The organism is Halopiger aswanensis (assembly GCF_003610195.1).
Classification (GTDB): domain Archaea; phylum Halobacteriota; class Halobacteria; order Halobacteriales; family Natrialbaceae; genus Halopiger; species Halopiger aswanensis.
In genome coordinates, this window is record NZ_RAPO01000002.1 from 719161 (window position 1) to 774911 (window position 55751).

Genomic DNA, 55751 nt, shown 5'->3' on the forward strand with positions numbered 1-55751 from the left:
CGAAACCGTCGTCTCGTCGCCGTCGGTCTCGCGCTCGACGAGGCCGACGTCCGCGAGCTTCGGGACGTGGGCGTGCACTAACGAGACGTGGACGTGCGAACAGTGGTCGTTGGAGACGATCGGCTGGCCGGCCTCGAGGGCGGCGACTTCGGTGGCGAGCGTCGCGAGCGACAGGGGATCGGTCGCCGATTCAGCGTCGGCCCCCGTTTCGGTCGGGGCCGACGATTCGGATGCAACCGATCGGTCGCGCCGTTCGAGGAGCACGGCGAGCAAACAGCGTCGGCGAACGGTAGCGAGAGCGTCGAACGCGACGGCGGGAGTCGGTTCGTCGACGGGGGGAGAACTCATTGCCCGAGAGAGGCCGCGACGACGGGTAAGGAGTGTACCAGCGTTGTCTGGTACTACCCGGTGTTCCGACGGGGTAATAGGCTCGTGCCGGCGACGCGTTACAGCGCCGTTTCGAAGTAGTGCTCGAGTAGTTTCGCCTGCGCGACCCGGAGGTGCTGGTGGAACGTCTGGCGGGCGATTCCGAGCCGGTCGGCGATCGCCGTGGCGTCGCTGTTTCGCGTCGGCCACTCGAAGTAGCCGCCGTAGTAGGCCGCCTCGAGCGCGGTGCGTTGCTTGTCGGTCAGCGCCGATTCGACCCGATTTCGGAAGTCACCCGGCGTCTCGACCGAGTCCTCGACGGTGCGCTTCGAGACCAGCGTCGTGTCGGGATACGTCGCCTGGATCGTATCGACGAGTTCGCGGACCGCCGTGTCCGGGCTGGCTTCGACGGTAACGGTCGCGCGGCCGCGATCGACGACGTTCGACCGGAGCCGGGCGCCGTAGCCCGCGAGCAGTTCCACGAACGTCGCGTTGCGGATCGTTAGCTCCCAGCGGCTCTCGTCGCCCTGCACGTCGATACGCCGCAGCCCCTCGATATCCGCTCGCTCGGCGGCGAGGTCGCGAAATCGGTCGGGCCCGATCCCGGCAACTGTGACGTAGTGGACGTACGCGTCGTCCGTGAGCGGCAGCACGTGATCAACAGAGAGCAGACAGTCGGCCCGCGCGCTGAGGTCGATGCAGGCGTCGCCTCGATCGGTCGACTCGAACTCGAGTTCGACTGCGGTGTCCCGGTAGAGGAGTCGACGGACCGTCATCGCGTTGACCGCGTGGCCGATCGTGCCGCCGAACTCCTGGAGCACCTCGCGCTCGCGGGGGGCGAACGCGGTCGCTTCGGCGGCCGCGACGACGAGCACGCCGAACGAGCGTCCGCCAGCGACGATCGGGACGACCGCGACCGCTCCGTAGTCGTGGTCGACGGCGTCGCGACGCCACGGCTCGAACTCGCTCTCGCGGAGGGATCGGTACCGCCGGACGGCGTCGGCCTCGAGGGAGGCGTCCGACCGGCCGGCTGCTGCGGCCGGCGGATCGACGTACGAGCCGATCACGCCGTCGATCTCGTCCGCGTCGCGCCCCGCCCACGTTCGCGGCTCCCACTGGCGCCGCCCGGATGCCGCGCCCGCGTCGAACCGTCCGATGACGGCGAACCGGTACATTTCCGAGTCCGCGAACGCCTCGACGATCGCGCGCTCGATCTCCTCGCGCGTCTCGGCCGCGACCATCGTCTCGTCGACCGTTCGAACGACCGCGTTGAGTCGCTCGAGCCGCTCGAGTTCGCGTTCGCGCTCCTTGCGGTCGCTGACGTCGCGGCCGATGCCGGTGAATCCGAGGACGTTGCCCTCGTCGTCGGTGATCCGGGCGCTGTTGAACTCGTACGGAATGCGCTCGCCGTCGCTCGTCAGGAACCGCCCTTCGGCGGTGATGCGCGCACCCTCGGCGAGGATTCGCCGGATGGCGTTCCCGATCGCCTCGCGGTCTTCCGGTGCGATGAACTCGAGGGGGCCCATATCGACGATTTCCTCGGGGTCGTAGCCGGATATCTGCCGAAACTCGTCGTTCCACTGAATGAGGGTTCGCTCCTCGTCGAACGCGTAGAGAGCGTCAGGTTGGGCTTCGAAGATGCTCTCCGTGAGCGCTTTCTCCTCGCGGAGTTCCCGCTCGCGGGCCTTCCGGTCGCTGATATCGCGACCGACGCCGGTGAACCCCACGACCTCGCCCTCGTCGTCGGTGATCCGTGCGCTGTTGAACTCGTAGGGGATTCGCTCGCCCGATTTGGTGAGCAGATCGGCTTCGACGGTGACGTACTCGTCCTCCTCGAGGATACGCCGGATCGCGTCGGCGACCCGATCGCGGTGTTCCGGCGGGACGAACTCGAGGGGGTCCATCTCGGTCAGTTCCGACTCGTCGTATCCCGTCACTTCCGGCACGCGGTCGTTCCAGTCGATGTAGCCGCCGCTGTCGTCGAACGCGTAGAGGACGTCGGGCTGGGCCTCGAAAATGCTCTCGAGGAACGCCGCCTCTTCGCGGCGCTCGCGTTCGCGGTCGTGCGCTTCGGTTCGATCGTGGAGGAACCAGCCGTATCCGCAGAGGGCGGCCCCGTCGCGCGGGGTTCCGAGTCGCGCGTCGTCACCGTCGTCCGGGCCTCGGGTTCCGCCTTCGTCTCCGTCTTCGTCTTCGTTCCCGCCGTCGCTCCAGATCGGCGCGATCACCTCGCGAACCCAGATCCGCTCTTCGTCGGCCCGGACGCGCCACCCCTCGTTCTCGGCCCGTCCCTCGGTGCGCGCCCGCTCGAGGAGCGCGTCGGGACGGTTAGCGGCTCGAGCCTCGTCGGGAAAGAACGCGCGGTAGTGTGTCCCCAGAGCTGCCGTCTCATCGTATCCCAGGACGGCGTTTGCGTCGTCGTTCCACGCGGCGACGCGTCCGGCGGCGTCGAGCATCGCGACGGCGAGATCGTTCACGAGCGGGGTCAGCTCCCGAACGTCGAGCGTGACGTCGGTCGGCGATGCGGTCTCGTGCCCGTCGTTCGACGGGTCGTTTTGGCAAGACGGTGGTTCGGACATCGTGCGTATTGGTAACTCTTCGTACGACCGCACCCAGCCGGGAAAATCCTACGGTGGCGTTCGCAACGCCCCTCTCTCCGGGCGCGGGTCGAGGGCCCTCGAGTCGACCGGAACGACGACACGGCCGCTGGCGAAAACGGGCGACTTAACGCCGTCCGGAACCGGAGCAGGGATATGAGCGACCTCGCGATCGTCGAGAGCCGCGCCGACCGCGCGTCGGTCCACATCTGCGACCACCTCCGCGACCTCGCCGACTGGACCGAACGCGAGGACGACAGCCGTCCGGCCGAGGCGGGCGGCGGCACCTACTACCGAACCGACGGCGCCGAACTCCGCACCTTCGAGGACCTCCACATCGAACTCGAGCGCCCCGCCGACGCCTTCGACTGCGACCCCGACCTGCTCGTCTTCGCCTCGCGACACTCCGGAGAGACCGGCCCGCTGCTGACGGGCCACTTCACCGGGAACTTCGGGCCGGCCGAATACGGCGGCGATGATGACGCCGTCGCCGAGGCTGCCCCGAACGCGCTGGTCCGACTGCTCGAGGCCTTCGACGAGTACGCGCCCGAGGGGTACGACGTGGGGATGGAGTGTACTCACCACGGCCCGACCGACGTCGGCTGCCCGTCGCTGTTCGCGGAACTGGGCAGCGGCGACGAGCAGTGGGACGACCCCGCGGGCGCCGAAGCCGTCGCCCGCGGCATCCTCGACCTTCGGGGCGTCGAACCGCACCGCAGTAGACAGGTCGTCGGCTTCGGCGGCAACCACTACGCGCCTCGGTTCGAGCGCGTCGTCCGCGAGACCCCGTGGGCGGTCGGCCACATCGCCTCGGACTGGGCCCTCGAGGCGCTGGGTCACCCGACTGCCCACCGAGACGTTCTCGAGGCCGCTTTCGAGGAAAGCGACGCGGAAATCGCCCTACTGGACGGCGAGTGGCCGGTCCTCGAGGAGACGCTCGAAGATCTGGGCTACCGAATCGTCGGCGAAACCTGGCTGCGCGAGGTCGGCGACCTGTCGCTGGATCTCGTCGACGCGATCGAGTCCGAACTGGGTCGCGTCGAGGCGGGAATCCGGTTCGGCGACCGGAGCGACGCTGATGCGGTCGACGAGCAGGGCTTTACCGTCGTCGACCTCCCCGCCGACCTCGTCGACGCTGCGGAGGGAATCGACCCCGACCGCGTCCGCGAACTCGTCGACTCGCGGACCGTCGCCTACACGACCGACAACGGCGGGACTCGAGTCGGATCGCAGGTCGCGGTTCCCGAATCGAACGCGGAACCGGCCGCCGACGCGCGGCGAGCGCTCGTCGAGGCCCTGGCCGACGTGCTCGAGGAAAAGTACGAAACGGTTCGGCTCGAGGACGACGCGATCGTCGCCGAAGAGGAAGGGTTCGACCCGGAACTGGCCCGCGAGGCGGGGGTTCCGGAGGGACCGAAGTTCGGCGCGCTCGCGAACGGCGAGGCGGTGACCGTCGACGGAGAAACCATCAACCCGGAGAGGGTTCGGACCGAGCGGACGCGTCGTTTCGAGATTTGACCTATTAGTTTCGTGATGCTAATATCACTATACTCGCTGACTGCTATCGAAACCCCTCTCGTAAGACGGAAAACAGATAATGCGCTCGTAACGTGTCAGACAGGCGGCTGACGTGTAGGGGAAAGGTAATTATGCTCCATTGTTTAGAAGGGGCCAAGAATGGACTCACTCATCGACGACGCCATCGACGAGGCCGAAGACGGGGACCCGGCCGAGTCCCCCGCGGACGAGGCGCCGCAGGGCGGCCAGGGCCAGTCCCCCGAGGACGCCGGCCGACAGTCCGGCACAATGACCGACGAAGAACTCGAAGACGTTCTCCAGGACCTCCAGACCGATATCACGGTCGTCGGCTGCGGGGGCGCCGGCGGTAACACGATCAACCGGATGCACGAGGAAGGCATCCACGGCGCGAAACTCGTCGCCGCCAACACCGACGTCCAGCACCTGGTGGAGATCGAAGCCGACACCAAGATCCTCATGGGCGAGGAGAAGACCGGCGGCCGCGGCGCCGGCTCCCTGCCCCAGGTCGGCGAGGAAGCCGCCCTCGAGAGCCAGCAGGACATCTACGACGCGATCGACGGCTCGGACATGGTCTTCGTCACGGCCGGGCTCGGCGGGGGGACCGGTACCGGCTCCGCTCCGGTCGTCGCCAAGGCCGCCCGCGAGGCCGGCGCGCTGACGATCGCGATCGTCACGACGCCCTTCACGGCTGAGGGCGAGGTCCGCCGAACCAACGCGGAGGCCGGCCTCGAGCGCCTGCGCGACGTCTCGGACACCGTCATCGTCGTCCCCAACGACCGCCTGCTCGACTCGGTCGGCAAACTCCCCGTCCGCCAGGCGTTCAAGGTCAGCGACGAGGTGCTGATGCGCTCGGTCAAGGGCATCACCGAACTCATCACCAAGCCCGGCCTCGTCAACCTCGACTTCGCCGACGTCCGGACCGTCATGGAACGGGGCGGCGTCGCGATGATCGGCCTCGGCGAGGCCGACTCCGAGGCCAAGGCCGAAGACTCCGTCAAGACCGCCCTGCGCTCGCCGCTGCTCGACGTCGACATCTCCGGCGCCAACTCCGCGCTGGTCAACGTCACCGGCGGCAACGACATGGCCATCGAGGAGGCCGAGGGCGTCGTCGAGGAGATCTACGACCGCATCGACCCCGACGCCCGCATCATCTGGGGGACCTCGATCGACGAGAGCCTCGAGGGCAGCATGCGGACGATGATCGTCGTCACCGGCGTCGAATCGCCCCAGATCTACGGCCGCCCGGACGGCGAGTCCGTCCAGCCAGACATGAGCGGCCAGCAGGCACCCGGTCAGGACGACATCGACTTCGTCGACTGATTCAGTCCGCTCTCGCTCGAGGACGATCTCCTCGAGTCGAACGTTGTCGATTCTCTCTTTCGTTCCTGTCGATGCAGCCGGTTCATCGATGCTCGCCGGCACCGGTCCCGCAAGCTAGCAGATCGGCTTCGGATCGAGCCCGAGATCCTCGAGTGAGTCCGCGTAGGCGTCGTACGCGGCGTCGATGACGTCCGCGGCGGCTTCGGCGGCGCGATCCCGGTCTTCGCTTCCGTCACACGTTGTCTCGAGGAGGTCGGCGGCACGCTCGCCCTGGGTTGCCGTCTCGCTGCGCAGTTCTCGGAACCGCTCGGCCCGGCGCTCGTCGCCCTCGTTGACGAAGAAGCTCACGACCTGCAGGTGCGTTCGCTCGGTGACCAGCGCGCGACCGACGAGGCCGCCCAGCCGCGGGACGGTTTCCTCGAGCGACCGGAGGCGGTCGTGCATCGGGCCGCCGGTCGTATCGGGGTCGTATTCCCCGCCGTCCTCACCCTCGAGCAGGTCGAGGACCCGCTCGCAGTGCTCTCGTTCCTGGTCGCGAAACTCGGAAAAGAGTGCCTGCGCGTCGCCGTGTGACTCGTCGTCGGCCCACGCCCCGAACGTCTCCGCGGCGGCGCATTCGCTGTCCGCGGCGATCCGGAGCACTCGCTCCGCCGTCAGGTCCGCATCGGTGAGCGCGACGAGCAGCTTCGACGACGCGAGGCGCTCGAGTTCGGTGTCCTTCGATGCCTCGAGGTCGCGCTGGAAATCGGCAGCGTCCATACCCCCACGACCACGGCGTGCGTGTTGAACCTTGTCTCGGTCGCGGTTCGTACTCAGGCGGCCGAGGCCGCACTGCGACGATGACGGTGCATCCGTGGGGGCGCGCTTAACCGCCACGAGAGCGTATGCAGCGACATGTCCGAAACCGAGGCGGCCGTCGACGATCCGACGACGATCGCACCCGAGACGCTCGCCGACCGGCTGCGAGCCAGCGACGAACTGACCGTCCTCGACGTTCGCGACCGCGACGAGTTCGACCGCTGGCACATCGAGGGCGAGGGCGTCGAGGCCGTCCAGATCCCCCACATGAAGTTCATCCAAGCCCAGGCGACCGGCGACGTCGACGACCTCGCGGCCGACCTCGAGGAACCGATCGTCGCGGTCTGCGGCCGCGGCGAGGCCAGCGACCACGCGGTCGACCTCCTCCGGGACGCCGGCATCGACGCGCAGAATCTGGCCGGCGGAATGGACGCCTGGGCCGACCTGTACGTTGCCCGCGAACTCGAGGTCGACGTCGATCTCGGCCTCGATCGCAGGGGCGATTCGTCCGCGACGGTCGTCCAGTACGACCGCCCCTCGAGCGGTTGTCTGGCCTACGCGATCTACAGCGGCGGCGAGGCGGCGGTGATCGATCCGCTTCGAGCGTTCGCCGACCGCTACGTGGAGGATGCCGCCGATCGGGGCGCAGAACTGAAGTACGCCATCGACACGCACGTCCACGCCGACCACGTCAGCGGCGTCCGCGCCCTCGAGTCCCGAACTGACGCGACGGCCGTCCTTCCCGAGGGTGCCCGCGATCGCGGGCTCGCATTCGACGCGATGACCCTCACAGACGGTGACGAACTTCACGTCGGCGACGCGACGCTAACCGCCGTCGCGACCCCGGGACACACCACCGAATCGCTCTCCTACCGGCTCGGCGACCTCCTGTTCACCGGCGACACGCTGTTCCTCGAGGGGGTCGGCCGGCCGGACCTGGAACGCGGCGACGAGGGCGCGCCCGCCGCGGCTCGCCAACTCTACGAGACCCTCGAGGACACGCTCTCGGAGCTGCCGGCCGAGACGACGATCGCGCCGGGTCACTACAGCGACACCGCCGACCCGCGGGACGGCGACGGGGCGTACGCGGCCACGCTCGGCGACCGGCGCGATCGACTCGAGGCGTTTTCGATGGCCGAAGACGAGTTCGTCGAACACGTCACGGGCGACCGGCCGCCGCGGCCGGCCAACCACGAGCGTATCGTGGCCGCGAACCTCGGGCGGGAGGACGTCGATTCGGAGACGGCGTTCGAACTGGAACTCGGGCTGAACAACTGCGCGGTCACCGGCTGACGAGAAGAACGACGGGAGCAGAAACGGGACGCGGATCCAGACCGTAGAAACCGCAACGCGGCGGCAGTTAGTCGTCCGCGACTGCCGGGTCGTCGCCGCCGCCCTCGGCGTCGATCTCGTCCTCGATGCTCGGCGGGTACTTCCCGCGGTCGAGTTTCAGGTCCGACTGCGGACGCGCCATGCAGGTCAGCGCGTACGTTTCGGCTTCCTCCTCGGTGAGCGCGCGGGCCGCGGGCTGGGTAACCTCCCCTTCGACGATTTCCGCTGAACAGGCCAGACACATCCCGACGCGGCAGGAGTACTCCTGCGCGATCCCTTCCTCGAGACACCGGCTGAGGATCGTCTCGGTGTCCGAACAGGTGATCGTCTCACCCGTGCCGACGAACTCGACAGTGTACTCGGTCATACCCTCCGCTACGGAAGACCCGACTAAAACTCTTTATTACGGGATCCGTCCTTCAGGAGGCGACGAATCTCTCCGCACCGATCACGTTCGGCTCACGCCGGTCCGCAGTCGCTCGGTACGGCGCATTGCATCGTTCCGAAGGCGGCGGAAATCCCCGGTTGCGCGATTGTGGCCCGTAACTCGGTCGAATCGACCATAAAACGTTTTCTTACCCCAGTGTCCACACTGTTGGTATGAGTACGCAGGACCAGTCGGGGGACGCTCCGACGACCGGGAGCGGAACCGGAACCCGCGAGGCGGACGTCGTCGTCGTCGGTGCCGGGACTGCAGGGTGTTACGCCGCCGCGACTATCGCGCGCGAAGGGTACGAGGTCGTCGTCCTCGAGCGCAAGTCCGAGGACGAGGCGGGCCACATCGCCTGCGGGGACGCGCTGAAGGGTGCCAGCGCCTTCCCGGACTCGATCCCGAAGTCACAGATCGAACCCGCGTTCACGAACACCGACGTCGACCACGGCCGCTTCGAGATCCCCCAGGAGGACACCGTCCTCGAGATTCCCGTGCCGGGGGAACTGGCGGTCATCGACCGCTGGGAGTACGGCAAACGCATCATCGAGGGTGCCGACGAGGCCGGCGCGGAGATCCACTACGACACCGTCGTGAAGAACGTCGTCCAGGCCGACGACGAGAAGGGGACCGTCACGGGCGTCGAAGCGATCCGTAAGGGCGATCCCAAAACGTACGAAGCGGACGTCGTCATCGACGCCGCCGGCTCGCTGTCCGTCCTGCAGGACTACGTCGACTTCTCGAACTCCACCTTCGACACGAACGTCGACTACTCCCATTTCTGTTCGGCCTACCGCGAGATCGTCACCGTCGACGAGCCCGTGCCGTGGGACGACGCGCTGGTGTTCAAGCCGACCGAGCGCGCCGCCGGCTACCTCTGGTACTTCCCGCGCACCGACACCGAGATCAACGTCGGGCTGGGCTTCCAGATGACCGAGGAACCGATGAAGCTCGTCGACGACCTCAAACGGGACCTCGAGAACCGCCGGGAGTTCCGCAACGCCGAGGTCGACGACAAGCTCGGGGCCGCGCTGCCGACGCGCCGCCCCTACGACTCCGCTGTCCATCCGGGCTACATGGCCGTCGGCGACGCCGCGGGCCACGTCAACCCCACCACCGGCGGCGGCATCGCCGGCGCCGCCTACGCGGGTAAGTACGCCGCCGAGGCCGCCATCGAGGGCCTCGAGACCGGCGACGTCAGCGAGACGACCTTCTGGGAGTACAACGAGCGCGTGATGGACCACTTCGGCGCCCGCTACGCCGCCTTAGACGTCTACAACATCCTCTCGACGGCCGTCGACGTCGACGACCTGATGGGGCTGCTCGCCGCCATGCCCGGCGAGAAGATGGCCGAAGCGCTCTACTCGGGTAGTACCAGCATCGGTCCGAAGCTCGCCGCAGAGAGCCTCTACAAGAGCTACGGCCACTGGGGCACCATTCTGAACCTCTTCAAGACCAAGCGACGGGCCGACGACCTGCTCGAGCTCTACGAGCACTATCCGAATCATCCGGCCGCCCTCGAGCACTGGCAACAGCGCCGCGACGACCTGATGGAGCAAGTGTACGAGACGACCGGGGCGGACCCGAAGTACTAGCAACGAACTTTTTCTCTGCGTGGGTCGCTTCGCGACCCCACTCGGAAAAATCTCGAGAGAGCGAAGCTCTCTCGGACCTCGCGGAATCGAAGATTCCGCTCAGCTACGATGAAAAGCACTCCTCCCTCCGTTCCGGACGCGTAGCGTCCTCCACATCGGTCGTCGGCCCGCTCACGGCTTCGCCGTTCGCGGTGAAAACGGACAGTCACCTGCCTTCCCCCGAGTCGCGAACTTCTCCCGGTGCTCGAAGTTCGCTCCCGGCCAGTGGGGTCTGTGGAACGGCGAAATTACGCTCGAGCGCGGAGTCGCTCGATTCGCTTCTCGGTCGACGGATGGGTACCGAAGAGCGTCCGGCTGACGAATCGGCGTGTCCGGTCGAAGAAGCGGTGTTCCTCCCACGGCGGCGGGACGATCGAGAACGCCGCCGTCGAGCGGTGTTCGCGGAGGTCGTTCGAGGGACGGCGCTCGAGTTCGGCGTCGAGCGTCTCGAGGGCGCCGGCCAGCGCCGCGAGGTCGCCGGTGATCGCGACGGCGCTGCGGTCGGCGACGTACTCGCGGTAGCGGGTGACGACGGCGACCGACCAGCGGACGATGACGATAACGAGACCGCACGGGAGAGCGATGTACGGATTGCCGTTGTAGCGCTCGATGAGCGCAGCCGCGGATGCCGCGGGCACCGACAGCGCGGTCAATACCGCCGCGTCTCTGTTCTTGACGTGGGCGAGTTCGTGTGCGAGGACGGCGTCGAGTTCGCGATCGTCCACGGCCTCGAGTAGCCCCTCGGAGACGACGATCGTGGAGCTTTCGGGCCGGTAGCCGACGGTGGCAGCGGTCGGCGTCGGCGAAACGCCGAGACGGACCGTCGGCGCGGGGAGGTCGGCCTGTCTGGCGAGTCGCTCGACGCGGCGCCGAACGGCTGCGCGGCGCTCCTCGAGGTCTCCGTCGGGTCGCTCGAGGACGCGGGCGGCGTCTTCGACGTCGCGGAGCGGGGCGGTATCTCTGACCCGTTCGGAGTACGCGATCCAGACGACGTGTGCGATGACGACGAGGACGCCGACCGCGGCAGCGGCGGACAGCGGATCGACGATCGACCGCCACGCGACAGCCTCCGTGAACGCGAATCCGACGAACGTCCCGAGGGCCACACCGACGAACAGAGCGAGGATTTTCGGCCAGTTCGCGATCGCCACGGCGGACAGCAGCGTCTCGCCGACGGATTCGACCGCATCGGCGACCCCGTCGTGGGCGAGCCGGTCCGAGAGCGTCCGCTCAGGATAGCACCGTCGGATCACCGTCGCGAGGACGAGCCAGCAGACGAACGCGACGGCGAGCACCAGCGAGCAAACGAACAACAGCGCGAAAAAGTCCTCGAGCGCCACGAGGACGAACAGCGCGACGAACCCGCCGACGACGAACTCGAGCGCGAGGACCGCGAACTGTGCGCTCCCGACGAGGAGGACGGCGACCGCCATCCGCAGCCACAGTCCGACCTGGAGCCGCGTCGGACGGATCACGGAACGACCACCTCGAGCGCGGCCGCGCGTGCTCCCGATCGAGAGCCGTCGGCGGGGTTAGTAGAACGCACCGTCAACTGTGCGTACCGGTAGGATTCCCAAGAAGATTCCGAGTCGGTTCGCGTTCCGTTACCGGTCGCGACCGAGCCGCTCGATCGCGCCCGCGAGCGTGTCGACGCCGTATCGAATACTGTCCTCGTCCACGTCGAACGTCGCGGTGTGGTGACCGCCGGGGTGGTCGGTTCCGACGCCGACGTAGCAGGCCTTCCCGCCGTTGTCCTGCACCGCCTGCATCAGATAGGTCGCATCCTCGCTGCCGCCGAGTTCGTCGCGCTCGAGGACGCTGTCGACGCCCTCTACGGTCCCGGCGACGTCTTCGACGATCGAGACCAGTTCCTGGTCGCTGGTCGCGCTCGGCGCCTCGGCGCCGATCTCGATCTCGACTTCGCAGTCGTGCATCTCGGCGGCGGACCGGAGGACGCGCCGGCTCTTCTGGGTCATGTACTCCATCAGGTCGGTCGTCTCGCCCCGTACCTCGACGACCGTCCGGGCCGACTCGGGGATGACGTTCGAGGCGCTGCCGCCCTCGACGACGCCGGCGTTGACCCGCGTCGCCCCGTCGTTGTGCCGCGGAATGGCGTAGAGGTTCTGCACGGCCGTCGCCAGCGCCTGGACGGCGTTGCGCCCCTGCTCGGGGTGGCCGCCCGCGTGGGCCGGCTCGCCGGAGAACTCGGCCTCGAGGTGCCGAACCGCGAGGAAGCCGTCGATACCGGCGACGATCTCGCCGGTGGGGTGATCGAGGCCGATGTGGAGGGCGAGCAGGGAGTCGACGTCCTCGACGTGCTCGCTTTCGGCCATCGACTTCGCGCCGCCGATGACCTCCTCGGCGGGCTGGAAGAACACCTTCAGCGTGCCCGAAAAGTCGTCGCTGTTCGCGATCCGCTCGAGTACCCCCACGCCGATCGTCGCGTGGGCGTCGTGGCCGCAGGCGTGCATCGCCCCCTCGTGCTCCGAGCGGAAGCCCTCCGCGGCCGGGACGTGCTCGGGGTCGTCGGACTCCGCCCGCGGGAGCCCGTCGATGTCGACCCGCAAGCCGACGGTCGGCCCCTCGCCGCGCTCTAAGACGGCGACGGCGCCGGTGTAGCCGCCCTCGAGTCGCTCGAGAGTTGCCTCGTCGACGTCGGTCTCGAGGGCCCGCTGGTAGGCGTGGGTGAGTTCGGCGTCGTCCGGGACGGCCAGTCGCTGGTCGGTCGCGATGGCGTCGGGCCCGACGTGGAGTTCGGTGAGGTCGTCGCCCAGGCGGGTCTGGAGTTCCTCGACGATCCGTGCGGTGGTGTAGAACTCGCGCCAGGCCGGTTCCGGTCTGCGGTGCAGGTCGCGACGCAGCGAGACGAGATCGTCCGCGGTCATACCTCGACCTCGTCGGGAAGCGTAAAAAGTACTCCACCTTCCGACGGCGTCCGCAGCCGTCCGTTCGGCCAGTGCGGTCGATTCTCGTTCGATCGGGCGACCGGCTAGCCGCCTCGAGCGACGGCCAGGGCGAGCCCCTCGAGTGCGTCGGCGATGGTCGCGATCCGATTGCGCAGTTCCTCGCCCTCGAGTCCGTGGCGGCGCGCGAGGTACTGCGGATCGTTGTAGGTCACGTAGACGTCGCCGTCGGCTTCCCAGACGAGCAGTTTCTGCGGGAGGTCGATCGCGATCGAACGCTGCGCCTGCATCAACGGCGTCCCGACGGCGGGGTTGCCAAACAGGAAGAGCGTCGTCGGCGGTAGCGATTCGTCGACCGACGCGGCGTTCGCCGCGTGATCGACGGTCGTTACGAGCGTCAGGTCGCGCTCTTCGAGTGCCGGTTCGACCCGGGCGACGGTCGTCTCGAAATCGTCATTACTCTCGCGTGTTACCAGTCCGGCCTCGTCGCGGTCGGTTGGACAGTCCGAATCGCCCTTCCTCGTTCCTGTCGCTGACTCGTCGCCCGCGACGGCCGCCGTCGAACCGACGGTGCCGAGTGCCGTTCCCGCGCCGAGCAACTGGACGAACCGTCGCCGCGCAGCGGTCGCAGGTCGATCGTTCGTCATGGGTGACGACCGGCGAGACGCCGACCCCGACCGTAGTTATGCGGCTGATTTGACACGCTAACGGACCGTTGGCCGCTGAAACGATGAACAGAGCAATTAGCGCGGCAGAATCGGGATCGAGACCGAACGACGCCGAGAGACTGTGGTTAGTTCGTTCGTCCCGTCCCGCGGAGCTGTTCGACCTCGGCCTCGACGTGGATCGAGTCAGGGAACTCCCGCGCGGCGACCTCGCGGGCGAACTGGTCGTGGCCGTGGATTTCGAGTTCGCGGGTGAAGACGGTGTAGTCCCACGACGAGAATCGGCGGTCGTCGTCCGCGTGGAGTCGGCACCGCTGGGGGACCGAAATCTTCTCCGGCGGATTGGAGTGGGGCCCCTTTAGTGCGGCGCCCTTCCGTTCGGCGGTGGACTTGATGTCGTCGACGATGCCCTCGAGCGCGGCGCGATCGCCGCTCTGGAGCGTGAGCCGGGTGACGAAGGTCATGGATACGACATCGTCAACGGCCGGGGCGTAAAAGCCTGCTGAGATCGGGTGGAACGGTCGGTGCGTGCCGATTCGACGGTTCGCTGACGAAACCCCGCGTCCGACAAAACCGCGAACCCGGACAGTGTCCGTTGGACGAACAGTCCGATATTCTCTTAACGTCGTACGTATTAGTCCAGTTAATGGCAGTCGAAGCTACGAGCGCAGGCGCGATCCTCTTCCGCGACACGCGGGGCCGGCGCGAGTATCTTCTACTCAAGAGCCGCCCGGGCGACTGGGAGTTTCCGAAGGGCGGTGTCGAAGGAGATGAAGAGCTACAACAGACGGCGATCCGCGAAGTAAAGGAAGAGGCAGGTATCGAAGAGTTCCGGCTCCTCGACGGTTTCCGCGAGGACTACGACTACGTGTTCGAGGCGAACGGCAAGACGATCCACAAGACCGTTCACCTCTTTATCGCGAAGTCGTTCGAGGCCAGCGCGGAACTCTCAAACGAACATCGCGACCTCCAGTGGCGCGATTACGAACAGGCTGTAAACACCGTTACCCAGGACGGTCCGCGCGAGATTCTCGAGCAGGCCCACGAGTTCCTCGACGAACGCGAGGAAGAGGTGTAGCCGGGCGGCGACGATCGCCGCTTCGCGCCGACGGGACGTCGCTTGCTGAACCCGCTATCGTTGTTCGACGACGATGGTGTCCGCAACGAAGTCACCGACGCGTTGGTTCTCGTCGGTGAGCAGAATCATCGCTATCGCGACCAGGTTGAACGTCGGTAGCGAGTCGATGACCCACAGTATATTCCGGATTCCGGAGGATCGACGCGCCGATCGTACAGTTCGATCCGTCCGATTTGACCACGACCAGGCCCAGCAGATACTTTCCGGGGGTGTAGCCGTACAGCCCCTCGAGCAGGAAGGCGTAGACGATCGTCACCGCGAACCCGACGAGTAGTGCCAGCGCGCCGATGACATCGCCAAGGAGCGTTCCGAAGCCGACGAATACGCCCCAGATGAGTCCGACGAGTAGGCTATCGACGAGGAACGCGAGTATGCGCTGGCCGATCACATCGCCGTTCGTTCCCAACCGTGGTGCGGGATATTTCTCCATGCTCAACGCACTTTTATCGCGCTGAATATATGTTGATATTCCGACCGACCTGTGGTATTACTTACCGGTCCCGTCGCGATGATCCGCTAACCACCACGAGAGTCGACCGAGTAGCCTTTCGTCCCCCGGTTCCAAGGACGGAAAGACGTGGCCGACGACACAGTCGATTCCGAGTTTGCCTTCGAACTCCGAACCTGTCGGTGGGCCGAGCGGGCGTGGCCCCCCGGTGGCAACGCCGGCGATAGCGACGGGCCCGCGACGATCGTCGCCCGGCAACTCGGCACCAAGCGCCGCCGCTGGGATACCATCGTTTTCGAGTGCGATCCCGGGGCCCTCCGACAGCGGGCGAAGTTCGGCGCGAAACGACTCGACGGCGACCTCCTCCATATCGTCCGGAACGCGCCCGCCGAGTGGACCTACTACCGCGACGCCCTCCCGCATCCCGGCTACCCGTGGCGCTACGTCCGCGAGGCGATCCACCGGGCAGACGACCGCGGGATCCTCGAGACCCGAAAGAACGGCAACCGGATCGAGATCCGGCGCAAGTGGCCCTACCCCGAGTGGGTCGAGCGCATCGTCGCGATCGAGAACAAGCCCGACCTGGACGCCAGCGCTGCGCGGACGCTGGGCCCGCAACTCGAGTACGACGTCGCAATGAGTCTCGCTGACGAGGTCTGGGTCGCGACCCAGCAGACGGGCGAACGCGTCGAACCGGTACTCCTCGAGGGCCTCCCCGTCGAAGCGGGCGTGTTGGCACTCGAGCCCGAGGCCCTCGAGGCGGAAGTCGCGTGGTACCCGCGCAGTCTCGCGGTCGAGGAGCCGGGAACGCGCATCCTCGAGCGACCGGACGACGGCGACCGCGGGGGATCGGCGGCGCGGTTCGAGTACGTCGATCCCGAAGAAAAAGCGACGACGCGACGACTCATCGCCGAGCGGGCCTACGAGCGGGGGTGGCGTTCGTTCGCCGACACGATGCGGCCGGACTGTCGGCACTTCGAACTGCGCGCTGCGGGGCCGCAGGACGGCTCACAGCTGGTTCCCTACTGTACCGGAAAAGGGGACTGTCAGACCGCCGCCGAGTGCGCCGGTTCGTGTCCCGACTTTCAGCCGGAGCCACCCGTCTGGCGAACCAAGGGGTGGCCGATCGAGGGCGGGCCCGGAAAACGGCTCAAGCGGTTGCTCGCGGACCGGCGCCGCCGCCGGCGACCGGGACTGGACGGCGGCGCGACGGAGTAGCCGGCGAGCCGAGCGACGGTGCCCTCGAGCGCGCTGCACGGCGCCGACTACTAACTGCTGGCGGTGGAAGGGACCGTATGAGCACGGACACGGATACGGAGTACATCAGGGAGGCGATCGAGCTGGCGCGCGAGGCCGTCGCCGACGGGAACACCCCGTACGGATCGCTGCTCGTCGTCGACGATACCGTCGTCAAGCGCTCGAGGAACACCACGGTAACTGAGAACGACGTCACTGCCCACCCCGAGCTCAAGCTCGCGCGGTGGGCGGCTCGCGAACTCGACGCCGCCGACCGCGAGGACTGCACGATGTACACCAGCACCGAACCGTGCGAGATGTGCGCGACTGCGATCTACTACGCCGGGCTGGATCGGGTCGTCTACAGCGTCTCCGGGGAGTCGGTGGCGAACGTGCGGGGAAAGGCGAAAAGCGGCATCTCCTTCGAGGAGGTGATCGACCGCAAGGGCGGCTCGACGGACGTCGACGGACCGATCCTCGAGACCGAGGGGAAACGTGTCCACGAGGAGTTCTACTGAGCGAGGCGCCGCCCGATGAACCGCCGGCGTTCGCGCTGGCGCGGCCGCTAGCGTGCTCCCGTCAGGCGGACCGGAACGACACCACGCGCTCGCCCGTCGTCTCCGAGACCGTCACCGCGATCTCGACCTCGAGACCGCGCTCGACCGCCTCGGGATCGACCCCGGTGACCTGGCCGGTGAGCCGAACGGGGCCGAAGTCGGCGATAGCCGTGGCGTACGGCGCGTCGTCCTCGAAGGATGGCGTCGCCACGTGCGTGACGGTGTATGTCTCGATCTCGCCGGTATCGGGGAGCGGCCGCTCATCGAGTTCCGTCGAGCCGCACTCCGGACAGATCCGCCGCGGCGGCAAGGAGCCGTGACCGTCGGCACACTCGAGGTAGTAGGCCTCGCCGTCCGCGGCGGCGTCGAGCCACTCGTCGAAGCCGGCGTCACGGACGCCCGAGGTCTCGAGTTCCGAGTCGTCGCTCATGCAACCACCTCCATCACGTGCACGGTCGCACTGGCGACCGTGCCACCCGCGTTGTGCGCGACGCCGGTCGTCGCGTCCTCGACGTACTTGCTGTTCGGATGCGTCCCCTCGAGCAGCGTCGCGATTTCGGCGACCTGCGATGCACCGGTCGCGCCGACCGGGTGGCCCTTCGCCTTCAGGCCGCCCGAGAGGTTGACCGGCGTCTCGCCGTCGGCGGTCGTCCGGCCGTCGCGGGCCGCGGAGATTCCCTTGCCGACGTTCGCGAGATCGAGCGCCTCGAGCGCGAGGACCTCGGCGATCGTGAAGCAGTCGTGGACCTCAGCGAAGTCGACGTCGCTCGCGTCGACGCCGGCGTCGGCGTAGGCTTCCGCGCCGGCCGCGCGAGCCGCGGGCGAACGCGCAAGGTACTCGCGGTCGTGCAGCGCCATCCGATCGCCGCCCTGGCCGGTGCCGGTGATCGCGACCGGCGCCTCGATCCCGTGCTCGTCGGCGTACTCCTCGCTGGTGAGCACGAGCGCGGCCGCGCCGTCGGAGATCGGACACGAGTCGTAGAGGCCGAGCGGCGTCGACACCGGCGGCGCCTCGAGGACGTCCGCGACGTCGATGGGCTTCTGGTACTGGGCCTTCTCGTTGTTCAGGGCGTTCTCGTGGTTCTTGACCGCGATGTGGGCGAGATCTTCGTGCTCGCCGCCGTACCGGTCGAAGTACGCCTGGGCCATCAGCGCGTAGGCGCCGGGGAAGGTCATCCCCGCGCGGACCTCCCAGAGATCGTCGGCGGCGATGGCCAGCGCCTCGGTTGCGCCCGCGGTGCCGAGGTTGGTCATCCGCTCGGCACCGCCGACGAGGAGGACGTCGTGCTCGCCGTTTCGGAGCCGCATCACCGCGTCACGGATCGCGGCGCCGCTCGAGGCGCAGGCGGACTCGTAGCGGGTTGCGGGCGCCTGGACCCCCGCAGCCTCGGCCATCAGCGGCCCCTGGTGGCCCTGGTGTTCGGCCAGTTCGCCCATGAAGTTGCCGTAGAGGACGGCCTCGACGTCCGTCGGCGGAACGTCGCTGTCCGCGAAGGCTGCGGCGCTCGCTTCGGCGAAGAGGTCCCGACTCGTCCGCTCGGGGGCGTTGCCGAACGGCGTAATGCCGGTCCCTGCAACACGTACGGTAGACATACCCTTTCATAGCGTGCCGACGGGTTAATACTCCGCGGTCGGCGCACCGCCGTCGACTCGAGCGCTCGTTGAACTGCAGGGGAGGACCGCTTTCCGCGACTTTATTTTCTCCCTGACGAACGATCCACTATGGAATCCGTTCCCTTCGATGTCGACCTCCTGACCGAACTGACCGAGACGAGCGGCGTCCCCGGCTACGAGGACCGCGTTCGCGAGCTCGTGATTGACGAACTCGAGGACACCGTCGACCGCGTCCGTACCGACGCGATGGGCAACGTCGTCGGGACGCTCGAGGGCGGTGCGGACTCGGACTCGGACTACTCCGTGGCCGTCGCGGCGCACATGGACGAAATCGGCTTCATGGTCCGCCACGTCCGCGGCAGCGAGGACGGCCCCGGGTTCGTCGAACTCGAGGCGCTCGGCGGCTGGGACGCGCGAGTGCTCAAGGCCCAGCGCGTGACGATCCACACCGAGGACGGCGACCTGCCGGGCGTCATCGGCTCGCCGCCGCCCCACACGCTGGACGACGAGGAGCGCGAGAAGACGCCCAAGGTCGAGGACGCCTTCGTCGACGTCGGCCTCCCCTACGAGGAACTCGAGGAACGGGTCTCGCCGGGCGACCTCGTGACGATGGACCAGACGACCGAACTGATGGGCGAGACGATCACCGGCAAGGCCTTAGACGACCGGGTCTGCCTGTTCGCGATGCTCGAGGCGGCCCGCCGGCTGGCCGACGGCGACGGCCCCGAGGCGACGATCCACTTCTGCGCGACGGTCCAAGAGGAGGTCGGCCTCCGCGGTGCGAAGGCACTAGGCGTCGACGTCGATCCGGACCTCGCGATCGCGCTCGATGTCACCGTCGCCAACGACGTGCCCGGCTTCAGCGACGGCGAACACGTCACCGACCTGGGCGACGGCGCGGCGATCAAACTCAAGGACGGCAGCGTCATCACGAGCCCGAAGGTCCACCGGCGGCTGAAGGCCGTCGCCGAAGACGAGGAAATCGACTACCAACTCGAGATCCTGCCGGCCGGCGGCACCGACACGGCCGGCTTCCAGAACGTCGCGGGCGCGAAGCCGGTCGGCGCGATCTCGATTCCGACGCGGTACCTCCACACCGTCACCGAGACGGCCCACGTCGACGACGTGGCGGCGACGATCGATCTGCTCTATGCGTTCCTCGAGAGCGAGGACGGGAGCCAGGAGTACACGCTGTAATCTGCGTCGAGAACTCCCGAAACCGCTACAGCGCCGACGCGACCTCGTCCAGCACGTCGGTATCGACGAACACGACCACGTGATCGCCCCGCTCGAGGACGGTGTCCCCGCGGGGCGTGATCAACCGCCCGTCGCGGGTGATCGCACCGACGACGACGCCCTCGGGCAACTCCCGCATGACGTCGCTGATCCGGTTCTCGAGCAGCAGGCTGTCGTCGTCGATCTCGATCTCCAGGACCTCCGCGCGGTCCGACTCGAGCATCGCGACGTTTTCCGTTCGGAACTCGCGGGTAAATCGCGTGATTTCCTCCGCGGTGACCGCACGCGGATTGATCGCGACGTCGATGCCGACGGTCTCGAAGAGGTCGACGTACTCGGCCTCCTCGACGACGGCGATCGTTCGTTCGGCGCCGACGCGCCTCGCGAGCAAGGAGACGAGTAGGTTCTTCTCGTCGTTCTCGAGCGCGGCGACGACGATATCGGCCTCGCCGACGTGTTCGCGGACGAGGAAGTCGGCGTCGGTCGCGTCGCTCTCCAAGACGACCGTACCGGGCAACCGCTCGGCCAGTTCGCGGGCCCGCTGGTGGTCGCGCTCGACCAATCGGGGCTCGAACCCCTTCTCCTCGAAGAGCCGCGCCGCCTGGTAGCCGATCTCGCTGCCGCCGATGACGACGATCTCGTTCGCGTCCTCGAGCGTCGGTGCGGGTGTCACCACGCCGGCGAACTGGCGGACGCTCTCGGACGAGCCGATGACGACGACGCCGTCCTCGGGGCGGATAACCGTCTCTCCCTGCGGAATAATGACGTCGTCGCCGCGGATGATCGCCGCGAAGGTCAGCGATTCGAAGCGGTCGGCCTCGGAGACGGTCTCCCCCGCAACGGGGCTGTCGGCGTCGACCTCGAACTCGGCCATCTGAACGAGGCCGTCGGCGAAGGTGTCGACGTCGGCCGCACCCGGCAATCCCGCGATGTTGACGATCTCCTCCGCGGTGTGGAGGTCGGTCGAAACCATGAAATCGACGCCGAACGCACTCTGGGAGCGTTCCCACGTCCGGAGCAGGTTCGTCCGCTTGACCCGGGCGATGGTAAACGACTCCGTGATGGCCTTCGCCGCGCCGCAGATGACGATGTTCGTCTCGTCGCCGTCGGTGCTCGCGATCACCAGCTCCGCCTCCTCGATGCCGGCGTCCTCGAGTACGTCGATCGAGGTGCCGTCGCCCTCGATCGCCAGCACGTCGTGGGCGTAGGTCACCGACTCGACGCGGTCCTCGTCCCGATCGATCACGACGACCTCGTGTTCGGCCGCGAGGCTCTCGGCGATGCTCGAGCCGACCTCGCCCGCGCCGACGACGATCACGCGCACGGCCACTCACCCCAAACGGCAGCCATGATCTTCGGTTCACGGGCGACGTGTAAGTGGGTTGTCCCGGCAGCCTTCCCGGCCCCGTAGTTAGCGGCTCGGAAAACACGCTCGAGGGTATTTACCCGACCTGTGCGTCGATCGACACATGAACACGAATCGACGGACGCTGATACTCGGCGGCGTGGCCGTCGCAAGCGCCCTCGCCGGCTGTCTGAACGATACCCGCGGGGACGAAACCCAAGCCGACGCTACCGCGGACAACGGAACGGCGACCTCGAGCGAGAGTGGCGACGACGGCACCGACACGACTGATTCGGATACCAGCGACGGAGCCCCTGAAGCGGCACGAACGGCGGGCAGGGCGACACTCGAGGCGATCACGGACGGCGAATTCGACGAAGCGGCCGCGGACGCGCCTACTGCGTTCCTCGAGGACCGCAGCCGGGACGAACGGAGGAACGCCTACGAACGGCTCTGGCAACCGGACCGGATCCGCTCGATCGAGTTCTCGGCGAGCGATACGGACGAGTCTCTCGCAACGGCGTTCGACGAACTGGCGGCGACTGACGGGACGCAGACCTATCAACTCGAGTACGACGTCGCGTTCGAAACGCAGGGCGAGCGGTACGAACGGCCGGTCACCGTCGCCGCCGCCCAAATCGACGGGGATTGGTACACCTGGGTCGACGGCGACGGCTGGCTCACCCTCCGCCCGCAGGCCGCAGTCGACGTGTCCAGGGAGGATCCGGGGACCGTCACGATCACACTCATGGACCGGAGCGAGCTGACGACCGTGTTCGTCCGCGGCGACGGCATCGACGAGCCGGCCGACTACCGGCTCGAGTCGGTCGGCGACAGGCTCACGATAACGGTCGCCGACGTGGGTTCCGGCCCGTTCGACGTCGTCGCGTCGATCGAGGGCCCCGACAGCGAGACCGCGACGACCCTCGAGACGGTCTCGCTGACCGATCCGAGCGCGTGGGCGGACGTCGAGGAGATTACGCTCGAGGGACGGACCGTCAGCTGGGAGGGCGTCGAACCCGCACACATCGAGGGGATCGAAAATCCGACCCTCGTGCTTCAGAAGGGACGCGCGTATACGATCACCGTAACGAACGGGGACGGTGCCATCCACAAGTTCGAACTCCGGGACGAGGACGACGCGGTCGTCGACGACTACGAGACCGACCTTCTCGAGGGCGAAGGCGCCGAGCAGGAGTTGACAGTAACTGCGAGCGACGAACTAGCCAGTTACGCCTGTGCACCGCACGAATCGCTGATGGACGGCGATATCACCGTGGTGGACTCGTTCGACGGGAGCGATTCCTGAGCAAAGCCGCCCTCGGAAACGCCCTTCGGCGGCGCGGTCAGCGGTTAGGGATCAGGGAACCTCGTGCACCGTCAGTTCCACGTCTCGAGGGGTCGACCGCTGTTCGATGTCCGCGACCAATCGTTCGACGACCTCCTCTGCCTCGCTGAGCAGTCGCGGCTCGACCTTCTCGATCACCCAGTCCAGCGAGACGAACCGGGGGAGCGAGAGCGCGTTCTCGTTCGCGGAGTGGGGGTCGTAGACGGCCTCGAAGTAGATCCGGCTCGCGGTCTCCGCGTCCGTATCCGTATCGGCGGGGAGCGCCTCTGGTTCCGCCTCGACGCGCCACTCGCCTCGCGCGTCGATGTCGTTGATCAGTCGCCACTCGAGCGATTCCGGCGCGGAGATGTCGGTCACCTTCGAGCGGGCGGTGTAGCTGAGCTTCCACCAGGCGAGTCGCAGGTCGTAGACGGAGTCGACGCCGCCGTCGCCGTGTACCGTCACCTCCTTTAAGTGCTCCGTATACCGGGGATAGTCGGTAAACGAGCGCACGTACGGAAAAACCTCCTCGGGCGGACGGTAGGCGACGGTACTGAGGAGAATTCGGTCCACGACAGGCCCTATGAGCGGTTCGAAAGTAAGGATTGCTATCGTCTTCAGGCCGCAAAGCGAGGTCCCGATCGCCGGTCGCCGAAGCGACCGGCTCAGTCGCCGGTCGTCGAGCGCGAGTCCGAGTTCGAGCCCGGGTCCGAGTCGAGTTCACCGTCGGCGTCGAGATCGGAATCCGTGCGACCCTCGCCGTCGACGTTCCGAACAGAGTCGATCCGGTCCGCGATCGGCGGGTGATGGGTCGCGAGCGCGTAGAGTAACCCGGACTCCCGTCTCATGTCGTTAGCCGACGCGAGCACCTCGAGCGCGTCGGCGGTCGCCTCGACGCCAGCCCGGCGGGCGGCGTAGGCGTCCGCGCGAAACTCCTGCCAGTACGCGAGGCCACCGAGCAGGACCACGTGATACAGCGCGTACAGTCCCATAAACGGCAGGAAAAAGCCGAGGAAGCCGAACTGCTCCTCGAGCGCACCGATTCCGATGACGTCGGCGCCGGCGATCCAGAGGCCGAAGACGGCCACCGTCAAGAGGCCGCGCTGCCAGAGGTGGCGGCCGGCAATGTGGCCGAACTCGTGGGCGAGGATCGCCTGCAGTTCGTCGTCGTCGCACTCCGAGAGGAGGTAGTCCGTGAGGAAGACGTACCGGAAGCCGGGGATCGTCCCGGCCACGAGGGCGTTTGCGGTCTTGGTCGACTCGCCCTCGAGCAGGTAGAGTTCGTGGGGCCGATAATCCAACTCCGAACAGAGCCGGTCGACGCGCTCGCGCTCCGCCCCCTCGATCGGAACCCGGTCCTGAAAGAGTGCGATCAGGTACGGCGAGAGCCCGTAGCTGGCGGCGACGATCGCCCCGAACGCGGCGAGGAGGACGGGGAGCGACGATCCGAAAGACGAGATGACTGCGAGGATGCCGACGATCGAGATGGTGATCGAGACGCCGACGATCGCCAGCGCGGCGAGTACCCCCTTCACAACTCGCCACGACGACGCCTCGGTATCCCGGAGCGAGCGGACCGTGGGGTAGGTTCCAAGCGCCATCGAAACGAGCGGGACGGCGACGAGTCCGAACGTACCGAGCATGATCGCCGCGAAATGGATGAGACCGAGTCCGAACGGGTCCGGTCCGGGCGGGAGAACGGCGGTTGTTCGATCGATCACCTCGAGCAGGTGGAGACCGATCATGGCGACGATCGGAAGGACAAACCCGGCGACCTGCTGAACACGCTGGAGTCGGTGGAGCCGATCTTCGACCGGAGCGTCGGTTGCCGCCACCCGACGGGCGTACGCGCGGAAGGCGGCGAACGGGCCGACGGCGAGCGCGAGAACGAACGCGACGATCGCGAACATCGGTCGAACTATCACCGTTACGCCTCAAATTCCTGTCGTTACACTCACAGGATTGAACACGAACGGCCGCGGATGGTTGTGAACGGCCGCGAGCGGAACCGACTCGGACGGCAAATACCGGCTCAGACGGCAACCTTCTATAGCCGCGGTGGGCAACGACGCCCCATGCGAGACGTCTGTATCGTCGGCGGCGGCGTCGCCGGCACGGCCGCATCGATCTTTACCGCCCGCGCGGGACTGGACACCCTCGTCGTCGACGGGGGCGAATCCATCCTCGCGCGCAACGCCAGCCTCGAGAACTACCCCGGCTTCCCGAACGGCGTCGACGCCCGCCGGTACCTCGAGCTGACTCGCGAACAGGCGCGCAACGCCGGCGCCGAGTTCGAACTCGGGCACGTCACCAGCGCGGAGCCGGTCGACGAGGCTGACCTCGAGCAGGGGTTCGTCCTCGAAACCGAGGGCGGCGACCCGCTCGAGGCCCGGCGCGTGATCGCGGCCTCGTGGTCCGACAGCGAGTACCTCGTCCCCCTCGACGTGGGCCGGATGCAACGGGGTAGCAAACACTTCGTCTCGGTCGACGAGGCCGGACGGACGGCGGTCGACGGCGTCTACGCGGCGGGCCGACTCGCCGACGAGCCCCACCAGGCCATCGTCGCGGCCGGCCACGGCGCGAAGGTCGGTCTCGCCGTCATCCACGATTCGGACGCCAACTTCTACCACGACTGGGTCGTCCCGGAGGGGTACTTCACCGGCCGCGGTCGCGACGTGCCGCCGGGCTGCGAGGAAATCGACGACGAGGAACGGCGAGAACGCGACGAGCAGGCGCGGCAACGACTGCTCGAGGCGTTCGAGGAACCGCTCGACGAGGAGCCGACGATGCATCCGAGCGTCGCCCAGGACTGAGGACGCAGCGCTCGCGACCGTGATTCGGCCGGTTCTCAGGGATTAGCAGTCAATTCAGGCACCGGCCTCGCGTCGACGCCGTCCGGTTGCGGTCCCACGCGCTGACGGACACCCCCACGAGTTAACACGGCGCACGTTGGAGGGGACCGACAGTTCCCATGTCCGGGACGTCTCGCGGGAGTCGCGACGCCGACTCCCTCCGGACGGCCGCGGAGCGGGCCGCCCTCGGCGCGGCGACCCGCTACGCTCGCGTCTGCGACCTCTCGAGTCCGGCCGAAGCCGCGTACCTCGAGGCGCTCCCCGCGGCGCGCCGCGAGATCCTCCACCGCTTCGTCCGGGGCGTGATTCGCGGCGAGCCGGCCGGCCTGTCCGCCGCGGTCGTCTCGCCCGAGCCGTCCGCCGTCCCGGACGAGCCGACGCCGCTGGACGCTCTCGAGCGGGCGCACCTGCAGTCGGTCGCCGAGTCGCCGTCGGAGTCGGCGCGTCGGCGCCTCGCGCTCGTCGCGTTTCCGGGATCCGAGAGCGCGCTGATCGTCCCGGTCGCGGCGAGACACGGGTACGATCGGCTCCGCTTCGCCGGTCCGGTTCGGCGGTGGTCGAGGAGTGACGACCGCGGCGGGACCGCGGGATCGAGCGACGGCGACTCCGCCCTCGAGCGCCTCTCGCACCCGGTCGATCTCGTCCCGCTACTCGAGTGCGAGGGCGCGTTCAGGGACGCCGAACAGGCCGAACGGATCCGGGCCGAGGTGGCCGAGAGCGTTGCGAACCTCGCGCTCGCGCGACTCGCGGCGGCCGTCCACGAGCGCCGTGCGGCGGGTCGATCGGACGCTTCCGGGCCCCTCGAGGCGATTCCGAGCGCGATTCCGGCCGCCACCGACGCCGCCGCGTTCGAGCGGCTCGTCACCGACGGCCACCCGTTCCACCCGAGCGGGAAGATCCGACGCGGGATGACCGCCGGAGAGGGGCTCGCGTACGCGCCCGAGTTCAGCGACCGGATCGACCTCCGGTTCGTCGCCGTCGCCCGGAAGTACGCCCTCGAGACGCGTGCGAGCGAATCGGACGACCGGCTGACCGAGCGGCTGTTCGGGACCTTCGACGGCCTCAGGGGCGCGCTCGAGCGCGCCGTCCCCGCGGAGCGGTCCCCCGACGCGTACGCCGTCGTTCCCGTTCACCCGCTGCAGTACCACCGGACGATCCCGGACCGCTACGCCGATCGGCGGGCCGACGGTCGAGTCGTGCCGATCGGCGACTACGCCCGGCCGGTAACGCCGCAACTCAACCTTCGGACGGTGGTGCCCCACGAAAACGGGAGCGAGCGATCCGCGGGCGACGACGGCGCCCGTCCGCACCTCAAACTCGCGATCCCCGTCCAGACGACGAACGTCGTCCGAACGCTGTCGCCCCACGCCGTCTCGAACGGGCCGCAGGTGACCGCCGTCGCGCGAACGATCGCCCGGCGGGAATCGCTCGAGACCCTCGGACTGCTCGCCGAACCCGCGGCGGCGTGCTACTACCCGCCGAACGGCCCTCACCCGAGCGGCGAGGGGTACGACGACGCCCGCCACCTCTCCGGGCTGCTCCGGTCGCCGCCCGCCGGCCATCCGCTCGTTCCGGCCGACGGCACGCCGGTCGTCGCCTCGAGCCTCGTCGCCGACGCGCCGACGACGGGACGGCCGCTCGTCCGCGACCTGATCGAGCAGTACGGATCGGCGACCGGGGTCGCGTCGACCGAAGACGCGGCGCTCTCGTTCCTCGAGCGGTACGTCGCAGTCGTCGTCCCCGAACAGCTTCGCCTGCTGTGCGCGTACGGCGTCGCCCTCGAGAGCCACCTCCAGAACAGTCTCGTCGTCTTCGACGGGGACGCACGGCCGACGGCGACGCTGGTGCGGGACCTCGGCGGGATTCGGGTGCATCGGGGTCGGCTCGCCGAGCGGGGCCTCTCGATCGATCCGTACCCGGACTCGGATCTGGACGCCGACGGCGAGGCGGCGCTCCACCGGAAGCTGTACTACGCGCTCTTCCAGAACCACCTCGCGGAGCTCGTCGCGACGATCGCTCACGCCCTCCCGGTCGACGAACGGGACTGCTGGGCCCTGATTCGCGAGGAGTGCGAGCGCGCGTTCGCGCGGCTCCGTGACGATCCGGCCGTTCCGAACGCGCGGGTTCGACGCGACGAGCGCGCGCTCGTCGCCGATCCCGCGACGCACAAGGCCCTGACCGCGATGCGACTGCGGGGGAAGCGCCACGAGTACGTCACCAGCGAGGTCTCGAACCCGCTGGCTCGAGACGGCTGACGCCGGATCGGTTTCCGAGCGGTGGCGCCCGTCGAGTCGTCCGGTCGTCGGATCGTTCCGCTCGCGACCGGAATATACACGGCGAGCCCGCCCGTTTCCGCCAGTATGACGAAGACCGTCGGCGACCTGCGCAACGAGATTCGACGGGCCGTCGGAAGGTTCGAGCGTCCCGAATCGACCGCGTTCACGAAGGAGTCGCTCGCCGCTATCTGCGACGCCGTCGGGTACGATATCGATACGAGCGATCTCCCGTCGAAATCGCGGATGCGCGCCGGAGTTCTGTGGACCGTCGGCGTCCTCGAGGACGACGATCCCGGCGAAGCCGAGCGGCCCTTCCGGAAGTCCGAACTCGAGGCGATCGCGGCCGAACTCGGCGACGACGCCTAGCGTACCCGGGCACGAAGACGCGGTCTCGCGACGCCGATAGTACCGACGGTGGCTCGCTACCCTTAACACACCGCCGTGAGAACATCGTGCACATGCTCGAGGGAGTCAACGTCGCGCTCGGGGTGACGGGGTCGATCGCGGCCGTCAAGACGGTCGAACTGGCCCACGAGTTGCGACGGCAGGGTGCCGACGTGCGGGGCGTGATGACCGACAGCGCACGGGGGATCGTCCACCCCTGGTCCGTCGAGTTCGCGACCGACAACGACGTCGTCACGGAGATCACGGGTCGCGTCGAGCACGTCGACCTCTGCGGTTCGAACGGCTGGGCCGACGTCTTTCTGATCGCGCCCGCGACCGCCAACACCGTCGGCAAGATCGCCGGCGCCGTCGACGATACGCCGGTCACGACCTGCGCGACGACCGCGCTCGGCGCGGGGACACCGGTCGTCATCGCGCCCGCGATGCACGAGCCGATGTACGACCACCCCGGCGTCCTCGAGGCCATCGATACCGTCGCCGAGTGGGGCGTCGACTTCGTGGACCCGCGCGTCGAGGAAGGGAAAGCCAAGATCGCCACCGAGGAGGCGATCGTCTGTGATGTTGCGCGCGCGGCCGGGAGTCGTCCGCTCGAGGGCGAGCACGTCGTCGTCACCGCGGGGGCAACCAGCGAGTCGATCGATCCCGTCCGCGTAATCACGAATCGGTCGTCGGGGAAGATGGGCCGCGCCGTCGCGAAGGCCTGCTACGCCCGAGGCGCCGACGTCACGCTCGTGCAGGACGGGGACGACGTCCCATACGCCGACGTCCGGGTAGTCGAGAGCGCCGCCGAGATGCTCGCGGCGACGCGGGAAGCCTGCGCGGACGCCGACGCGCTGGTTTCGGCGGCCGCGATCGGCGACTACACCGTCGACACCAGCGACGAGAAGATCCGTTCCGGACAGGACGACCTGACGCTCGAACTCGAGCCGACGCCGAAACTCATCGACGAGATCCGCGCGGCCCATCCGGACCTGCCGATCGTCGGCTTCAAGACCGAAACGTCGGGCGACGAGACGGCGATGGTCGAGCAGGCGCGCGAGACCTTAGAGCGGGCCGACCTCGCGTTCGTCGTCGCGAACGACGCGAGCGTCATGGGCTCGGACCGGACCCGGGCGCTGCTGGTTCACGAGGGCGATGTCGCCCGCTACGAGGGGACGAAAGCCGGGCTCGGCGGCGAGATCGGCGCCTCGATCGCGGCGGTGCTGGGACGCGATCCGGGCGGCGGGTGAACCGGTACCGACGCCCCGCTGTCGAGCGCCGAACGACCCCGGGGCAGGAGAATTATATAGGTGGCGTTCCACCTGCGAATTAATGGGGTGGACGACGGTGCTGTGGGGTCGGGAACCATCGGTAGAGGTGATTTGTGGTGGGACAGAACCAACGGACCGACGCACTCGAGATCGAGACTGAAGCCGACACAGAGCCGGAAACTGAGACTGAGACCGAGTCCCCGACGCTGTCGAAGGGCGAAATCTTCGAGCTCCTCCGGAACCAGCGGCGGCGCTACGTCCTCCACTTCCTGAAACAGGACGGCCGCCCCGTCGAACTCGGCGACCTCGCCCAGCAGGTCGCCGCCTGGGAGTACGAGACGACGCCCGATCGGGTCACGCCGGAGCAACGAAAGCGCGTGTATACGACGCTCCAGCAGACCCATCTCCCGAAGATGGACAAAGCCGATATCCTCACGTTCGATTCGGATCGGGGCGTCATCGAATCGACCGACCGGACCCGGGACATCAGCGTCTACCTCGAGATCGTCCCCGGCCACGAGTTCGCGTGGCGGGAACTGTACCTCTCGTTGGGCGCGATCAGTTGCGCGCTGGTCGCCGCACTCTGGCTCGAGATCTACCCGCTGACGGTGCTGTCGGGACTGACGTGGGCCGGCGTGATCGCCGTGACAGTAACGGTAACCGCGATCGCACAGATCTACTACGAGCGAAACATGCGACTCGGCGCGAGCGAGCAGCCGCCGGAACTCAGTTACCGAGCTGACGACTGACTGTGCCGTTGGCCCGATAGGCGGCCACACTCGTCGTCAGCAGGTCGGATCCGAACCGAAACCGCGACGGAACCCGGCTTCGCGTCGCGTGTCGAGCGTTCGCATTCGACGCGTTCCGACGGATCGTCAACTTTTACTCCGCTACCGACCGACCGACGACATGGATCAACTCAAACAGTCGCTCCTCGAGGCGCCGATCATCGAGAAGAACGGCTATCACTACTTCGTTCACCCGATCAGCGACGGCGTCCCGAAGCTCGATCCGACGCTCCTGCGGGAGATCGTCATCCGAATCATCCGAAAGGCCGAACTCGAGAACGTCGACCGGATCGTCACGCCCGCGGCGATGGGGATTCACATCTCGACGGCCGTCTCCCTGATGACCGACATCCCGCTGACCGTGATCCGGAAGCGACAGTACGGCCTCGCGGACGAGGTCGCGATCTCCCAGCAGACCGGTTACTCGGAGAACGAGATGTACATCAACGACGTGCGCGAGGGCGAGCGCGTGCTCGTGCTCGACGACGTGCTCTCGACCGGCGGCACGCTCGCGGCGGTGCTGGACGCGCTCGACGAGATCGGCGCCGAGGTCATCGACACGGTCGCAGTCATCAAGAAGGTCGGCGGCGAGAACAAGGTCGACGACGCCGGCTACGACGTGAAGACGCTGATCAACGTCGACGTCGTCGACGGCGAGGTCGTGATCGTCGACGAATCGGGCGACGACTGATCGGACCCGGTCGATTCAATCGCGGCGAGCGACGGCATCGGACCGGCTACAGTGGTCGACTCCGACGACGGAACCCGGCCAGATTGTGAGCAATAGGGATCGGGGTAGTCAGCCCGTCGTATGCGGGGCGCCGGGCCATCCACGCCGAGAAGACGTCGTTTGGAACGACCGGAATAAATAGCACAGTTACACGTCCATATCAGAATAAACTACTTATTCGTTTTCCGAAATTGTGATGGGATCAACGCTCGTGATCTTAACGGCTGACGTTAAGTTTATATCGTAGGTTTGACTAAGGCATTGCTATGTCCGATAGTTCGAATCGGAAGGGTGCTGGAAAATCGCGACGTCAAATGCTCGCTCTCCTGGGTGGGAGCGCAACGGCCGGACTCGCCGGCTGTTCGGCCCTCCTCGAAGGCGACGGGAACGGCGACGGAAACGGAAACGGCAACTCCAGCGGTAATGGTAACGGCAACGGTGGCGGCAACGACTACGAAGTCAGCGAACACGCTGACAAGGCGCAGGCCGCCTGGGAGACCGTCCAAGAGAACGCGGGCCCCGACGGCGAGGAAGCTCGCACGCAGGCCTACGTCGAGATCGAAGAGGCCGTTCGGGACGACATGGTCATGCTCCCGCTGTATCACAGCAAGGGCGAAATGTTCTGGTACGACCGCGTCGACGTCCCGCGGGTGGGTGCGCTGGGTCCCCACCAGCAGACGCACAACGAGACGCAGATCGAAGGCGATACGGAACTGAATCTGGTCACCTCTTCCTTCGACGAGCTGGACCCGATCATGTCGACCGACACGGCGTCCAGCGAGGTCATCAACCAGATGTACGAGACCCTCGTTCACTACCCGAACGGGGTCAACGAGATCGAAAACAAGCTCGTCGAGTCGTTCGAGACTTCCGAGGACGGGCTCACCTGGACGTTCACGCTCAAGGAAGACGTGACGTTCCACGGCGGCGAGGATCTGACGGCCGACGACGTCGTCTACTCGTTCCGTCGTCTCGCGGAATCCGAGTACAGCGAACGCTCGAACTTCCTCGTGGACACGCCGCTCGGTCTCGGCCTCGAGCACGAGGAAACCGAGGACGGCGGCATCGCCCCCGACTCCATCGGCGTCGAAGCGGTCGACGACCGAACGGTCGAACTGTCCCTTACCACGCCGCAGCCGGCGGCACTGGACATTCTCACCTACACCGCGTTCGCGGTCGTCCCCGAAGGAATCGTCGGCGACATCGAGGGCTACGACGGCGAGGTCGACCACAACGAGTTCGCGACGGGGATGGCCAACGGGACCGGTCCCTTCCAGTTCGACGAGTTCAACCCCGGCGAGGAGATGCGCGTCGTCCGCTTCGACGACTACCACGGCAGCACCGCGAACCTCGAGTCGATCCACTGGGAGATCAACGAGGACCCCGAATCCATCTTCACCTACATCATGGAGGGGAACGCGGACATCTTCCGCGACAGTCAGGTTCCGACCCCGCAGTACGACCCGAGCCTGATCGACGCCGAGGAAGACGACATGGGCCGAGAGGTCGGTACGTACGGCCCGCTCGAGAACGACGAAACCGTCAACTACCTCGGGGTCCCCGAACTGGGCACGTACTACTTCGCCTTCAACGTCAGCAACGTTCCGCGCCCCGTCCGACAGGCTATCGCGTACGTGACGGACCACCAGGAGTTCCTCGAGGACGTCCTCAAGCAACGCGGATTCGAAGCGTTCAGCTTCACGCCGCCGCGCATGTGGCCGACCGGTCAGGACGGCTACGATCAGTGGGTCGACGAGTGGCAGTACGGCGTCAACGAAACCGACATCGAGAGCGCCCAGCAGGTCCTCGAAGAGGCCGGCTTCACCGCGGACGATCCGTTCGAGCTGACGGCCTCGACCTACGAATCCGGCCCCGAATACGCCGAGATGGCCGAGATCATCCGCCAGAAGCTCGCCGACCTCGGCGTCGACATCCAGAACCAGTCGACGCAGTTCTCGACGCTGCAGGACCGCGGCGAGGACGGCGACCTCGAAATGTACTCGCTCGGCTGGATCTGGAGCTGGCCGGACCCGGCGTACGGTCACTTCGGCTTCGAGCCGAAGAACACCGACACGTCCCGCATGCCGAACGAGGCGACCGGCTACTACCTCGACTGGCAGGTTAATCTGGACGAGGAGGCATAACGAGGCGTACCGAGGCCTAACAAGGCCTAACAGCGGATCGATTCCCGGTCGCAATTTCTCTTCTTCGGAAGGTGAAAACGCAATATTTACGTGCGGATAGTAAAGTCAACCATTGTGTACGTATGCAAGTTAGCTCGCAGAATACCCACCGAATCATAGTACAGAACCCATGAGTCGGTGGCGATACTTTATCAAGCGGCTCCTGTTATCGATCCCGGTCCTCTTTCTAGTGCTTACGTTCGTCTTTGCACTGCTCCGGATGGGACCGGTCGATCCCGTCGCTGCGCGGCTGGGTCCGGAAGCGTCCGGCGCCGAGGCCCAACGGATGCGCGAGCGACTCGGATTGAACGATCCCCTCTGGGAACAGTACCTCGACTTCGTCACGGACTTCCTGACGCTCGATCTGGGACAGTCCTGGGTCATCTACGGGGACTGGGAAGTAACGTCCATTCTCGCGTTCGCGGCCCCGCCGACCCTCTGGCTCGGCTTTTGGGCGATCCTGCTCCCGCTGTTCATCGGCATCCCGCTTGGCTTCTACGCCGGGCTGAATCCGAACAGCCGGAGCGATTATCTGGCCTCCGTCGGCGGGATCCTCTGGCAGGCGATGCCCAACTTCTGGTTGAGTATCATCCTGCTGGCGCTCCTGCGCCAGACGATGGACGGCGGCTGGTTCGGCTTCGACTGGTACACGTTCGGTCCGGAGCTCGGTAGCATCACGGGAACGCCCGATCTGGCGTTCTTCTCGGTCAACTGGGTCGATCTCGGCGCGGCGGCGGTCCCGCTCGTGACCGGCATCGACTGGGGGGCGCTCGCGACCGATATCAAGTTCATCCTCCCGCCGGCGCTGGTCCTCGGCTCCGCCTCGATGGCAGCCGAACTCCGCATCGGCCGTACGGCCATCCTCGAGACGATCAACTCGAACTACGTCGAGACGGCCAAGGCGAAGGGGCTGACGAACCGCGTCATCGTCTGGAAACACGTCTTCAGGAACGCACTGATCCCGCTGGTGCCGGTCATTACCAACGAGGCGACGCTGTTGATCGGCGGCTCCGTCATCGTCGAATCGATCTTCAACATCAACGGCCTCGGCAGGATCTTCTTCCTCGCATCGGTACAGGGTGACCTGCCGCTGGCGGGCGCGCTGTTGTTCATCTTCACGTTGATCATCATCTTCCTGAACGTCCTGCAGGACTTCCTGTACACGATCATCGATCCACGAGTGGGGTACGAACGATGAGTACACTGGATTCAGCTACCACGACCGAACCGGAGCCCGACGACACGGTGCTCCGTGAACGCATCGACGCGAACCCGCGGCCGGCGCTCGGCTGGCTGGCCGGGTTCGCCGTACTGATCGCCCTCGAGTTCGGCCGGTACATGAGTTGGACCTACAGCCTGATCGACGCGATCAAGTACGTGATCGACCTGGTCCGGCTGCTACCGGACTGGATCGGCGGCTCCATCGGCGCAGCGACGACGCCGATCGTCGGCTACTTCGTCTCCGACGGCGTCTCGCTGCTCATCCTGTTTGGCGTCGCCGTGGTCCTCACGAACGTCCTTCCCTGGCAGGTGACCGGCCGATTCGATCCCGACCTGCCAGAGCGAACGCTGCTCTATCTCGAGCGCGTCGTCCTGACCGTCGTCCTTGCAGTCCTCGTCGTGCTAATGGCGTTTACACCGGTCGGCGGGATGGTCAACGGTGCGATCGACGGCGTGTTCAACGCGCTTTCCTCGATTCCGACGCTGACCAGCCGTGAGGTCATTCCGAATCAGGGGTATCAGACGCCGGACGGCGGCTGGGAGGGCACGTTCCTCGGCCTCTCGCCGGCCGTCGCGTGGGGTATTCGCGTGCTCCTGGTCTACGGCTACGCGCTCGCCATGTTAGCCTGGCTCTGGAAGGGCTACAACGTCTTCCGCGAGAACTACCGACAGGCGGACTGGACCCCGCGCGACGACACGCTGAACCGATTCAGCAACCACCTCTGGGGGATATTCGGCTTCGTCGTCGTGTTCCTGTTTATCGTGACGGCGCTGTGGGCGCCGGCCGTCAGTACGGTTACGGCGGAACAGAACATCTACACGCCCTACGCGTACGAGATACAGTACCTCGACGACAGCGGCGACGTCAGTACGATCACGCCCGGACAGGCGAATCTCAACAGCGTCTCGGACGGGCAGAACAATATCGGACTGTTGAGTTACGACGACTACGGCCGCTGGGCACCGCTCGGAACGACGCCGAGCGGACAGAACATGTTGACACACATCGCCTACGGCGCACAGACGTCGCTCGTGATCGGCTTACTCTCGATCGGGCTCGGCGGGCTAATCGCCGTGGTCATGTCGCTGCTGACCGCCTACTACAAGGGACTCGTCGACGTGCTGACGGTGATCACCAGCGACACGATCATCTCGATTCCGGCGTTCCTGCTGGTCATGATGCTCTCCGTGATCTTCCAAGACGGGGGGCACCCGATCGCGGAACCGCTCGACGGCGGGATCCTCCTCGGCCTGATCTTCGCGTTCGCCTACTGGCCGGGGATGTGGCGGACGATCCGCGGCCCGTCGTTACAGGTCGTCGAAGAGGAGTGGGTCGACGCTGCACGCAGTTACGGGCAGTCGCCCGCGAACACAATGCGTAAACACATGGCCCCGTATATTGCGGGCTATATCATGATCTACGGCTCTCTGCTGCTCGGCGGTATCATCATCTCTACGGCGGCGCTGTCGTTCCTCGGACTAGGTATCGAAGCGCCGACGCCCGAATGGGGGCGGCTCATCAGCGACGGTCGGGCGTACCTCTCGACGGCCTCGTGGCACGTCGCGACCATCCCCGGCCTGATGATCGTCCTCGTCGTAACCGCGTTCAACGCGCTCGGTGACGGCCTCCGCGACGCAATCGACCCCGAAGCCGATACCGGCGGTGACGGCGCCGACGATGCCGGTGCCGCGGCTGCCGGAGGTGGTGGATAATGTCGCTGGAAACAACTCCCGATGAGACGGCTGCCGAGACCGAGCCGATCATCGAGGTCCGCAATCTCCAGACGGCCTTCTTCACCGACAAGGAGACCATCCGTGCCGTCGACAACGTCTCGTTCGACATCCGCCCCGGCGAAACCGTCGGGATCGTCGGCGAGAGCGGTTCGGGGAAGAGCGTCACCGCCCGATCGATCATGGGTCTCGTCGACTCACCCGGCCGAGTCCTCGAGGGCAGTAGTATTCGCTTTAGCCACCTCGAGACGGTCCAGGAGTACGCCGAGCGGTTCCCCGACCGAACGGTCGATCTCGAGTCACTGAGCGCCCAGTACGATCCCGTCGACCTGTTCGGTCGGCGCGGCGTCGACGTGACGCCGGCCGACCTCGGATACGAGAGGGCCGCCGACGTTCCGCTGGCGGATTTCGTCGCCGCCGGCTACGGCGACGAGGTCGGCGTGGATTCGGACGCCTGCGTGTTCGTTACCGAGGGCTCGGCCGACTCGCCGAGCGATATCAGGGACGGCTTCGTCGAACTCACCCGTCTCAGCGGCGAGTCCCAACGGCTCATGCGCGGCGGCCGGATCGCGATGGTCTTTCAGGATCCGCTGACGAGCCTCAACCCCGTCTACACGGTCGGCAACCAGATCAAGGAAGCGCTCCGACTGCATCAGGGGCTGCGCGGCGAGGAAGCGACCCAGGAAGCGATCCAACTGCTCGAGGACGTCGGGATCCCCGACGCCCGGCGGCGGGTCGACGAGTATCCCCACCAGTTCTCCGGCGGGATGCGCCAGCGGGCCGTCATCGCGATGGCACTGGCCTGCGAGCCGGAAGTGCTGATCTGCGACGAGCCGACGACCGCCCTCGACGTGACGATTCAGGCCCAGATTCTCGACCTGCTCACGGAAATCCAGGACGAGCGCGATCTCGCGATGATGTTCATCACTCACGACATGGGCGTCATCGCGGAGATCAGCGACCGCGTCAACGTCATGTACGCCGGCGAGGTCGTCGAGCGAGCCGACGTTGAAGACCTGTTCGCGAACCCGAAACACCCCTACACGCAGGGGCTGTTGCAGTCGATTCCGGGACAACAGGACGGCGATCGCCTCCAGACCATCGAAGGGAACGTCCCGACGCCGAACGAACCTGCGACCTACTGTCGGTTCGCGCCGCGGTGTCCCAAGGCCTTCGGCGAGTGTGAGGCGGTCCATCCCGAGCACGTCCCGGTTGACGACGATGCACCCGACCACACCGCAGCCTGTCTGCTCTACCCTGAACAGCAATCGAAGACGGCAGCGGTCGCCGAACACCGACGGCGAAACGAGAACCGATCCGGAGGGAGCTCCGAATGAGCCAGCAAGCTATCCAACCAGACGCCGACGTACCGTCCGGAAACGACGACGCGATGATCGAGGTCCGGGACCTGAAAACCTACTACGACAACGGTGGTCTCTTCGGCGGGACGCCAGTCAAGGCCGTCGACGGCGTCAGCTTCGACATCCGTCGCGGCGAGACGCTCGGCCTCGTCGGCGAATCCGGCTGTGGAAAGACGACGCTCGGTCGAACGCTCCTCCAGCTCGAGGAGGCGACCGACGGCACCGTCGCGTTCGACGGCGTCGACATCACGGAACTCGACGGCGACGAGCTTCACGAGTGGCGCCGCAACGCCCAGATGGTGTTCCAGGATCCTCACTCGAGTCTCAACGACCGGATGACGGTCGGCGAGATCGTCCGCGAACCGCTTGACGTTCACGAGTGGGAGACGCCGCGTGAACGACGCCAGCGGGTCAAGGAACTGCTCGCGACGGTCGGCCTCCAGCGCGAACACTACTACCGCTACCCTCACCAGTTCTCCGGGGGGCAGCGCCAGCGGATCAGCATCGCCCGCACGCTGGCGCTCGAGCCGGATTTCGTCGTCCTCGACGAGCCGGTCTCGGCGCTGGACGTCTCGGTGCAGGCCGAGATCATCAACCTGCTCGAAGATCTTCAGGAGGAGTTCGGGCTGACGTACCTGTTTATCGCCCACGACCTCTCGGTCGTCCGGCACATCTGCGATCGGGTCGCGGTGATGTACCTCGGAAACATCATGGAGATCGGACCGACGGAGGAACTGTTCGCGAACCCGTCGAATCCGTACACCCACTCGCTGCTGTCGGCGATTCCCGAACCCGACCCGACGAGCACTCGAGAGCGAATTACCCTCCACGGGACGCCGCCGAACCCCCGCTATCCGCCGTCGGGCTGTCCGTTCAGCACGCGCTGTCCGGCCCGCATTCGTCCCGAAGAGTACCGCGACCTCGACGACGAACTGTGGACCCGGCTGAACACGCTCCGCAGCACGCTCCACGAGCGCCAGCGCGCGGATCGCTCGGTCCGCGAGCGCCTCCGCGCCGCAATGGGACGGAGCACCCGGTTCGGCACGGTCGACGAAATCTACGACGAACTGTTCGGCGACGTCGAGGTCCCGTCGAAGGTCCAGTCCGTTCTGGACGAGATCGCAACCCACGTGCGTAACTACGACGAGGACGAAGCCCTCGCCGTGTTCCACGAGGAGTTCGGCAGCGTCTGCGAGGCACAGACCCCGTCGTACCACCAGCCATCCAGTGATAGCGAGCGCAAGAGCCTCTGTCACCGCCACGACGACGAGGACTACCGCTCGCCCGACGACGTCCTCGATCAGCGCCACCGGTGACGATGTCATCGCTCGAGCGCGTGCAGTTCCGACGCCGACTCCGTGTCTGGGCGGACGCGCTCACGTATGCGTTCGCGCTCACGGCAATCGTCGGCGCCGGCTGTTTCGCCCTCGGGTTCGCGACCGGCGGCGGCGCCGTCCGCGCCAAAGAGTTGCTCTTCGTCGTCGGCTGGCTTCTCCTCGCGTACGCAACGGTCCGACTGTGGCCGTCCTCTCCGGCGGAGGTCGACTCGGGCTCCAGTTCTCGTTTCGGGCCCGGATCAGGTCCTGACACCAGATCCGCGACCGCCTCTCGTTCGCACGGCGGCGCGGTCGGAGACCGGCTCCCGTCGACGCGCTTTCAGACGTTCGTGCAGTCGCTGCCGCCCGTCCGCTGGATCCAGCCGCCGGCCCCCGAGCACCGGCTGACGCCGCCGGGAAAGGTACTCGTCGGTAGCCTCCTGATTTTGCTGCTGTCGTTCCTGCTCGAGACCGTCTTCGGGATCGCCTGATCCGGGTGGCACCCGGGAGGCGGTTTCGTCGGCGCCGACGCAGTCACCGACGGTCGCAGCGCTCCGAAACTTGTTAACCGCTGCTCTCCCAGACCGTAGACTATGCCCCACGACAGCCCCGCCGATCCGCGAGATCGACGACAGCACGATCCGGAGGGCGTACAGAGCGAAGCCTGGAAGCAAACTCTCGAGGACATGGAAGCGATCGCCGAGGAGCGCCGCGACGACGGCTGGGACGTCGTCACCATCATGGCCGCCCACACCGACACCGTGAGCCGCGACATGGGCGAGGAGGATACGTTCGGCCTCTTCCACGTCGTCCCCAACAACTACGCGGAGAAGTTCACCGACGCCTACGACAGCGACGAGTACACCGAGTATCTGGCCTACGGCACCATGATCGACGGCTTCATGTTCGTCGTGACGGAGCTCATCGATCCGGACGACGACCGCTCGATCCTGATCGCCAGCCGGTACGACATGACCTTCGCCGACGGCATGGTCACGTCCGCGGAGGACGAGGGCGTCCTCTACACCCACGTCAGAACGATCGACGGGACGATCCTCGGGACGTTCGAACACGAGGAGTACGAGCCGCTGATCTCACCGCCACACGCCAATACGTAGTCGCGCGCGAGCGCACGCGCTTGGTTTAATTGCCGACTATGGTCTCTGCATGCTCGAGCATCACTGCATTCGAGTGATGCTCGCCGGTCTCTGATACGGTACACAGTTCTCGAGGTCCCCGTCGGCCGTGGAGTCACGACGACGTGGGTGTGAAAATTGGCTCGCACCGATACTATTCGATGTTCGTCACTGAATTTGTGAAACCCGGGTCTACTTAGCTATGTTCGCCGCTCACGACGCTCGTCGCTTTGCTCCTCGGTATTGTTCGCGTTGAAAAGTAGCGGGAGGTAGATTTGAACTACCGATCTGCGGGTTATGAGCCCGCCGGAATCTCCTGGCTATCCCATCCCGCTACTTCTTCGTAACCGGGTGAATTAGTTAAGGGTTGTGATTCGGGTGCCGTATGGGGGTTTCTACCGTTAGTCCCGGTGGACGCGCCACGTGTAAAGACTCTCACAGGTGTAGTTGACGAAGAAGCCGACGGCCAGTCCGATCGCGTTCGCCGCGAGATACCAGACGCCGAACCAGCGAACCAGTCCCGCGAGCACGCCTAAGGTCACGAGGAAGCCGGCGAACCGAACCGCGTTCGAGCGGAGAAATCGCTTGCCGATCGCTCGAGGCCCCATCCCGCCGTAGTTCGCGAAGGTCCACCACTCGTTGATGACGAAGATGACGACAATCGAGAGTTCCCACGAGAGGACCTTCGCCGGGCTGGGGCCGAGCGGTGTCAGTTCGACCAGCAGAAAGAGAGTGAGGATATCGACGGCAGCGCCGACGAACCCGACGCCTGCGAACAGGCTGAATCGGGCGGTCGACAGCAACGCCCGGAGTCGCATCCGACACGCCTCGAGTACCGAATCAAGCATCGGTTTGCTCCTGCGAGAGTGGACGTAACGGCGTCGACGATGGTGAATGTGATGCCTGAAACCTGAGTCGAAAAGCGCGGGAGAGAGGTAGACGGAGACGAGAACCGCGACGGTCCCATCCACCGCTGTGTGGCCGCGTCTCGGGGCCACCTGCCAAGAACTCGAACCCCACTGCGCGGCGCATTCGTGTCTGACCGAGCGTGGACCGGGACGGGGCAAAAGCGTACTGGAAGCGGACGCCGGCGACGGGTCGGAAACGGAGACGGATCGCGCGGGTAGCGGTCACGTCGTAACTACAGCGCGAGATCGCCCTTCGCGCGCACGACGTCAACGTCTTCGGCGTCGACGCGGTCGACGTCGAGGAAGTGGGGAACGAAGTTGCGCTTCTCGTAGTCCTCGTACTCGGATTGGTCGCCGACGGTACACCAGAGCTGGACCTTGTCCGGCCCGTGCCACTCGCCGTTGCGGTTGATGCCGAAACAGACCACTTCCTCCCCGTCGTACTCGACGATGGCCCCTTTTCGAATCCCCGGGTCCCCGTGGATGATGAGCTGCTTCATACGGCAGCGTTCGCAGGAAAGACGATTAAACGCTTCGAACACGGCTACCGGCTGAGCATTGTCGTTCGACAGCCGGGGCTGCGAACACATCCCGATCCCGCCGAGGGCGAACCAAACGGGTTTTAAACAGCCATGTCTTAGCCCACAGCAAGTGAGATAACCATGCAGATGCCACGCCGATTCAATACGTACTGCCCGCACTGTAACGAACACCACGAGCACGAAGTCGAGAAGGCCCGCTCCGGCCGTTCCTCCGGCATGAAGTGGGACGCTCGCCGAACCAAGCGCAACTCCTCGAGCATCGGTAACTCCGGTCGCTTCTCGAAGGTTCCGGCCGGCGAGAAGCCGACCAAGAAGACCGACCTCAAGTACCGCTGCAGCGAGTGTGGCAAGGCCCACCTCCGCGAGGGATGGCGCGCCGGCCGACTCGAGTTCCAGGAGTGATTACTATGGCAGGAAGCTTCTACCAGGTACGATGCAGTGACTGCGAGAACGAACAGACCGTCTTCGGCAAGGCCTCCACGGAGGTCGCCTGCGCAGTCTGTGGGACGACGCTGGCGCGACCGACCGGCGGCAAAGCCGAGATCGAACACGAGATCATCGAGACCGTCGAGTCACGATGAAGTTCAGCGGCTGGCCCGACACCGGCGAACTCGTCGTCGGGAAGATCGACGAGATCGAGGACTTCGGGGTCTTCGTCGATCTCGAGGAGTACGAGGACAAGCGCGGCCTGATCCACATCTCCGAGGTCGCCTCGGGGTGGATCAAGAACGTCCGCGACCACGTCCGCGAGGGCCAGATCGTCGTCTGTAAGGTGTTAGACGTCGACGAGGAGTCCCAGCAGATCGACCTCTCGCTGAAAGACGTCAACGATCACCAGCGCTCCGAGAAGATCCAGCAGTGGAAAAACGAGCAGAAGGCCGACAACTGGATGGAACTCGCGCTCGGTGAGGACGCCGACGACGAGACCTACACCGCGATCGCGAACGAACTGATCGGGGCCCACGGGAGCCTCTACAACGGCTTCAAGCAGGCCGCGATCCACGGCGACGAGGCCCTCGAGAATACCGACCTCTCGGCCGACGAACTCGATGCGATCGTCGAGACCGCCCGCGAGAATGTCTCGGTGCCGTACGTCAACGTCACCGGCTACGTCGACCTCGAGAACCCCTCGCCCAGCGGCGTCGACGGCATCCGCGAGGCGCTCGAGGCAGCCGAAGGCAACGGCGAGGTCCCCGACGAGGTCGACCTCGACGTGAGCTACGTCGGCGCACCCGAGTACCGGATCGAGGTGCAGGCGCCCAACTACAAGACCGCGGAATCGCAGCTCGAGGAGAGCGCCCAGCGCGCGATCGCCGCCATCGAAGCCCACAACGGCTCGGGCGAGTACCACCGCGAGCGCCGCACCGACGACGAATAACGACTACCGACGACCCATGAAATCCGACATCCGGGTGTGTTCGGCGTGGCGCGAGCGACACGACCGCCCGGTGTATACCCTTTCTACCGAATGTCCCGAGTGCGGTGCCGACGCCGAAAACAGCGCGCCGGCGCCGTTCGACCCCGAAGACCCCTACGGCGAGTACCGACGGTCTCTTAAGCGTCGCAATCGCTGATTCGGGTATGGACGAACTCGAGATCGACGCAGTCGACGACGTCGAACTGGACGACCCCGTCCTCGTCGAGGGGCTGCCGGGCGTCGGCCACGTCGGAAAGCTCGCGGTCGACCACCTGCTCGAGGAACTCGAAGGCGAGAGTACCCTCGTGCGCCGGGTCTATTCCCAGGAGTTCCCGCCGCAGGTGAGCGTCGAAGACGGCGTCGCCGAGTTGACCTGTGCCGAGATCTACGCGGTCTCAGTGGCTGACGGGCGTGATCTGCTCTTACTGACCGGCGATCACCAGGCCCAGACCAACGCGGGTCACTACGTGCTGACCAGCGCCTTCCTCGACATCGCCGAGGAGTTCGGCGCCAGCGAGGCGTACGCGCTGGGCGGCGTCCCGACGGGCGAACTCATCGAGGAGTACGCCGTCGTCGGTGCCGTCAACGACGAGTCGCTGCGCGAGGCCCTCGAGGACGCCGGCGTCGAGTTCCGCGAGGACGAGCCCGCGGGCGGGATCATCGGCGTCTCCGGACTCCTGCTCGGACTCGGCGAACGCCGCGGGTTCGAAGCGAGTTGCCTGATGGGCGAGACCAGCGGCTACCTCGTCGACCCCAAGAGCGCCCGCGCGGTGCTCGAGGTGCTCGAGGACCTGCTCGGGTTCGAACTCGACTACGAGACGCTGGACGAACGGGCCGACGAGATGGAGGAAGTCATGGGCAAGATCCAGGAAATGGAACAGCAACAGCAACAACAGCAGATGCCGACCGACGACGATCTGCGGTACATCGGGTAATCGCCGCTCATCTCGCCGGCGGCAAGCGGGTGACGGACTGGCTCGCCATCGGCATCCAAGAACAGTCGTCTCGGCTTTTCGCGCAGTTCAGTTCGATCCGTAGTCGTTCGTCCCGTCTACCCCTCGAGAACCTCGTACGAGACGTCGGCGTCCCGCAGCGCGTCCGTAACGCGGCCGACGGCGTGGGTGGTCGCGACGACGGTCACCTCGAGGCCGTGTTCCGCGGCGTCGGCGGCGACCTCGCCGACGGCGAACGTGACGGCCGGTTCGATGTCGGCCTGCCGGCACGCGACGATGGCTTCGATGCCGGTGGCGACGACCTGATCCGCGTCCGCGCAGGCTTCGCTGACGGTCTCGTCCGCGATCGCGCGGCTGCCCCCGGTCCGAACGCTGGGGACCTGCAGGACCGTCACGGAGCCGGGCTCGAGATCCATGACCCCCTCGAAGCTCGTGACGCCGACGTCGGTGCCGGCCTCGGCATCGGTGGTCGCGATCCCGGTTGCAGGCCCCTCGCTCCCGGGTTCGGCGTGGAGCAGCCCGTCCTCTACGAACAGCGAGACGGTTTCGCCCTCCTCGATCTCCTCAGTGGCGATGTAGGCGTCCTCGCTCATCGCGCCGAGGACGTCGCCCGTGACGTGGTCCGCGAACCGACGGACGTCGTCGGCGGCGCGGAAGAGCCAGTCGACGCCCTCTCTGGTAACGCGGTAGCGCGACCGCCCTTCCTTCTCCACGAGGCCGTCGTCGACGAGTTCGCGGATGTACTCGCTGACGGCCTGACTCGTCACGCCGACTTCCTCGGCGATCTCACCCTGGCTAACCGCGGGCTGGCGCTCGGCGATCTGGACGAGGATCCGAAACCGCGTCGCGGCCCGCTTGTTGTCGAGGACGTCGACCATATCGGGTCTTTTCGCGAGCGCGCCAAAAAGATACGCGGTCCCGACGAGTGACCGCGGACCGATAGGCCGGTTCCGTCGCCGCGATCACGCGTCCGATCCGGCGGTTGAACGGTCTCCTCGAGCGCGGATTCCCGGCCATCACCCCGCCAACACAGAAGTAGCTCCGGTCCGTCAGTTACCAATAGTAAACCCGAGAAACCGGCCTCGAAACCGGATTCTGACCGGGCATCACGGACATATAAGAAATATGGTACGGAAGGACAACTGGACAAACTCATTAGGATCCGAGCAAATCACGATTACATGAACGATCGCTACGACGTGGTGATTGCCGGCGCCGGTCCCGCAGGAGCGCAGTGTGCGCGGGATCTCGCCGCGAGGGACTACGACGTCGTCGTCCTCGAGACCGAATCCGAGGACGAGTTCCCACGCCAGAGCAACAAGTCGACGGCCGGGACCTTCCCGTCGATGATGGCCTCCTTCGGGATTCCGGACGACGTCGTGATGCAGTACACCGACAGCGTGGTGCTGGAATCACCCCACGAGTACTACGCCTCCGAACAGCCCGGCGCCGTCCTCGAGTTCGCGGACTTCAAGCGCTACCTCGTCGAGGACGGCCGCGAGAAGGGTGCCGAGTACCGATTCGACTCGCGAGCCACCGCGCCGATCATGGAGAACGGCGAGATCGTCGGCGTCACCTACAACGGCGACGAGGAAGTTTACGGCGAGATCGTCATCGACGCGACCGGTCCCGCTGCGCCGATCTCGAAGAAACTCGGCGTCAGCAACTTAGAGCGGAAGAACCACGCGATCGGCATCGAGTACGAACTCGAGGGGATCGACGTTAACCGTCCCGGCTTCGCGGATCTCCGCGACGCGATGATGCTGCGGCTGGACCACGACATCGCGCCCGGCGGCTACTCGTGGATCTTCCACACCGGCGGCGACACCGCCAAGGTCGGCCTCTGTTACATCCAGAACGAGCGCTACCAGCAGTACGGCGAGGACAGCAAGAGCATCGACGACTACCTCCAGCACTGGCTCGACACCGACCCGCGCTTTGCCGACGCCGAGCGCATCGAAGGGAAGCAACACCGCGGCTCGGCCCACATCCAGATGCCCGGCAAGATGCACACCGACCGGTTCATGGCCATCGGCGACACCGTGCCGACGGTCGACCCCCTCTGGGGCGAGGGGATCAACAAGTGCATGCAGTCGGGTCGGATGGCCGCCGCCTCGGCCGATAGCTGTCTCAAGCACGGGAACCTCGAGCCGACCGCCGAGAACCTCGAGGTGTACGAGACGCTGTGGCACCGCGAGGTCGCGCCGAACATGCAAAAGCGGCTGTGGATGACCCGGCTGCTCTACCTCGCCGACAACGAGCGGTACGACCAGTTCATGCGGGATCTCAATCGGTTCGACGAGGACACGCTGGCGCAGGCGAACAAGGGTAACGTCTTCGCGATCGCGAAACTGCTCAACCTCGGCGACCTGCCGCTGCTGGCCCAGCTCGGCACGGAGTATCTGGATTTCGACTCGCTCAATCCGCTGCGGTAGCCGTCTCGGTCGCGTCCACCGACCGATTCGATCGCTGACTGATCGCTGACCGATCGCTGGTTCTCGTGCATCGGTGTTTTCAGGTGGCTTATGGTACAGCGAGCCTCGAGCGGCGCAGCAACTGAGTAGCGCGACTAAGGGTCGGGAATACGATCGCGAGACCGAACACGTTGGGACCAGACGTTTCCCCCTCGAGCACCTGGCACTGCTATGACGATCCAAACCGACGTCCTCGTCGTCGGCGGCGGGGCGACGGGTGCGGGAACGGCACGCGACCTCGCGCTACGGGGACTCGACGTTACGCTCGTCGATCGCGGCGGCCTCTCGGCGGGCACCTCGAGTCGCTCGCACGGGCTCTGTCACAGCGGCGCGCGGTACGCCGAGAGCGATCCGGCCGGTGCGGAGGAATGCATCCAAGAACGCGAGGTTCTGGGTGAAATCGCCGGCGCGTGCGTCCGCGACACCGGCGGGCTGTTCGTTCAACTCGAGGGCGACGATCCGGACTACTTCGCGGCGAAACGCGACGCCTGCGAGGAGGTCGGGATTCCGACGAGGGAACTCGAGGGCGACGACGCCCGGGCCGAGGTGCCGGCTCTCTCGCCAAACGTGGAGCGGGCGCTATCGGTTCCCGACGCCGTGATCTATCCCTCGCGGCTCGTCGCCGCGAACGCCGCGGACGCCCGCGAGCACGGCGCGCGTATCTTCACGCACGCGCCCGTAGAGGAGATGCACCTCGAGGGCGACCGGATCGCCACGGCGACCCTCGGCGGGCGGGTCGACGATACCGTCGAGGCGGATTTCGTCGTCAACGCCGCCGGCGCGTGGGCGGGCCGCGTCGCCGCCATGGCGGACGTCGACGTCGAGATGCAACCCAACCGCGGCGTCATGGTCTCGGTTCGAGACGACGCCCTCGAGCCCGCGACGATGCCGGTGCTCAACCGCTGTCGCGAGCCCACGGACGGGGATATCGTCGTCCCCCACGAGGACGAGGTCGTGCTCGGAACGACGAGCGTCGACGTGGACGACCCTGACGAGTACGAGACGGCCGACTGGGAACTCGAGCGAGTCCGCGAGGAGTGCGGGCGGATGCTCCCGCCGGTCGCGAACGCTGCGGACGTTCGCACGTGGTGGGGCGTCCGTCCGCTCTACGCGCCCGACGAGGCGACCCGCGAGTCGCGGGGCATCTCGCGGGGCTTTTTCCTGCTCGACCACGGCGCGGACGACGTCGCGAACATGACCTCGATCGTCGGCGGGAAACTGACGACCTACCGAGCGATGGCCGAGGCGACGGCCGATCTGGTCTGCGAACGGCTGGGCGTCGACGACCCCTGTGTGACGGCCGACCGTCGCCTTCCGGGTGCGGACGACCCGGACCGACTCGACGCGTTCGTCGCCGAATTCGACGCCGGTGGCCCGTCGGACGCGGACGTCGTTTCGACCGGCGACGATATCGATCGGTCGTAAAGCGGCCGCCACGCCGTGCTCCGTGATCGCGGCTGCTTCCGAAGGATGGCAACCGCTTCGCACGAGCGGGGGACGGCAAAACTACGGCTCGAGACTCGATTACGGGCGAACCGTCACGACCCCGTCACTCCGGACGGTTACGTCTAACTCCCGATAGGGGAACGAGACTGTACACTCGCCGTCCCGGCTCGAGGACTGGTCACCCCGCAGCAACGCGTCCAGCGCGTCCGGGTCGACGACCTCGTACAGCGGTTCGAGGTCGGACAGCTCCGAGCCGGTGACGAGCTGGACGAGGCTGGCGACGGCGACGGTCGGCGCCGTCGTCTCGAAGTCGTACCGCGCCCGGCAGGCGTTCTGCTCTAACTCGAGCTCGGCGAACTCGAGGACGTCACTCATCCTCGCCCTCCTCGACCAGTTCCCGGCCGAAGTGGTCGAACGGTTGGATGTGCGTGCTCTTGAGAATCTTCGAGTTCACGACGTCGATCCCGAGCGCCGTGAGTTCGTCGGAGATGCGCGCGATATCGTCGGTGTCGGTGCCGACGGCCTCGATCTGGATATTTTCGGTGCCGTCTAGTACTTCTCGGATCGTCACGATGCCACTGACGTCGCGTGCCCGTTCCGCGAGTTCCTCGCGTTGGGCGTTCGGCGCGGTACAGGTAAACAGGACGTGCAGTTGCAACCCGGCCGTATCGTAGTCGATATCGGGATGGTACCCTCGAATGACGCCCGCCTCCTCGAGTTCCTCGATCCGGTTGCGGACCGTGCTTGCGGAAACGCCGATCTCGTCGGCCATCTCCTGCGTCGTAATGCGACGCGCATCCCGTTGAAGTAGATAGAGGACGGCTCTGTTAGTTGCATCTAGCTCCATTCTCCCACTATCGCAGTGGGGCCGCACCCATTTTATTATTTTGTGTAACAGCCCGAAATAATTTGCTAATTTAGCAACAATCGGCCCAAACTAATGTTTTATTCGGTCCGGGAGTTGCTAAAGTAATAATCGAACACAGTTACTAGGAAACGGACGAAGCGCGACACTCGCACCACTGGAGTCGGGGCGCGGGTCAGACCGTTTCGGGGAGCCAGCCGCCGTCGACCTCGACGTTTTCCCCGCTGATGTACTGGCTGTCCGGATCGAGGAAGAAGTACAGCGGCTGAATCAGGTCCTCGAAGTCCGCGGGGCGACCCCGCGGGAGGTCGTCGGGAAACTCGTCGGAGTTTTCGACCACGTACGGCGAGATGGCGTTGACCGTCACCCCGTCGTCGTGCGTGTCGGCCGCGAGCATCCGCGTGAACATCAGTACGCCCGCCTTCGCGACGAAGTACGGGAAGTTCTTCGGACTCACCAGCCCCTTCTCGCTCGAGGCGTAGCCGATGTTGACGATCCGGCCGTAGTCGCGCTCACGCATGGATGGCAGCGCACGCTTCGAGCAGAGGTAGGTCCCGTTGAGGTTCGTCTCGAGTACGCGATTCCAGGTAGCAAAGTCGAGGTCGGCCCAGTGTGCGGGCGCGAAGTCGCCGACGTTGTTCACGAGTACGTCGACGCCGCCGAACTCGGCCTCGACGGCCGCGAACAGGCCGTCGACGCTCTCGGGGTCGGTAACGTCCCCCTGGACCGTCATCGCGTCGCCGGCACCGCGCTCGAGCGCCTCCTCGGCGACCTCGCGCGCCGCGTCCGCGCTCGTGTGGTAGTGCACGACGACGTCGGCGCCGCAGTCGGCCGTCGCGAGCAGGAGTTCGCGGCCGACGCCTTTCGCGCTGCCGGTCACGAGGACCGTTCGACTCGAGAGATCGGGTCCGTCCATATCCCAGTCTCGACGACGGGGCGGAAAAAACGTTTGAACTGCGACACGACGGAGCGAGACGGCCCCCGATACCGCCACTCACGGCTCGAACCGTCGGATGGATTTACATCGGTGGAGTGAGATAGTCGCCGATATGACGCTGGAAACTGTACTACTGGCAGTCGGACCGGGAGATTCCGAACGAATCGACGAGCTCGCCGAAGCCGTCGTCGAAGTAGCGGCGCCGGCCGACGCGACCGTCGTCCTGGCGCACGTCTTCACCGACGGCGAATACGACGAGGTCCTCGACCGCCTCGAGTTCGATCGTAGCGTCGACGAGATCGAACCCGACGAGGTCGCGATGCGCCACTCCACGATCCGCGAACTGCAGTCGGCGCTCGACGAGTACGACGTTCAGTACGAGGTCCGCGGCGCCGTCGGCGACCACGGGCCGACGATCGTCGACCTCGCCGGCGACGTCGACGCCGACCGCGTCATCGTCGGCGGTCGCCGCCGCTCGCCGACCGGCAAGGCGGTGTTCGGCTCGACGGCCCAGGAAGTGCTGCTCTCGTCGCCGTGTCCGGCGACGTTCGTCCGCAGCAGCGAGGAGTAACGCCGTCGTGAACGGTCGATCGTGATCGGGTGACCGTCCCCGTCGACCGCTCGCTTTCTTCCTGATACCGACGCTGACGACCCACAACGCGAGTCGCGACTATTCGTCCAGCTTCGCGTAAATCTCGACCTCGTAGCCGTCCGGATCCTCGACGAAGGCCGCGCGGGCGTCGACCGCGTCGACCGTCATCGGTCCGCGGAGCACCTCGCAGCCGGTCCGCTCGGTGAGTCGCTCGAGCGTCGCCTCAAGGTCGTCGACGAGAATCGCGAGGTGGACAATGCCGGACGGATCGATCGCCTCGTCGCTGTCGGGATCGTGTGCGAACTGGATCGACGTCTCGAGTTCGTCGCCGGTGACGTAGTAGTTGTGAATCCCGTCGTCGGTGCGGAACTCCTGGTGGAAGTCCAGTCCCAGCCCGTCCTCGTAGAACGCCTTGGTCGCTTCCAGATCCGAAACGCGAACTGCAGTGTGATCGACTTCCATACCCGTCGCGTCGCACGCGGTCCGCATAAAGGTACAGTCACGGACCGGCGCTCGAGGCGGCGTTCGCGGTCCAGCGCTCGAGGCAGACCGGCTCCGGACGCAGTCCGTCCGGACGCGCTCGAGCGGGCTCGAACCGGCGTCGCTTCCGTGTGTACTTAAACGTCCCTGATATCGTGGTACGAACCCTATGCGGGTTGCTCCCCTAGATAGAATCGTGATGAGCCCCTACAGATTCAGGTGCCCGGACTGCGCGCAGCGTATCGAACTCGAGGAACCGGGGCGCGAAGCCGCGGTCGAAAGCGGCTGTCCGTTCTGCGGGACCGCGGTCGGGACCGAGGACTTCGCCGTGACCGCGCCCTAGTACGGCGTCCCTACCGTTCGGAGCGGACTCGAGCCTATTTACGTCGCCGTTCCTAACGTCGTACTATGTACCGGAACGTCCTCATTCCGACGGACGGGAGCGACGGCACGCGACGGTCTATCGAACACGGACTGGCGATCGCGGACCGCTTCGGCGCGACCGTCCACGCCCTCTCGGTCGTCCCGGAGGGGCCGCTCGGCACGTTCGAGGCCAACGAGGCAACGCCCGCCGCACACCGAGCCGTCGAGCGCGTCGAACTCGAGGCCGACGCGGCGGGCGTCGACGTCGTGACGGCGGTCGAACAGGGCGTCCCCCACGAGGAGATCCTCGACTACGTCGACGAGCACGACATCGACGCGATCGTCATGGGCACGCAGGGACGGACCGGCCTCGACCGCGTGCTGATGGGCAGCGTCACCGAGCGGATCGTCCGGATGGCCGACGTGCCGGTCGTGACCGTCCGGCTGAATCAGGAGCTGCGGATCGAGGACGCGGACGAAGCCGAGCGGATCGCGCGCGACGCGCTCGAGGGCGACGGCTACGATAGCGATGCGCGGCTCACGGAGGAGCCCCATCGGACCAGCGCGTCCTGGATCGTCCCGTTCGAAACTGACGGTGAGCGCGTTCACGTCCACGTCGATGCTGTGACCCGCGAGACGCGCGTTGCGAGCCCGAATCGGAACCGAAGCCGGTAAGCGAATTTCGAACCCGTCGCTCGCGTCGACGGCGATCGACTCCATCGCGTTCGCGTTGCTCTCCGCCATACATGTTCGGGAAGAGCTACTGGGCGGAGCGGGCGTTACTCTCGTTTATGAACCCGTTCTCGAGCGCCCAGCCGGCAGACGAGGGCTTCGACGACCTGTCCGAGTTCGTCCCCGAACACCTCCCCGATCCGGGGTCGTTCCTCGAGGCCCACGACGTGCTCACCGACGACGAACACGTCGCGTTCCACGAACTGACCCGCGAGTTGTTCGAGGAGCGCGGCGTCTACGACGCCACCTTCGGCTACAACCTCGCGAAGCTCAACCTCGACGTGCGCCACCCCGAGGCGGGCTTCCGGTACGCGGTCGACGCCGACGACCCGACCGTGCTCCGGGCCGAGTTCACGCCGACGACGGAGTTCTGCCCGCAAGCCGAGGCGCTGGTTACTGGCTCGTTCCGCGCGTGGAACGGCCTCGGCGACCGCCACGAGTACGACCTCGTGCGCGTGCGCGTCCACCCCTCGCACCACCAGGCCGACCCGCTCAACGAGTCGCTCGAGGCCCTCGAGGCGGAGTTCCGCGAAACGGGCGAGGTTCCGGATCCCGAAGCGAGCGGGAACGAGGACGCCGACGAACAGCAACGGACGTCGCCGTTCTAACGGCCCGCTCGAGGCGGGCGTCCTCACGAACGGCGAGGGTCACGCCGTCGAATCGCAATTGAACGATCCGCAGAAGAATCGGTCGGCGGGCAGAGCGACGCCGTCGGCTACCTCACTCGAGGGAGACCCACTCGCCGCGCTCGTCGCTGTCCTCGATTGCCGCGAGCACGCGCTGGGCCGCCAGCCCGTCCTCGAAGCTCGGGTGGAACTCGCCGCCCTCGTCCACGGCCGAGAGGAACTCGTAGTTCTCGTGGACGAAGGTGTGCTCCCAGCCGATGACGTGGCCCGGCGGCCACCAGTGGTCGACGTAGGGGTCGTCCTCGTCGGTCACGAGAACGGTCTCGTAGCCGCGATCGTCCTCCCGAAGCAGTTCGAGTTCGTTCAGCCGCTCGAGGGAGAACTTCAGGCTGCCCTTCGAGCCGTGGATCTCGATCGTGTGGTCGTTCTTGTGCCCCGTGGCGTTGCGGGTGGCCTCCAGGGTCCCCATCGCGCCGTTTTCGAACTCGAGTTGCGCGGAATAGGCGTCGTCGACGGTGACCGGTCGGGTCTCGTCGCCGCCTTCGACGGGCCGCTCGTCGACGAACGTCCGTAAGTGGCCGCTGAGTCGGTCGATGTCGCCCGCGAGGTCGTCGTCCCCGACGAGGAACCGAATCAGGTCGACCGTGTGCGCGCCCAGGTCGCCCAGCGCGCCGGAACCGGCCATCTCCTCGTCGTTGCGCCACGACCACGGCGCCTCGGGGTCGACCAGCCAGTCCTGCAGATAGCGGCCGCGGACGTGGCGGATCTCGCCCAGTTCGCCGTCCTCGAGCAGGCCCTTCGCGTACTGGATCGCGGGGACGAACCGGTAGTTAAAGGCACAGCCCGCGGGCACGTCGTCGCCGGCGTCGCGGGCAGCCTCGGCCATCTCCTCGGCCTCCTCGAGCGTCGGCGCGAGGGGCTTCTCGCAGAAGACCGGCGTGCCGGCCTCGAGGGCGGCGATCGAGGGCTCGGGGTGGACGAAGTTCGGGCCGAGATTGTAGAAGACGTCGACCTCGTCGACCACGTCCTCCCAGTCGGTCGCGGTCGAGTCGAAGCCGAGTCGGTCCGCCGCGTCGGTCAGCGCCGCCTCGTCGCGGCCGACGAGCACGCTGCGTTCGATGTCGGGCGCGTCCGGGAAGAACATCGGCAGCCGCGCCATCGCGTTTGCGTGTGCCTTGCCCATGAACCGGTAGCCGAGAACGCCGACTTGAAGCGTCATAGGGACATGTTCACAATAGATAGAGTTAGAACTTTCCGTCGCGGTTAACAGAGTCCGCACCGGGTCGGGACTGTCACGGCCGACGGGACGACGAAGCATCGAGACAGCTAGGCGACGAGGCGGTGAAACGAAACGCGGTTCGGTAATAACGAAGCGGTTAATTCATCGGAACGTTCAACAGGGATCCCTTCGATACGGGTGCTATGAAGGTAGCCCTGATCGGAGTCGGTCAGGCCGGTGGGAAGGTCACCGAACGGCTCGCCCGGTTCGACGCGGACATGGGTTTCGAGGCCGTTCAAGGTGCACTGGCCGTCAACTCCGCGAAACCCGACCTCCAGTCCCTCGAGTTCGTCGACACGCAACTGATCGGTGCCGACCGCGTCAACGGCCACGGCGTCGGCGGCGACAACGAACTCGGCACCGAGATCATGCAGTCGGACATCCAGCAGGTGCTGAACGGGCTTGACGGCCGCGTCACTTCGCGAGCCGACGCCATCTTCGTCGTCGCCGGCCTCGGCGGCGGCACGGGCAGCGGCGGTGCGCCCGTGCTGGTTCACAACCTCCAGCAGATCTACGACATCCCCGTCTACGCGCTCGGAATTCTGCCCGGCCAGAACGAAGGCTCGCTCTACCAGGCCAACGCCGGTCGCTCGCTGAAGACGATCGCGCGGGAAGCCGACGCAACCCTGCTGATCGACAACGACTCCTGGCACGAGCAGGGCGAGAGCGTCGAAGGCGCGTTCGACCGGATCAACGACAAGATCGCCCAGCGGGTCGGCCTGCTCTTTGCCTCCGGCGAGGCCGTCGAGGGCGTCGGGGAGAGCGTCGTCGACTCGAGCGAGGTCATCAACACGCTCCGCGCGGGCGGCATCGCCACACTGGGTTACGCCAGCGAGGTTGCAAGCGAGGACAGCGCCGACAATATCCGCACCGTCATGACCGTCGCGAGACAGGCGCTGCTGACCGGGACGAGCCTGCCGAACGCGACGACGGCCGACTCCGCGTTGCTGGTCATCGCCGGCAAACCCGAGGCGATCCCGCGCAAGGGCGTCGAGAAGGCCCGGAGTTGGCTCGAGGACGAAACCGGCAGCATGCAGGTCCGGGGCGGGGACTTCCCGCTCGAGAGCGATCGCCTCGGTGCACTCGTCCTGCTCGGCGGAGCCGAACGATCCGAGCGACTCGAGCGGTTCATGGAACGGGCTCGCGAGGCGAAGGAAGCCGAGGAACGGGACACCGATCCCGCCGAAGAGCTCACCGACGAGCGCCTCGAGAACCTCTTCTGACGGTTCTCGACGGGTAGGGACTTTCCGGTACTCTACATTGGAACAGCGCCAGCGCCAGCTCACACGACAGCGACGCGTTCGCCGAGCCGTCCCGTGACGACGGCTCGTTGTTTATATGCAGCTCCCCCACCGTGAGACCGGATAACAGCCCCGGACAGCCCCCTGCTAACGGTTTTCACGGGTTTGTGGACCGGTACATTTAAATTACAGGCGCCAGTAGCTACGGGTACCAGAACGCCACCGGGGCGCGTATCGCTCGACGATCGATGACAGGAAATCTTATTCACCGAGGTTTCGCAGATCGTGAGCGGTCGCTTTGTACGGGCGGCCGCGACGACGCCGACGCTCACTATTCGAGCGACGGCGCCGTCGCGATCGGCCGTCGCTCCGGTGCGGGTATGGCACAGAGGTTTGACTAACATATGGTAGACGAATCGAAAAACATCGAACTGACAGAGGACGACCTCGAAAACAAATCGAAAGGCGAGCTCATCAAGATGGCCGGTCAGCTGCGAGACCGGCGCAACGAGCTCAACCAGATGGCCTCCGAGCGCGCATCCAAGCGCGACGACCTGAACGCGAAGACGCGCGAGAAGGTCGACGAGGCCCAGGAGCACCGCGAGAAGCGCGACGAGCTCAACGAACAGGTCCAGGAACACAAGGAAAAGCGCAACGAGCTCAACGCCGAAGCCAACGAGCTCTTCGACCGCGTCGAGGAGCTCAAGTCGGACATGGAGCTCGACGAGGGCAAGGACCTCGAGGAGCTCGAGGAAGAGATCGAGCAACTCGAGTTCAAGCAACAGACCGAGGTCCTCTCGAGCGAGGAAGAGCAGGAACTCATCGAGAAGATCGAGTCCAAGCGCGAGGAGTACGAAGAGCGCAAGCAGAAACTCGACCAGAACGAGGACTTAGAGGAGCTCGTCGAGGAAGCTGAAGAGGTGCGCTCGGAAGCCTCCCAGCACCACCAGAAGGTCACGGAGCTCGCGGACAAGGCCCAGGAACATCACAACCAGATGATCGAGGCCTACCGCGAAGCCGACGAGATCCGTGACGAGGCCGACGAAATGCACGAGAAGTTCGTCGAGGCCCAGGAGGCCGCCGACCAGCACCACGAGGACTTCGTCCGCGTCCAGAAGCGCCTGCGCGAACTGGACAAGAAGGAAGAAGAAGAGCGCAAGTC

57 protein-coding genes and 1 tRNA gene (2 of these 58 only partly in view) are annotated in these 55751 nt (G+C 66.3%); 35 read left to right on the forward strand and 23 right to left on the reverse strand.

Annotation, left to right across the window (positions count from 1 at the left end; translation table 11 throughout):
• Together ATJ93_RS10635 and ATJ93_RS10640 are read right to left on the reverse strand one after the other, a co-directional pair.
• Positions 1-348: the 5' portion of a DUF7344 domain-containing protein gene (locus tag ATJ93_RS10635; RefSeq protein WP_120244623.1), read on the reverse strand. The gene continues 1101 nt to the left of window position 1, outside the view; the window shows 348 of its 1449 coding nt (coding positions 1-348); its start codon is at positions 346-348; the stop codon falls past the left edge of the window.
• 98 nt (positions 349-446) lie between these two features.
• A complete protein-coding gene (locus ATJ93_RS10640) occupies positions 447-2945 on the reverse strand; it encodes a PAS domain S-box protein (RefSeq protein ID WP_120244624.1) in 2499 nt (832 codons plus the stop codon).
• Positions 2946-3119: 174 nt separating this feature from the next.
• Here ATJ93_RS10640 and ATJ93_RS10645 point away from each other — a divergent pair, with 174 nt between their 5' ends.
• Both ATJ93_RS10645 and ftsZ read left to right on the forward strand, forming a co-directional pair.
• Positions 3120-4481, forward strand: coding sequence for a D-aminoacyl-tRNA deacylase (locus tag ATJ93_RS10645; RefSeq protein ID WP_120244625.1), 1362 nt, complete (start codon positions 3120-3122; stop codon positions 4479-4481).
• Between the two features lie 159 nt (positions 4482-4640).
• A complete protein-coding gene (ftsZ, locus tag ATJ93_RS10650; protein ID WP_120244626.1) occupies positions 4641-5822 on the forward strand; it encodes a cell division protein FtsZ in 1182 nt (393 codons plus the stop codon).
• A 114-nt stretch (positions 5823-5936) separates the two neighbouring features.
• Here the strand turns inward: ftsZ and ATJ93_RS10655 are convergent, their stop codons facing one another.
• Complete coding sequence (locus ATJ93_RS10655; protein ID WP_120244627.1) at positions 5937-6581, reverse strand: ferritin family protein; 645 nt, start codon at positions 6579-6581, stop codon at positions 5937-5939.
• A 135-nt stretch (positions 6582-6716) separates the two neighbouring features.
• Here ATJ93_RS10655 and ATJ93_RS10660 point away from each other — a divergent pair, with 135 nt between their 5' ends.
• Positions 6717-7913 carry an MBL fold metallo-hydrolase gene (locus tag ATJ93_RS10660; protein ID WP_120244628.1) on the forward strand — a complete coding sequence of 399 codons (1197 nt, stop codon included), beginning with the start codon at positions 6717-6719 and terminating at the stop codon, positions 7911-7913.
• A gap of 67 nt (positions 7914-7980) precedes the next feature.
• Here ATJ93_RS10660 and ATJ93_RS10665 read toward each other — a convergent pair whose 3' ends face one another.
• On the reverse strand, positions 7981-8319 hold the full coding sequence (locus tag ATJ93_RS10665) for a 2Fe-2S iron-sulfur cluster-binding protein (RefSeq protein WP_120244629.1): 339 nt from the start codon (positions 8317-8319) through the stop codon (positions 7981-7983).
• A gap of 233 nt (positions 8320-8552) precedes the next feature.
• Between ATJ93_RS10665 and ATJ93_RS10670 the strand changes: the two genes are divergently transcribed.
• Positions 8553-9977: a geranylgeranyl reductase family protein gene (locus ATJ93_RS10670; RefSeq protein WP_120244630.1), complete on the forward strand. Its 1425-nt coding sequence runs from the start codon at positions 8553-8555 to the stop codon at positions 9975-9977.
• A 287-nt stretch (positions 9978-10264) separates the two neighbouring features.
• On the opposite strand, the gene ATJ93_RS10675 is transcribed toward ATJ93_RS10670, so the two are convergent.
• From ATJ93_RS10675 to ATJ93_RS10690, 4 genes are all read right to left on the reverse strand, one after another.
• A complete protein-coding gene (locus ATJ93_RS10675) occupies positions 10265-11491 on the reverse strand; it encodes a M48 family metallopeptidase (RefSeq protein WP_120244631.1) in 1227 nt (408 codons plus the stop codon).
• Positions 11492-11620: 129 nt separating this feature from the next.
• On the reverse strand, positions 11621-12901 hold the full coding sequence (locus ATJ93_RS10680) for an amidohydrolase (RefSeq protein ID WP_120244632.1): 1281 nt from the start codon (positions 12899-12901) through the stop codon (positions 11621-11623).
• Positions 12902-13005: 104 nt separating this feature from the next.
• The gene (locus ATJ93_RS10685; RefSeq protein ID WP_120244633.1) at positions 13006-13566 is read right to left on the reverse strand and encodes a DUF302 domain-containing protein; all 561 of its coding nucleotides are present in this window, start codon (positions 13564-13566) and stop codon (positions 13006-13008) included.
• 146 nt (positions 13567-13712) lie between these two features.
• Positions 13713-14048 carry an uS10/mL48 family ribosomal protein gene (locus ATJ93_RS10690; RefSeq protein ID WP_120244634.1) on the reverse strand — a complete coding sequence of 112 codons (336 nt, stop codon included), beginning with the start codon at positions 14046-14048 and terminating at the stop codon, positions 13713-13715.
• 182 nt (positions 14049-14230) lie between these two features.
• On the opposite strand from ATJ93_RS10690, the gene ATJ93_RS10695 reads away from it, so the two are divergent.
• Positions 14231-14662, forward strand: a complete 432-nt coding sequence (locus ATJ93_RS10695) for a bis(5'-nucleosyl)-tetraphosphatase (protein WP_013881447.1) — start codon at positions 14231-14233, stop codon at positions 14660-14662.
• Between the two features lie 91 nt (positions 14663-14753).
• Here ATJ93_RS10695 and ATJ93_RS10700 read toward each other — a convergent pair whose 3' ends face one another.
• Positions 14754-15152 (reverse strand): RDD family protein, encoded by a 399-nt coding sequence (locus ATJ93_RS10700; RefSeq protein WP_245977547.1) that lies wholly within the window; start codon positions 15150-15152, stop codon positions 14754-14756.
• A 147-nt stretch (positions 15153-15299) separates the two neighbouring features.
• Here ATJ93_RS10700 and ATJ93_RS10705 point away from each other — a divergent pair, with 147 nt between their 5' ends.
• Both ATJ93_RS10705 and ATJ93_RS10710 read left to right on the forward strand, forming a co-directional pair.
• On the forward strand, positions 15300-16388 hold the full coding sequence (locus ATJ93_RS10705; RefSeq protein ID WP_120244635.1) for a DUF5787 family protein: 1089 nt from the start codon (positions 15300-15302) through the stop codon (positions 16386-16388).
• 77 nt (positions 16389-16465) lie between these two features.
• Complete coding sequence (locus ATJ93_RS10710) at positions 16466-16924, forward strand: nucleoside deaminase (RefSeq protein ID WP_120244636.1); 459 nt, start codon at positions 16466-16468, stop codon at positions 16922-16924.
• A gap of 61 nt (positions 16925-16985) precedes the next feature.
• Here ATJ93_RS10710 and ATJ93_RS10715 read toward each other — a convergent pair whose 3' ends face one another.
• Together ATJ93_RS10715 and ATJ93_RS10720 are read right to left on the reverse strand one after the other, a co-directional pair.
• Positions 16986-17393, reverse strand: a complete 408-nt coding sequence (locus tag ATJ93_RS10715; protein ID WP_120244637.1) for a Zn-ribbon domain-containing OB-fold protein — start codon at positions 17391-17393, stop codon at positions 16986-16988.
• Complete coding sequence (locus ATJ93_RS10720) at positions 17390-18556, reverse strand: thiolase C-terminal domain-containing protein (RefSeq protein ID WP_120244638.1); 1167 nt, start codon at positions 18554-18556, stop codon at positions 17390-17392. The genes ATJ93_RS10715 and ATJ93_RS10720 overlap by 4 nt, the downstream gene beginning before the upstream one ends.
• 129 nt (positions 18557-18685) lie before the next feature.
• On the opposite strand from ATJ93_RS10720, the gene ATJ93_RS10725 reads away from it, so the two are divergent.
• Entirely contained in the window at positions 18686-19774 is a 1089-nt protein-coding gene (locus tag ATJ93_RS10725) for a M42 family metallopeptidase (protein ID WP_120244639.1), read from the forward strand.
• A gap of 25 nt (positions 19775-19799) precedes the next feature.
• On the opposite strand, the gene trkA is transcribed toward ATJ93_RS10725, so the two are convergent.
• Positions 19800-21137: a Trk system potassium transporter TrkA gene (gene trkA, locus ATJ93_RS10730; protein ID WP_120245248.1), complete on the reverse strand. Its 1338-nt coding sequence runs from the start codon at positions 21135-21137 to the stop codon at positions 19800-19802.
• Positions 21138-21282: 145 nt separating this feature from the next.
• On the opposite strand from trkA, the gene ATJ93_RS10735 reads away from it, so the two are divergent.
• Positions 21283-22467, forward strand: a complete 1185-nt coding sequence (locus ATJ93_RS10735; protein WP_120244640.1) for a plastocyanin/azurin family copper-binding protein — start codon at positions 21283-21285, stop codon at positions 22465-22467.
• A 51-nt stretch (positions 22468-22518) separates the two neighbouring features.
• On the opposite strand, the gene ATJ93_RS10740 is transcribed toward ATJ93_RS10735, so the two are convergent.
• Both ATJ93_RS10740 and ATJ93_RS10745 read right to left on the reverse strand, forming a co-directional pair.
• Positions 22519-23058, reverse strand: a complete 540-nt coding sequence (locus ATJ93_RS10740; protein ID WP_120244641.1) for an SRPBCC family protein — start codon at positions 23056-23058, stop codon at positions 22519-22521.
• Positions 23059-23150: 92 nt separating this feature from the next.
• Positions 23151-24395 (reverse strand): M48 family metalloprotease, encoded by a 1245-nt coding sequence (locus ATJ93_RS10745; RefSeq protein ID WP_120244642.1) that lies wholly within the window; start codon positions 24393-24395, stop codon positions 23151-23153.
• Positions 24396-24560: 165 nt separating this feature from the next.
• Here ATJ93_RS10745 and ATJ93_RS10750 point away from each other — a divergent pair, with 165 nt between their 5' ends.
• The 13 genes from ATJ93_RS10750 (at position 24561) to ATJ93_RS10810 (ending at position 39716) form a co-directional block, all read left to right on the forward strand.
• On the forward strand, positions 24561-25298 hold the full coding sequence (locus tag ATJ93_RS10750) for an NAD(P)/FAD-dependent oxidoreductase (protein WP_120244643.1): 738 nt from the start codon (positions 24561-24563) through the stop codon (positions 25296-25298).
• A gap of 158 nt (positions 25299-25456) precedes the next feature.
• Entirely contained in the window at positions 25457-27592 is a 2136-nt protein-coding gene (locus ATJ93_RS10755) for an IucA/IucC family protein (protein WP_120244644.1), read from the forward strand.
• Positions 27593-27697: 105 nt separating this feature from the next.
• Positions 27698-27979 (forward strand): hypothetical protein, encoded by a 282-nt coding sequence (locus tag ATJ93_RS10760; RefSeq protein WP_120245249.1) that lies wholly within the window; start codon positions 27698-27700, stop codon positions 27977-27979.
• A gap of 92 nt (positions 27980-28071) precedes the next feature.
• The gene (gene coaBC, locus ATJ93_RS10765; protein ID WP_120244645.1) at positions 28072-29247 is read left to right on the forward strand and encodes a bifunctional phosphopantothenoylcysteine decarboxylase/phosphopantothenate--cysteine ligase CoaBC; all 1176 of its coding nucleotides are present in this window, start codon (positions 28072-28074) and stop codon (positions 29245-29247) included.
• Positions 29248-29417: 170 nt separating this feature from the next.
• Entirely contained in the window at positions 29418-30017 is a 600-nt protein-coding gene (locus ATJ93_RS10770; protein ID WP_120245250.1) for a DUF7344 domain-containing protein, read from the forward strand.
• 160 nt (positions 30018-30177) lie between these two features.
• A complete protein-coding gene (hpt, locus tag ATJ93_RS10775; protein ID WP_013881432.1) occupies positions 30178-30747 on the forward strand; it encodes a hypoxanthine/guanine phosphoribosyltransferase in 570 nt (189 codons plus the stop codon).
• 353 nt (positions 30748-31100) lie between these two features.
• Positions 31101-32930 carry an ABC transporter substrate-binding protein gene (locus tag ATJ93_RS10780; RefSeq protein ID WP_120244646.1) on the forward strand — a complete coding sequence of 610 codons (1830 nt, stop codon included), beginning with the start codon at positions 31101-31103 and terminating at the stop codon, positions 32928-32930.
• A gap of 169 nt (positions 32931-33099) precedes the next feature.
• Positions 33100-34167, forward strand: a complete 1068-nt coding sequence (locus ATJ93_RS10785; RefSeq protein WP_120244647.1) for an ABC transporter permease — start codon at positions 33100-33102, stop codon at positions 34165-34167.
• Positions 34164-35903, forward strand: coding sequence for an ABC transporter permease (locus ATJ93_RS10790; RefSeq protein WP_120244648.1), 1740 nt, complete (start codon positions 34164-34166; stop codon positions 35901-35903). Before ATJ93_RS10785 ends, ATJ93_RS10790 begins: the two co-directional genes overlap by 4 nt.
• Entirely contained in the window at positions 35903-37258 is a 1356-nt protein-coding gene (locus ATJ93_RS10795; RefSeq protein WP_120244649.1) for an ABC transporter ATP-binding protein, read from the forward strand. The genes ATJ93_RS10790 and ATJ93_RS10795 overlap by 1 nt, the downstream gene beginning before the upstream one ends.
• A complete protein-coding gene (locus ATJ93_RS10800) occupies positions 37255-38598 on the forward strand; it encodes an ABC transporter ATP-binding protein (RefSeq protein WP_120244650.1) in 1344 nt (447 codons plus the stop codon). The genes ATJ93_RS10795 and ATJ93_RS10800 overlap by 4 nt, the downstream gene beginning before the upstream one ends.
• Positions 38599-38600: 2 nt before the next feature.
• Positions 38601-39089, forward strand: coding sequence for a DUF7555 family protein (locus ATJ93_RS10805; RefSeq protein ID WP_120244651.1), 489 nt, complete (start codon positions 38601-38603; stop codon positions 39087-39089).
• Between the two features lie 102 nt (positions 39090-39191).
• A complete protein-coding gene (locus tag ATJ93_RS10810) occupies positions 39192-39716 on the forward strand; it encodes a DUF7529 family protein (RefSeq protein ID WP_120244652.1) in 525 nt (174 codons plus the stop codon).
• Between the two features lie 278 nt (positions 39717-39994).
• Here ATJ93_RS10810 and ATJ93_RS10815 read toward each other — a convergent pair.
• The 3 genes from ATJ93_RS10815 to ATJ93_RS10825 form a co-directional block, all read right to left on the reverse strand.
• A tRNA-Met gene (locus ATJ93_RS10815) sits at positions 39995-40069 on the reverse strand.
• 66 nt (positions 40070-40135) lie between these two features.
• A complete protein-coding gene (locus ATJ93_RS10820) occupies positions 40136-40582 on the reverse strand; it encodes a GtrA family protein (RefSeq protein WP_120244653.1) in 447 nt (148 codons plus the stop codon).
• Positions 40583-40875: 293 nt separating this feature from the next.
• Positions 40876-41142, reverse strand: coding sequence for an HAH_0734 family protein (locus ATJ93_RS10825; protein ID WP_120244654.1), 267 nt, complete (start codon positions 41140-41142; stop codon positions 40876-40878).
• A gap of 162 nt (positions 41143-41304) precedes the next feature.
• Here ATJ93_RS10825 and ATJ93_RS10830 point away from each other — a divergent pair, with 162 nt between their 5' ends.
• From ATJ93_RS10830 to ATJ93_RS10850, 5 genes are read left to right on the forward strand one after another with little or no spacing between them, the layout of a single operon-like run.
• Positions 41305-41586, forward strand: coding sequence for a 50S ribosomal protein L44e (locus ATJ93_RS10830; protein ID WP_120244655.1), 282 nt, complete (start codon positions 41305-41307; stop codon positions 41584-41586).
• A 5-nt stretch (positions 41587-41591) separates the two neighbouring features.
• Complete coding sequence (locus tag ATJ93_RS10835) at positions 41592-41765, forward strand: 30S ribosomal protein S27e (RefSeq protein WP_013881421.1); 174 nt, start codon at positions 41592-41594, stop codon at positions 41763-41765.
• Positions 41762-42562 carry a translation initiation factor IF-2 subunit alpha gene (locus ATJ93_RS10840; protein ID WP_120244656.1) on the forward strand — a complete coding sequence of 267 codons (801 nt, stop codon included), beginning with the start codon at positions 41762-41764 and terminating at the stop codon, positions 42560-42562. The genes ATJ93_RS10835 and ATJ93_RS10840 overlap by 4 nt, the downstream gene beginning before the upstream one ends.
• A gap of 16 nt (positions 42563-42578) precedes the next feature.
• Positions 42579-42758 (forward strand): RNA-protein complex protein Nop10, encoded by a 180-nt coding sequence (locus ATJ93_RS10845; RefSeq protein WP_120244657.1) that lies wholly within the window; start codon positions 42579-42581, stop codon positions 42756-42758.
• A gap of 7 nt (positions 42759-42765) precedes the next feature.
• The gene (locus ATJ93_RS10850) at positions 42766-43536 is read left to right on the forward strand and encodes a proteasome assembly chaperone family protein (protein ID WP_120244658.1); all 771 of its coding nucleotides are present in this window, start codon (positions 42766-42768) and stop codon (positions 43534-43536) included.
• Between the two features lie 116 nt (positions 43537-43652).
• On the opposite strand, the gene ATJ93_RS10855 is transcribed toward ATJ93_RS10850, so the two are convergent.
• Positions 43653-44432, reverse strand: a complete 780-nt coding sequence (locus ATJ93_RS10855) for a DUF7839 domain-containing protein (RefSeq protein ID WP_120244659.1) — start codon at positions 44430-44432, stop codon at positions 43653-43655.
• A 303-nt stretch (positions 44433-44735) separates the two neighbouring features.
• On the opposite strand from ATJ93_RS10855, the gene ATJ93_RS10860 reads away from it, so the two are divergent.
• Positions 44736-45989, forward strand: a complete 1254-nt coding sequence (locus tag ATJ93_RS10860; RefSeq protein ID WP_120244660.1) for a digeranylgeranylglycerophospholipid reductase — start codon at positions 44736-44738, stop codon at positions 45987-45989.
• Between the two features lie 210 nt (positions 45990-46199).
• Positions 46200-47453 (forward strand): FAD-dependent oxidoreductase, encoded by a 1254-nt coding sequence (locus ATJ93_RS10865; RefSeq protein WP_120244661.1) that lies wholly within the window; start codon positions 46200-46202, stop codon positions 47451-47453.
• A gap of 99 nt (positions 47454-47552) precedes the next feature.
• Here ATJ93_RS10865 and ATJ93_RS10870 read toward each other — a convergent pair whose 3' ends face one another.
• The 3 genes from ATJ93_RS10870 to ATJ93_RS10880 form a co-directional block, all read right to left on the reverse strand.
• Complete coding sequence (locus ATJ93_RS10870) at positions 47553-47849, reverse strand: HalOD1 output domain-containing protein (protein WP_120244662.1); 297 nt, start codon at positions 47847-47849, stop codon at positions 47553-47555.
• On the reverse strand, positions 47842-48321 hold the full coding sequence (locus tag ATJ93_RS10875; protein WP_120244663.1) for an Lrp/AsnC family transcriptional regulator: 480 nt from the start codon (positions 48319-48321) through the stop codon (positions 47842-47844). Before ATJ93_RS10875 ends, ATJ93_RS10870 begins: the two co-directional genes overlap by 8 nt.
• Positions 48322-48514: 193 nt before the next feature.
• Positions 48515-49255, reverse strand: a complete 741-nt coding sequence (locus ATJ93_RS10880) for an SDR family NAD(P)-dependent oxidoreductase (protein WP_120244664.1) — start codon at positions 49253-49255, stop codon at positions 48515-48517.
• 133 nt (positions 49256-49388) lie between these two features.
• Here ATJ93_RS10880 and ATJ93_RS10885 point away from each other — a divergent pair, with 133 nt between their 5' ends.
• The gene (locus ATJ93_RS10885; RefSeq protein ID WP_120244665.1) at positions 49389-49847 is read left to right on the forward strand and encodes a universal stress protein; all 459 of its coding nucleotides are present in this window, start codon (positions 49389-49391) and stop codon (positions 49845-49847) included.
• Between the two features lie 99 nt (positions 49848-49946).
• On the opposite strand, the gene ATJ93_RS10890 is transcribed toward ATJ93_RS10885, so the two are convergent.
• Entirely contained in the window at positions 49947-50330 is a 384-nt protein-coding gene (locus ATJ93_RS10890) for a VOC family protein (protein WP_120245251.1), read from the reverse strand.
• A 217-nt stretch (positions 50331-50547) separates the two neighbouring features.
• Between ATJ93_RS10890 and ATJ93_RS10895 the strand changes: the two genes are divergently transcribed.
• The 3 genes from ATJ93_RS10895 to ATJ93_RS10905 all read left to right on the forward strand — a co-directional run bounded on the left by ATJ93_RS10895 (position 50548) and on the right by ATJ93_RS10905 (position 52051).
• Positions 50548-50691: a DUF7560 family zinc ribbon protein gene (locus ATJ93_RS10895; protein WP_120244666.1), complete on the forward strand. Its 144-nt coding sequence runs from the start codon at positions 50548-50550 to the stop codon at positions 50689-50691.
• A 65-nt stretch (positions 50692-50756) separates the two neighbouring features.
• Positions 50757-51386: a universal stress protein gene (locus tag ATJ93_RS10900; RefSeq protein ID WP_120244667.1), complete on the forward strand. Its 630-nt coding sequence runs from the start codon at positions 50757-50759 to the stop codon at positions 51384-51386.
• Between the two features lie 71 nt (positions 51387-51457).
• Positions 51458-52051, forward strand: coding sequence for a hypothetical protein (locus ATJ93_RS10905; protein WP_120244668.1), 594 nt, complete (start codon positions 51458-51460; stop codon positions 52049-52051).
• A gap of 112 nt (positions 52052-52163) precedes the next feature.
• Here the strand turns inward: ATJ93_RS10905 and ATJ93_RS10910 are convergent, their stop codons facing one another.
• Entirely contained in the window at positions 52164-53288 is a 1125-nt protein-coding gene (locus ATJ93_RS10910; RefSeq protein ID WP_120244669.1) for a Gfo/Idh/MocA family protein, read from the reverse strand.
• 203 nt (positions 53289-53491) lie between these two features.
• Here ATJ93_RS10910 and ATJ93_RS10915 point away from each other — a divergent pair, with 203 nt between their 5' ends.
• A complete protein-coding gene (locus ATJ93_RS10915) occupies positions 53492-54571 on the forward strand; it encodes a tubulin/FtsZ family protein (protein WP_120244670.1) in 1080 nt (359 codons plus the stop codon).
• A 422-nt stretch (positions 54572-54993) separates the two neighbouring features.
• Positions 54994-55751, forward strand: partial view of a coiled-coil protein gene (locus tag ATJ93_RS10920; RefSeq protein ID WP_120244671.1) — the 5' portion only. 124 nt of this gene lie beyond the right edge of the window; only the first 758 of its 882 coding nucleotides appear in the window; its start codon is at positions 54994-54996; its stop codon lies off the right edge, out of view.

Bases quoted from the DNA above. Each gene is read 5' to 3' on its own strand.
- ATJ93_RS10795 (WP_120244649.1), top strand. From the start codon at position 35,903: ATGTCGCTGGAAACAACTCCCGATGAGACGGCTGCCGAGACCGAGCCG.
- ATJ93_RS10875 (WP_120244663.1), bottom strand. From the start codon at position 48,321: ATGGAGCTAGATGCAACTAACAGAGCCGTCCTCTATCTACTTCAACGG.
- ATJ93_RS10845 (WP_120244657.1), top strand. From the start codon at position 42,579: ATGAAATCCGACATCCGGGTGTGTTCGGCGTGGCGCGAGCGACACGAC.
- ATJ93_RS10870 (WP_120244662.1), bottom strand. From the start codon at position 47,849: ATGAGTGACGTCCTCGAGTTCGCCGAGCTCGAGTTAGAGCAGAACGCC.
- ATJ93_RS10885 (WP_120244665.1), top strand. From the start codon at position 49,389: ATGACGCTGGAAACTGTACTACTGGCAGTCGGACCGGGAGATTCCGAA.
- ATJ93_RS10835 (WP_013881421.1), top strand. From the start codon at position 41,592: ATGGCAGGAAGCTTCTACCAGGTACGATGCAGTGACTGCGAGAACGAA.
- ATJ93_RS10670 (WP_120244630.1), top strand. From the start codon at position 8,553: ATGAGTACGCAGGACCAGTCGGGGGACGCTCCGACGACCGGGAGCGGA.
- ATJ93_RS10665 (WP_120244629.1), bottom strand. From the start codon at position 8,319: ATGACCGAGTACACTGTCGAGTTCGTCGGCACGGGTGAGACGATCACC.
- ATJ93_RS10780 (WP_120244646.1), top strand. From the start codon at position 31,101: ATGCTCGCTCTCCTGGGTGGGAGCGCAACGGCCGGACTCGCCGGCTGT.
- ATJ93_RS10680 (WP_120244632.1), bottom strand. From the start codon at position 12,901: ATGACCGCGGACGATCTCGTCTCGCTGCGTCGCGACCTGCACCGCAGA.
- ATJ93_RS10865 (WP_120244661.1), top strand. From the start codon at position 46,200: ATGACGATCCAAACCGACGTCCTCGTCGTCGGCGGCGGGGCGACGGGT.
- ATJ93_RS10715 (WP_120244637.1), bottom strand. From the start codon at position 17,393: ATGAGCGACGACTCGGAACTCGAGACCTCGGGCGTCCGTGACGCCGGC.
- ATJ93_RS10755 (WP_120244644.1), top strand. From the start codon at position 25,457: ATGTCCGGGACGTCTCGCGGGAGTCGCGACGCCGACTCCCTCCGGACG.
- ATJ93_RS10790 (WP_120244648.1), top strand. From the start codon at position 34,164: ATGAGTACACTGGATTCAGCTACCACGACCGAACCGGAGCCCGACGAC.
- ATJ93_RS10890 (WP_120245251.1), bottom strand. From the start codon at position 50,330: ATGGAAGTCGATCACACTGCAGTTCGCGTTTCGGATCTGGAAGCGACC.
- ATJ93_RS10840 (WP_120244656.1), top strand. From the start codon at position 41,762: ATGAAGTTCAGCGGCTGGCCCGACACCGGCGAACTCGTCGTCGGGAAG.
- ATJ93_RS10690 (WP_120244634.1), bottom strand. From the start codon at position 14,048: ATGACCTTCGTCACCCGGCTCACGCTCCAGAGCGGCGATCGCGCCGCG.
- ATJ93_RS10880 (WP_120244664.1), bottom strand. From the start codon at position 49,255: ATGGACGGACCCGATCTCTCGAGTCGAACGGTCCTCGTGACCGGCAGC.
- ATJ93_RS10850 (WP_120244658.1), top strand. From the start codon at position 42,766: ATGGACGAACTCGAGATCGACGCAGTCGACGACGTCGAACTGGACGAC.
- ATJ93_RS10855 (WP_120244659.1), bottom strand. From the start codon at position 44,432: ATGGTCGACGTCCTCGACAACAAGCGGGCCGCGACGCGGTTTCGGATC.
- ATJ93_RS10910 (WP_120244669.1), bottom strand. From the start codon at position 53,288: ATGACGCTTCAAGTCGGCGTTCTCGGCTACCGGTTCATGGGCAAGGCA.
- ATJ93_RS10900 (WP_120244667.1), top strand. From the start codon at position 50,757: ATGTACCGGAACGTCCTCATTCCGACGGACGGGAGCGACGGCACGCGA.
- ATJ93_RS10640 (WP_120244624.1), bottom strand. From the start codon at position 2,945: ATGTCCGAACCACCGTCTTGCCAAAACGACCCGTCGAACGACGGGCAC.
- hpt (WP_013881432.1), top strand. From the start codon at position 30,178: ATGGATCAACTCAAACAGTCGCTCCTCGAGGCGCCGATCATCGAGAAG.
- ATJ93_RS10710 (WP_120244636.1), top strand. From the start codon at position 16,466: ATGAGCACGGACACGGATACGGAGTACATCAGGGAGGCGATCGAGCTG.
- ATJ93_RS10645 (WP_120244625.1), top strand. From the start codon at position 3,120: ATGAGCGACCTCGCGATCGTCGAGAGCCGCGCCGACCGCGCGTCGGTC.
- ATJ93_RS10685 (WP_120244633.1), bottom strand. From the start codon at position 13,566: ATGACGAACGATCGACCTGCGACCGCTGCGCGGCGACGGTTCGTCCAG.
- ftsZ (WP_120244626.1), top strand. From the start codon at position 4,641: ATGGACTCACTCATCGACGACGCCATCGACGAGGCCGAAGACGGGGAC.
- ATJ93_RS10860 (WP_120244660.1), top strand. From the start codon at position 44,736: ATGAACGATCGCTACGACGTGGTGATTGCCGGCGCCGGTCCCGCAGGA.
- ATJ93_RS10830 (WP_120244655.1), top strand. From the start codon at position 41,305: ATGCAGATGCCACGCCGATTCAATACGTACTGCCCGCACTGTAACGAA.
- ATJ93_RS10655 (WP_120244627.1), bottom strand. From the start codon at position 6,581: ATGGACGCTGCCGATTTCCAGCGCGACCTCGAGGCATCGAAGGACACC.
- ATJ93_RS10915 (WP_120244670.1), top strand. From the start codon at position 53,492: ATGAAGGTAGCCCTGATCGGAGTCGGTCAGGCCGGTGGGAAGGTCACC.
- ATJ93_RS10745 (WP_120244642.1), bottom strand. From the start codon at position 24,395: ATGTTCGCGATCGTCGCGTTCGTTCTCGCGCTCGCCGTCGGCCCGTTC.
- ATJ93_RS10800 (WP_120244650.1), top strand. From the start codon at position 37,255: ATGAGCCAGCAAGCTATCCAACCAGACGCCGACGTACCGTCCGGAAAC.
- ATJ93_RS10805 (WP_120244651.1), top strand. From the start codon at position 38,601: ATGTCATCGCTCGAGCGCGTGCAGTTCCGACGCCGACTCCGTGTCTGG.
- ATJ93_RS10785 (WP_120244647.1), top strand. From the start codon at position 33,100: ATGAGTCGGTGGCGATACTTTATCAAGCGGCTCCTGTTATCGATCCCG.
- ATJ93_RS10905 (WP_120244668.1), top strand. From the start codon at position 51,458: ATGTTCGGGAAGAGCTACTGGGCGGAGCGGGCGTTACTCTCGTTTATG.
- ATJ93_RS10735 (WP_120244640.1), top strand. From the start codon at position 21,283: ATGAACACGAATCGACGGACGCTGATACTCGGCGGCGTGGCCGTCGCA.
- ATJ93_RS10750 (WP_120244643.1), top strand. From the start codon at position 24,561: ATGCGAGACGTCTGTATCGTCGGCGGCGGCGTCGCCGGCACGGCCGCA.
- ATJ93_RS10695 (WP_013881447.1), top strand. From the start codon at position 14,231: ATGGCAGTCGAAGCTACGAGCGCAGGCGCGATCCTCTTCCGCGACACG.
- coaBC (WP_120244645.1), top strand. From the start codon at position 28,072: ATGCTCGAGGGAGTCAACGTCGCGCTCGGGGTGACGGGGTCGATCGCG.
- ATJ93_RS10820 (WP_120244653.1), bottom strand. From the start codon at position 40,582: ATGCTTGATTCGGTACTCGAGGCGTGTCGGATGCGACTCCGGGCGTTG.
- ATJ93_RS10760 (WP_120245249.1), top strand. From the start codon at position 27,698: ATGACGAAGACCGTCGGCGACCTGCGCAACGAGATTCGACGGGCCGTC.
- ATJ93_RS10720 (WP_120244638.1), bottom strand. From the start codon at position 18,556: ATGTCTACCGTACGTGTTGCAGGGACCGGCATTACGCCGTTCGGCAAC.
- ATJ93_RS10810 (WP_120244652.1), top strand. From the start codon at position 39,192: ATGCCCCACGACAGCCCCGCCGATCCGCGAGATCGACGACAGCACGAT.
- ATJ93_RS10660 (WP_120244628.1), top strand. From the start codon at position 6,717: ATGTCCGAAACCGAGGCGGCCGTCGACGATCCGACGACGATCGCACCC.
- ATJ93_RS10825 (WP_120244654.1), bottom strand. From the start codon at position 41,142: ATGAAGCAGCTCATCATCCACGGGGACCCGGGGATTCGAAAAGGGGCC.
- ATJ93_RS10725 (WP_120244639.1), top strand. From the start codon at position 18,686: ATGGAATCCGTTCCCTTCGATGTCGACCTCCTGACCGAACTGACCGAG.
- ATJ93_RS10895 (WP_120244666.1), top strand. From the start codon at position 50,548: ATGAGCCCCTACAGATTCAGGTGCCCGGACTGCGCGCAGCGTATCGAA.
- ATJ93_RS10700 (WP_245977547.1), bottom strand. From the start codon at position 15,152: ATGGAGAAATATCCCGCACCACGGTTGGGAACGAACGGCGATGTGATC.